Below are 45,397 nucleotides of genomic sequence, written 5' to 3'. Positions count from 1 at the left end.
TTCATGAAAAGTGACCGGACGCCGCCCGGATCGGGCGCTGCGCGCCGCGTTCCGCGTGCTCATCTACCGGCAACTGCAACATAAAAGCCTACTGTCGCCGCCTCACCCCCATATTTCACTCTATCCCCGCTCCTGCTTTATCGTTCATTCCGAATACCCGCATGACGAAAATAAATGTGAGTTAAATCACATATAAAAATATAACAATTATATAACATTTGTTTTACTAATTGATTTGTCTAAGTGACGTGGTACGCCCGACGAGACAGATTGCAGTCTTTGCTGGAGCAGAATAACAATGGTAGAAAGCAGTATTAACGAACGGGGATCGCTGAAACACGCTGATACCCGCCGTCGCATATGGGCGATTGTTGGAGCATCCTCGGGGAATTTGGTCGAATGGTTTGATTTTTATGTCTACTCATTCTGCTCTCTCTATTTTGCGCATATCTTCTTCCCCTCAGGAAACACCACCACCCAGCTGCTACAAACCGCAGGCGTATTCGCCGCCGGCTTCCTGATGCGCCCCATCGGTGGATGGCTGTTTGGCCGTATTGCCGATCGCCGTGGCCGCAAGACCTCAATGCTCATCTCGGTGTGCATGATGTGTATGGGATCGCTGGTTATTGCCTGCCTGCCGGGCTACGCGACGATCGGCACATGGGCTCCCGCACTCCTGCTGCTGGCCCGCCTTTTCCAGGGCATCTCGGTCGGCGGTGAATACGGAACCAGCGCAACTTACATGAGTGAGGTTGCCGTTGAGGGGAAGAAAGGCTTCTACGCATCCTTCCAGTACGTAACGCTTATCGGCGGGCAGCTGCTGGCGGTCCTGGTGGTGGTGGCGCTGCAGCAGATTCTCAGCGATGAACAGCTGCACGCCTGGGGATGGCGTATTCCTTTTGCGCTGGGAGCTGTAATGGCGGTAGTGGCGCTATGGCTCCGGCGTCAGCTGGATGAAACTTCGCAGCAGGAGACCCGGGCGCTGAAAGAAGCTGGATCCTTTAAAGGATTATGGCGTAATCGCCGGGCATTTATGATGGTGCTGGGCTTTACCGCCGCCGGCTCGCTAAGCTTTTACACCTTTACGACCTATATGCAGAAATACCTGGTCAATACGGCTGGAATGAGCGCCAGTACGGCCAGCATGATTATGACCGCCGCTCTATTTTTCTATATGCTGGCTCAGCCGCTATTTGGTGCGCTATCGGACAGGATTGGCCGGCGAACCTCAATGCTCTGTTTCGGCGTACTCGTGACCCTCTTTACCGTACCGATTTTGAGCGCATTACAAAATGTCACTTCACCGTATGCCGCATTCGCGCTGGTTATGTGTGCCTTACTGATCATCAGTTTCTATACCTCGATCAGCGGTATTTTAAAGGCGGAGATGTTCCCGGCTCAGGTACGTGCACTAGGCGTTGGGTTATCCTACGCGGTCGCCAATGCGCTGTTCGGCGGTTCGGCTGAATATGTCGCATTGCTGTTAAAATCAGTCGGAGCAGAACACGCGTTTTACTGGTATGTCACCGTCATGGGAGCGTTAGCTTTCTTCGTCTCCCTGATGCTGCACCGTAAGGGCAAGGGATTACGCCTGTAGATATTACTGATGCGCCAGCTGCCACACCGCGTAACCGGTTGTGGCTCCGGCCACGTCCCAGGCAAAATCTTTCCAGCTCCAGCCGCTCCCCGCCGGGCGGCTATCCCACAGCTCCTTCGATGCGCCCAGGCTTACCGAAAACATAAAGCCGATGGCGGCGCTGCGATCGCGGCTGTAACCCTGGTGCTGCGCGTATTCGTTACCCGCTGCGGAGAGCATGGCTGAGGCGATAAAGTGCTGGGCCTTATCCTGGCCGTGCCATGAATCATTGGCCATATGGCTACAGCCGCTCAGCAGCAGAGGAGCGATGATGATGACTTTACGCATAACGATCCCATAAAAAAGCCCCGGCGAAGCGGGGCTGGAATTCAGAGAATACGGCTGATTAGCCGGTCGATACGGATGCGCCTCAGGCGGCGAATCAGCTTACGCACTTTTACCGGATACTCGGCGATGCTTTGCAGGTCGCGATAGTGCTTAACCACCGTCGTATGCTGGCGAATCAGATGCAGCTCTTTTTCACGCATCGCGCCAAGCTGGTGCTGCGGATCGTGGATAAGAATGGCGTTTTCCAGATCCAGGCGCCAGGCGCGCGGATTAAGATTATTGCCGGTCAGCAGCATCCATTCGTCATCAACCCACATGCCTTTCAGGTGATAGCTGTTATCGTCATCCTTCCACAAACGGACAATCAGCTGATCGGTGTTAACATAGTATTGCAGCCGGCTCAGGAAGCGGCGTAGGTTGATCTCATACAGATAGGGGAGCGCGCCGATAATCTTAAACGGCTGATCTTCAGGAATATAGAAGTCGTTTGCCGTCTTATCGCCGACGATAATTTCTACCGTCTTCCCGCTGCGCAGCAGCTGGATGATATTACGCACCAGCAGGGCCGGAAGGTTAAAGTACGGCGTACAGATAGTCAGCTTCCGTTCCGCGCAGGGCATCAGATGGAAGATGGTTTTGTTCAGCAGACTTGATTTCCCGAGGCCAACCAGCGGCGTTACCGACAGCCGATCGTTTTCCGCATCGCCGACATAATGATAGCCGCTATCCCGAAGTTCCTGGCGGTACTGACGGATATCATTTTTAATTTCCGGGCTTTTCGGACGATCGGCTCTGTCGAGGCGATTCACGCCGCGGCCTTCGACCAGATTATGCTCCACCCAGTCGAACATCACGTCGGCCATTTTGCCGTTGCGAATGCACTGATAGCGGTCGTAGCGATACTTATCGTGCTGATGAAGATAAACATCATTCAGGCTGGCGCCGCTGTAGAGCACGCACTCATCAACGATGAAACCTTTAAAATGCAGTACGCCGAGCGCCTCGCGGGTATTCACCGGCACGCCGTAAACCGGGATATCAACGCCAGGATTTTCCTGCGCCATGCGGCAGTACCAGTCGGCGTTGGTGTTGGCTGCCGCAGCGCCAATGCGCCCGCGCTGGGCTCGGTGCCAGTCAACCAGGATGCGAACATCTAATTCTGGACGCTGGCGTTTGGCGTCATAGAGTGCCTGCAGAATTCCTTTGCCGCCATCATCTTGCTCCAGATAGAGCGCAATAATGCAAATACGCTGAGTGGCGTGAGCTATCTTTGCCAGTAACGCTTGCCGAAAATCTGCCGGAGCGTAAAAGAACTCGATATCATCAACTGACTGAGAAAGCTTAGGGAGTTGGGCAAGGTGTTGTTGATGTTTATTGCGCTTAAATTTTGACAACATCACAGTGCGTTTCTTCTCTGTTTATTGAAGGGTCTTCTGTACCATGCAGACGACGTAAGCGGGCAATAATAACATTACTACCCGCTAAAGTGGTCAACAATTGCGGTCGTCAGTTTATGATTGTTGCGCTGAAAATTGCAGGGACAAGCTGACAATCCCGTCTTCCAGCTGAATATCCACCTTAAAGCCAAGCTTCCTGGCAAGAGCAATCATGCCCCTGTTATTGGGCATTGTGATCCCGTTTAACCGCTGTAGACCGTGGCTTTGCGTATAGGTAATCAGCTTTTCCATCAGCCTGCGGCCTAAACCTAATCCCTTCAAATCAGAGCGGACCAGGACGGCGAATTCCGCATCAATGTTATCGGGATCGGAGATCGCACGCGTAACGCCGAGGATCTCCGATCCCTCTGCGCTCGCGCGTACCGCAACAAAGGCCATTTCTCGATCGTAGTCGATCTGCGTCATATTGGCTAAATCATCGTGAGTAAATTCATTGATCTCGCTGAAGTAGCGGTAATAGAGATCTTCTTTGGTCACCTGAGCGATAAAGGCCAGCAGCTGCGGTTCATCTTCGGGCAAAATTGGGCGGAACAGGCAGCGTTCGCCATTTTTCAACACCACCCACTCCTCCTGCTGCTGGGGATAAGGGCGTATCGCCAGCCGGCTTTCGCTATCGCCGGTGAACGGGGCAAGACCTAGCGTCACGTCGAGCGCGGTAAACTCGTTGCCGGACGCCAGCAGAGGGTGGATATCCAGCCGCTGGATCTCCGGGCAGTCGACGATAAGGTTCGACACCTGAACCAGCAGCTGGCTTAAGCCGGAGATATCCAGCGGGCGCAGGGCGCTACGGCCACGGATCTTTTTGCTTTTGATCGCCTGAATAACCAGATAGCGGGCCAGGTTCATATTGAGCGGCGGCAGGGCGACGGCGGCCTGATCCTCCGCGCGCCATTCGACGCCGCCTTCACCCAGCATAATCAGCGGCCCGAAGACCGGATCCTGTTCAACGACCACCCGCAGCTCCTGCGCTCCGGCGCGATTTGCCATGCTTTGAACCAGCAGGCCATGAATACGCGCCTGCGGCCAGGTCATTTTGACCCGGTCAAAAATAGCATCTGCCGCCTGCTGTACTTCGGCGGCGGTACGCAGATAGAGCATTACGCCCTGAACTTCTGACTTGTGCGGGATATCCGGGGAACGCAGCTTCAGCGCGACCGGGTAGCCAATTTGCTCGGCGATGTGCACCGCCTCGGCGCTGTCGGCGGCAATCCACGTCGGCAGGGTATGGATACCATAGGCGCGCAGCACGGGGCTGACTTCGTGGGTATCTAAGGTAGTTGCGCCTTCGGTTATTGCCCGCTGCAGCAGCGTATGGGCTTCTGCAGTGTTGGCCGTCACCGTATCCGAAAGCACCGGCGTTTCCCGCAGCTGCTTCTGGTTACGTCGGTACTCCACCATATGCATAAAGGCGGTGATGGTGCCTTCCGGCGTACGGTAGGTTGGCAGACCCGCATCGCTAAACAGGCGCCGGGCTTCCTGAGACGAGTATTCGCCGCACCAGTTCGTCAGCACCGTAACGTACTTGCCGCGCGGATGGTTTTTTAAGGCGTCAATCAGCGCCAGCGCGCTTTCGGTTCCCGGCGCGGCCGCGCTCGGAGAGTGAATGACCAGCAGGGCATCATAATCCTGACTATCCAGCAGCACGTTGAGGGCCTTGAGATAGTGCTCGCTGCTGGCATCGTCGCGCAGATCCAGCGGGTTAGCGATATCGATACTTCCCGGCAGCGCCTGCCGCAGCCTGTCGCCGGTATCGTCGCTTAGCGAGGCAAGTTTGCCATTGCGCAGCCAAAGCTCGTCCAGCGCCAGCGCCGCAGGAGCTGCGCCGTTGCTGACTATCATTAATTTCTCGCCGCGCAGGGGGCGCATATGGCTCAGCGTCTCGACGGCGGAGAAGAGCTCATGGGTATCCTGCACCCGCAGCAGGCCCGCGCGCTGAATCGCGGCGTCCCAGGCCGGGTCCATCCCCGAGTTGACGTGCAGCAGCTTTTGCGCCGCCGGGCTGCGTCCGCTTTTAATCACCAGAATCGGCTTATTGCGCGATGCGCTGCGGGCCGCGGAAACAAAGCGGCGGGCGTCGCTGAGGTGTTCGAGATAGAGCAGAATGGCGCTGGTTTTGCTATCGCGGGCGAGGAAATCGAGCAGATCGTCAACGTCGATATCCAGGCTGTCGCCCAGCGCAATAAAGTATGAGAAGCCCATCTCGCGCTGCTGCGCCCAGTCAAGAATGGTATTCGACACCGCGGCAGACTGGGAGATAAACGCCAGCTTGCCCCGGCGAATTGGCACCGGCGAAAAGCTGGCATTCAGCCCTTGCCAGGGCGCCAGCAGCCCGAGACTATTTGGGCCCAACAGCCGCATCTGATAGCGGGCGGCACGCTCGAGCAGCGCCGGATACTGCTCCGGCGGGGAGGAGAGAATAATGCAGGTTTTGCAGCCCTTTTGCCCCAACGCCTCAAGCAGCTCAAGGTTTCGCCGGGCGTTGGTGCAGAGTACGGCAAGGTCGGGAGTAAACGGCAGGCTGTCGATAGTCGGCCATGCCAGCACGCCCTGAACGGCTTTCCATGCCGGAGTGACCGGCAGGACCGGGCCGTTAAAGCCCCCGGCCAACAGGTTGCGCATCATCAGATAACCGGCACGCTGTGGTTTCATTGACGCGCCAATGACGGCGATCGATTTTGGCCGCAATAATGCTTCCAGGCCTCGTTGGCTCATACCGGTCTCCTTTGATCCCCAGTGACCGGATGATTTTAAACGTTTTCCGCCTCTTGTGCTGTGATACTGCCCTTATGATGCGTCTTTCCTGCCAGATAGCGGCTTCTGAACAGGCTAAAGTGATCGCCGAGCGCGCCCGCGGCGTTTGTGTCTCCGGCGAGATCCAGCAGGGCAATGGCCACTTCCGCCGTACAGTATTGTCCCTCAGCGTGGGCCTCTCTCAGGTGATAGGCCGAAATACGCGACAGATCGACGGAAATGACCGGCAGCGCGTCAAGATACGGGCTTTTACGGAACATTTTTCGCGCTTCGGTCCAGGTGCCGTCGAGCATGATAAACAGCGGCGGTTTTCCCGCAGGCGGCGAGCTCAGCACCTTGCGCTCCGTTCCGGCATACGACGCCGGGAAAACGACCATTGGCTGGTAGTCAGGATTGGCGACCAGATCGAGCAGCGCCTGCGGCGGCTCGGTTCGCGACCACTGAAACGCCTCGGTGTCCGGCAGGATATCGGCGATAAGACGCCCGGTGTTGCTTGGCTTCATCGGCTCAGTATCGAACATCACCAGGCAAAAGCGGCTGCTGGCCGCTGCGGGGGCGAGGGTTGCGCACAGGCACTGCTTCAACGGCAGCAAACAGCGCTGGCAGCGGTGGACTCGATTACCGCGAGCAAGAAAAGGTCGGGTCGCGCGCGCGAGACGTTCGGCACGCAGGCGAAGAACGGCGTTATCAATCATGGGGTGTCGCTAAAAGAAAACGCCATTGTCGCAGAGGAGAAAACGGGGCACAAGCGCTGCCCCGTCAGGTTTACTGCTGGTTGGCCTCGTTAAGCCAGCTGTCGAACGGCGCCTTAGGTACCGCTCCGTTCAGCATGTCGATGACTTCGCCGTTTTTAAACATCATAATGGTCGGAATGCTGCGAATGCGAAAACGCGCGCTCAGCTCACGTTCAGCTTCGGTATTGACCTTCACGAAGCGCATTTGGCCGCTGCGTTCTTCCGCAACGTCTTCAAAGATCGGGGCGAAATTACGGCAGGGTCCGCACCACGGGGCCCAGAAATCGACAACAACCGGCAGATCGTCCTTCAGCAGTTTATCCAGCATTGCCCCGGTCGCGTTGATGACGTCGCCGTCAAAAAGATCGTGGCCGCAGCGCCCGCACTTAGCGCCATCGGCGCTACGATCGTCGGGGATGCGGTTCAGAGCCTGACAACTGGCACAAACGGTATTCATAACTAACCTCTGGTTATGGGTTGCAGCGCGGCACGTGGCCGATTTGTATCTGTAATGTTACATATTATCGATTAGGTACCGTTAAACAACAATGCGTTTTGTTCGATGAATACGATAGACCCTATCTTTTAAACGAAATAATGGCGAAGCGGTGATACATCGGGTAATCTGCGCGCTTCGCGCAGCGCAGGTGGAGAAAATTGATGAGCGACGAACTGAAAAATAAAAGCGGCAAGGTCAAAGTGATGTATGTCCGCAGTGATGATGATTCTGACAGACGCACCCATAACCCGCGTACCGGGAAAGGGGGAGGGCGCCCAGGAAAATCTCGTGTTGACGGCCGTAGCCGCCCTGCCCGCGATGAAAGAAACAGCCGCGGTGATGACCGCAAACGTGACGATCGCAAACGCGATGATTTCGATCGTGAAGGGGGCTCACCGTGGCGTACCGTTTCACGTGCACCGAATGATGAAGCCGCAGCCAAGCCGGATCACGGCGGGATCAGCGGTAAAAGCTTTATCGATCCGGAAGTGCTGCGCCGTCAGCGTGCGGAAGAGACCCGCGTGTATGGCGAAAATGCCTGCCAGGCGCTTTTCCAGAGCCGTCCGGACGCTATCGTTCGCGCCTGGTTCGTGCAGAGCGTCACCCCGCGCTTTAAAGAAGCCCTGCGCTGGATGGCCGCCAACCGTAAAGCCTATCACGTGGTTGACGAAGCCGAGCTGGCGAAAGCATCCGGCACCGAGCACCACGGCGGAGTTTGCTTCCTGATTAAGAAACGTAACGGGACTTCCGTTGCGCAGTGGGTCGCTAAGGCCGATGCAGAAGATTGCGTACTGGCGCTTGAAGACGTCGGTAACCCGCACAATCTTGGCGCCATCATGCGTAGCTGCGCCCACTTCGGCGTGAAGGGCGTGGTGGTTCAGGATGCCGGCATGCTGGAATCCGGTGCGGCCATTCGTACCGCAGAGGGCGGCGCCGAGCACGTAGAGCCGATTACCGGCGATAGCTTCCTCGACACGCTGGAGCAGTTCCGCGCAGCGGGCTATGCGATTGTGTCTACCTCCAGCCACAACGGGACGCCGCTCTACAAAGCCGAGCTGCCGAAGAAAATGGTGCTGGCGTTAGGCCAGGAGCGCGATGGTCTGTCTGATGCGGCGATCTCCAGCGCGGATCTGAACGTGGCTATCGAAGGCACCGGCAACGTCGAAAGCCTGAACGTCTCCGTCGCGACCGGCGTTCTGCTGGCCGAATGGTGGCGCCAGAACAAGGCCTGATGCCCGGTCTGTCTGAAAAAAATGCCAGCATAATGCTGGCATTTTTGTTTTTACGCTTAGCGTAACGGGCGCGGGATCCGGCTACTCCTCGGCGGCCGGTAGGGTCGGCATCCAGTCAATCGGCGCTTCGCCGCGTTCGGCCAGCCACTGGTTGGCCTGGACAAAATGGTTGCTGCCGAAAAAGCCCCGGTGAGCGGAGAGCGGGGACGGATGCGGCGCCTTTAGCACGCAGTGGCGCTGGCGGTCGATGATGGCACCTTTCTTCTGCGCGTGCGCGCCCCACAGTAAAAACACAACCCCTTCCCGATGCTCGTTGATCAGCGAAATAACCTTATCGGTAAAGGTTTCCCAGCCAAGGCTGGCATGAGAATGCGCCTGCCCCGCGCGTACCGTTAATACCGTATTGAGCAGCAGTACGCCCTGGCGCGCCCAGCTTTCAAGATAACCATGCGCGGGACGGCTGAAGCCAGGGATGGTTCCCTCCAGCTCTTTATACATATTCAACAGCGACGGCGGAGTTTGGATCCCCGGGAGTACGGAAAAGGCCAGACCGTGCGCCTGTCCCAGCCCGTGATAGGGATCCTGCCCGAGGATAACCACTTTTACATCCCCGATCTCGGTATAGCGAAAGGCGTTGAAAATATCTTTTTGCGGCGGGTAAATCGTTATGCCCGACTGGCGCTCTTCGGCGACGGTTTTCAGGGTATTCACAAAATAGGGCTGTTGCTTCTCTTCCGCCAGCACGTCATGCCAGGTCAGTGGGGTGGTCATCATGCTCTCCTGCAAAGGGGTATCGCTATAGCTTAACTGCTTCTTTCTGCATAACAAAATCGCTGCCGCTTTGCTGACGTTTCGCCTGCAAAAATAGTTGAAAATTTACAAAATTATTTGGCATTCGCTATGGCGTAACTTGATGTAAAACAATAATATCCCTTCATACCCACTTTTAATTAGTGGTTTTTGTTGATTTGGGTCAATGAATACCGGGTGTTCGGCTGATATATATACACTCATACAACAATGGTTTTACCAATTGGCCATGAACGGGCCAACAGAACGAATAAATATTGCCTAAGGGAGGCATCACATGATTACAGGTATCCAAATTACTAAAGCTGCAAACGACGACCTGCTGAACTCTTTCTGGCTGCTGGATAGCGAAAAGGGCGAAGCGCGCTGCCTGTGTGCAAAAGGCGGTTTTGCTGAAGATGACGTGGTTGCGGTGAACAAGCTCGGCGAAATCGAATACCGTGAGATTCCGCTCGACGTTAAACCGGAAGTGCGCGTTGAAGGTGGTCAGCACCTGAACGTTAACGTCCTGCGTCGTGAAACTCTGATGGATGCGGTTGAACATCCGGAGAAATATCCGCAGCTGACCATCCGCGTATCCGGCTATGCGGTACGTTTTAACTCTCTGACGCCAGAACAGCAGCGCGACGTTATTGCACGTACTTTCACTGAAAGTCTGTAAGCGTTAGCAAAAACCCCCGGTTCAATCGAGCCGGGGGTTTTTTATTATCTCAGGCTAGCGCTCCTGCCTTACCAGCAGCGTGGTGAGGGTGAACGACAATACGATGGCGATCGCCACGCCCGACAGCGCAAAGATAAAGTAGGGGCCGATGTAAGCCGGCAGGCTAAAAATGCTCGACAGAATGTAGCCATACAGCCGTACGCCGAAGAAAGCGATAAAGGCTGAGGCCAGCGAGCTGGCAACGGTGGCCGCGACGAACGCTTTTTTATAGCGCGTTAAGACGCCGAACAGCGCGGGCTCGGTGATCCCAAGCAGTGCGGAAATTGCCGCAGACAGCGTAACCGTGCGCTGCTGGCGATCTTTACTCACGCGCCAGATAGCAAAGGTCGCGCCCGCTATCGACATGTTGGCCATAAACATCATCGGCATCAGCATGTCGTAACCGCGATCGCTGAAGTTTTGCAGGGCAATGGGCGTCATGGCGTGATGCATTCCGGTGAGGATCGCGACCGGGCGGATAGCGCCCACCACCAGTCCGGCAAAACTCGCGGAGATGCCGAACAGACCTTCAATAAACCACGCCAGCGCTTTGCCAAGCCAGATGCCAACCGGACCAATAATCACCAGCGCCGCCAGCGCGCCGATAAACAGCGCCAGCGTCGGCGTGAAAACGGTTTTCAGCACCTCGGGCATAATGCGATCGACCCAGGCATAGATATATTTCAGCGCCAGCACGGAGAAAATAACCGGGATCACGCTGGAGGCGTAGTTGAATACCGGGATCGGGACGGCGTTTAGCAGCCACAGCGCGGAAGCCGCCCCATCGTGATGGGCCGCCAGCGCCTTCGCGGCGTCAATCAGCGTCGGATACATCAGGCAGGCAGCAACGGCGATGGCCAGATACTCGTTGGTCTTAAAAATCTTTGCCGCCGAGACGGCAAGGAAAAAGGGCAGGAAATAGAATACGCCGCTGGCGATAAGGTCGATGATCATCACGGTATCGCTATTTTGCGGTACCGCTTTCAGCGCGATCAGTCCGGCCAGCAGGCCTTTTATCATCCCGGCTCCGGCAATGGCCGGCACGATCGGGCCAAAAACGCCCGACACGGTATCCATAAACAGCGATACCAGCCCCTTGCGCTGGTGGGGTTTTTCCGCAGCCTCGCTGCCGACGGGACCTAATGCCGCGAGCAGGCGTTCATACCAGCTGCTGACCTTCGGCCCGATGATGATTTGAAACTGATCGCTCTGCAGCTGCGCGCCGAGCACGCCGGGTAGTTTCTTGATCTCTTCTTTTTCTACTTTGTTATCATCAATTAAATCAAAGCGTAATCGGGTCATACAGTGCCAGACGTTATTAATATTTTCTTTTCCGCCAATCAGCAAAATAATTCTGCTGATTGCATCTTGCGTCTCCATACCGGCTCCTGGATTAATGTGTAGTGCTGTTTGCGTCGTCAAATGGTAAATAAGCCAAACTATAAAAACAAACCAATAAAATATGATTTCAATCACAAATTACCGTGGTTAAGGTAGTTGTGAGCGGTTTTTATCTAAATTGGTACGGTTTTTAATGAAATTAAATCCATTTTTCGAACCAAAATTTTATTAAATAAAAAGGTTTACCTTGTCTAATAAATAGGGCGAAGATAATTGGCATCATCTTTTATTTTTGCCGCAGGGAGCCTTGCCGTGAACGCTACGCTAATTACTGATATTGAGTGTTTTATCACCCGCCCCGATCGTCATAACCTGGTCACAGTACGCGTTACCACCGACAAAGGCACCGTGGGCCACGGCTGCGCGACTTTCCAGCAGCGTCCGCTGGCGGTCAAAACGATGGTTGATGAATACCTTAAGCCGCTGCTGCTTGGCCGTGATGCCAACAATATCGAAGACCTCTGGCAGATGATGAACGTCAATGCCTACTGGCGAAACGGGCCGGTAATGAATAACGCGATCGCCGGCGTTGATATGGCGCTATGGGATATCAAAGCCCAGCTGGCGGGAATGCCGCTGTATCAGCTTTTTGGCGGCAAATCGCGTGACGCTATCCCAGCGTATACCCATGCCAGCGGCGAGACGCCGGAAGCGCTGTTTATCGCCGTTGAACGTCTGCTGGAGGAGGGCTATCGCCACATCCGCTGCCAGCTCGGTTTTTATGGTGGCACGGCGCAGGAGATGCACACGCCGGAGAACCCGACGCCGGGCGCCTATTACGATCAGGATGAGTACATCAGGAATACGGTTGAGATGTTCCGGCTGCTGCGAGCGCGCTACGGACATCGTTTCCATATCCTCCATGACGTCCACGAAAGGCTTTTCCCGCAGCAGGCGCTGCAGCTGGCAAAGCAGCTCGAGCCGTATCAGCCGTGGTTTATTGAGGATATTTTAGCGCCGCAGCAGAGCGCATGGCTGGCGCAGATCCGCCAGCAAAGCGCGATCCCACTCGCGATGGGGGAGCTGTTTAATAATCCGGCTGAATGGCATGACCTGATTGTTAAGCGACAGATCGATTTTATCCGCTGCCACGTTTCGCAGATTGGCGGGATTACGCCGGCCCTGAAGCTGGCGGTTCTCTGCCAGGCCTTCGGCGTGCGCGTGGCGTGGCACGGGCCAGGCGATATGACGCCGATTGGGGTTGCGGTCAATACCCACCTGAATATCCACCTCAGCAATGCCGCAATCCAGGAGTTTATACCGCGTTCTGAGGCGACCGATGCGGTATTCCCCGGCGCGCCCGTCGTCAATAACGGGTTTATCTACCCGCCAACGGCAGCAGGCATTGGCGTCGGCTTTAATCAGCCGCTGGCGCAGGCATATCCGCTTGTCTATCGTCCGCATGAATGGACGCAGAGCCGCCTGCCTGACGGCACGATCCATACGCCATAGCTAGTCCGAGGGGGCCTGGCGGAAGGTTAAGTTATCGCGGTTATGCGGGATAACGTAGGTACAGGAGTAGTTGATATCGATGATATCGCTGATTTCATACACCTGACCGCCATCGAGAATCCCTCGATTGTTAATGTGCATGGCCGGGATACCCTTTTTACAACCCAGCAGAGCGGCCTGCTCCCGGCTGACGCTCACCGCCTGATAGGTGGTGAGTAAATGTGAAATTTGATAGCCCTTGGCCAGCACATACTGCTGCAGGGATTGCTCGATAACCTCCCGGCTAAGATCGGCAAAGGCGGCGGCCGGCATCCGCGAAATCTCAATCTGCAGCGCCACGTTATCGACGAAGCGCAGGCGGCAAAATTGCCAGATAAAATCCTCATCCGTAATGCCGAAAATCTGCTGCTCCTCGCGGTCGGGGCGCTTTTTATGCAGGCTGATTGTCCGATAGCGCATCCGATCGAAACGCTTTTCGGTGATGGAGTTATAGACCAGCGGATTGTTGCTCATCCGCTCGTTAATCCAGATCCCTGAGCCCTGCACGATACGTATGACGCCGATGTCGGCGAGTTTTTCCAGCGCCTGGCGGATAGTAAACCGCGAGACGCCATACTCCTCCGCCAGCCGGCGTTCAGGCGGGAGCTTGCGGGGGCCGGGGTCATTGTGCTGGTAGATTTTGCTGAGCAGATCCTGGGTGACGAAATCTTTTTTTTTCATAACGATCAATTCCTGACTCACCGGCTCAAGGACGCGCCCGATACCACTCCCCGCAGCGCTGTCACCGCAGGCGTAAATGCAAAAAACGCCGGGATATCCCGGCGTTGTTTTATTCTTAGCTCGACTGCTGCGGCGTATCGCTGCCGCTCGGCTTACGACGCTTGCCGACATTTTTAGCATCGCGGTGACGTTTCTTCACGCGCGGCTTTTCTTGTTCCTCTTTTTTCTTCTCTGCGCGCTTGGCCAGCACCTTCTTGGAAGGCTTGCCGGTTTGCTTCTCGCTCGGCGCGCGAGTTGAAGGGCGCAGTTCGTCGATAACGCGTGCCTTCAGCGGCTCGTCAATGTAGCGACCGATTTTGCCCAGCAGCAGGTGGTCATGCGCCTCAACCAGAGAGATTGCCACGCCTTTCTTCCCGGCACGACCGGTTCGGCCGATACGGTGCAGATAGGTATCCGCGGTGCGCGGCATATCGAAGTTGAAGACGTGGCTCACGTCCGGGATATCGATCCCGCGCGCGGCAACGTCGGTGGCAATCAGCACGTTCATGCGGCCATCGGTCATGCGCTTAATCGCTTCGTTACGCTTCGCCTGCACCATTTCGCCTTCCAGCCAGCAGGTGTTGATACCGGCTTCACGCAGCCAGGATGCCAGCTCATGAACGCGCTCGCGCTTGCGCACAAAGACGATAGAGCGGGTGGCGTCCGGCTGTTGCAGCAGGTTTATCAGCAGGGCGGTTTTATGCTTAACGTCATCGGCGCGGTAGTACCACTGATGGATTTTCTTCCGCTCGCGGGTGGAAGGGGATGCGGACACCTCCACCGGCTCTTCCAGCAGACGCTCGGCAAAATCTTTGATGGCATCGCCTTCGAGGGTCGCGGAGAACAGCATGGTCTGCTTACGCCAGCGGGTTTCGCCGGCAATATGTTCGATATCCTGAGCGAAGCCCAAATCCAGCATTCGGTCCGCTTCATCGAGGATCAGCGTTTCTACGGCGCGGCAGTCGAAGTTCTCTTCTTTAATATACTGCAGCAGGCGGCCGGTGGTGGCGACCACGATATCCTGGTTTTCGCTGAACACTTCCGCGTGGTTCATGTACGCGACGCCGCCGGTGATGGTGGCGATATCGAGATGGGTGTGCGCCGCCAGCTCGCGCGCATGGTCAGCAACCTGCATCGCCAGCTCGCGGGTTGGCGTCAGGATCAGAATACGCGGAGGCCCTGACTTCTTGCGCGGGAAATCAAGCAGGTGCTGCAACGCTGGCAGCAGATACGCCGCGGTTTTACCGGTGCCGGTCGGGGCTGAACCGAGAATATCACGGCCATCGAGCGCAGGCGGAATAGCGGCGGCCTGAATGGCTGTCGGGCGTGTGAAACCTTTTTCCTGGAGGGCTTCCAGCAGGTTTTCGTCGAGTTCAAGTTCGGAAAAAGTCGTTACAGTCATTATCTACCTCTGAGTGGACCGACGATTATAGACGTTACGCGCGCAATGTTCATCTGTTTGTAAGGCTATCTGTTCTCCGGTATTGTGCATAGCCTTAAGCTCAGGAGTTTTTGCCCGCAAGGTTGTTAGGATGTCTCAGTCGAAGTTTGCGCTGCCGCGCAATGGTTTTACGTTTAAACAATTCTTTGTCGCTCACGACCGCTGCGCAATGAAAGTGGGTACCGACGGTATTCTGCTCGGCGCGTGGGCGCCGATTGCTCAGGTTAAGCACGTGCTGGATATCGGGACCGGCAGCGGCCTGCTGGCCCTGATGCTGGCTCAGCGTACCGGAGAGCAGGTGGCGCTGGATGCGGTTGAACTGGATGAAGAGGCGGCAGAACAGGCGCGGGAAAACGCCGTTGCTTCACCATGGCCCGCCCGTATCCAGGTACATCAAGCCGATATTCAACAGTGGCAGCCGCCGCAAACCCGACGCTATGAGCTGATTGTCAGCAATCCGCCTTTTTTTGCCGAAGGCGTGCCCTGCGCAACATCCCAGCGCGAACAGGCGCGATATACGACCACGCTCGATCACGTGACGCTATTAAGCTGTGCCGCTGAGTGTATCACAGAGGAGGGATTTTTCTGCGTGGTGCTGCCGGTGGATATTGGCGACGCGTTTGCCCGACGCGCGCAGACGATGGGGTGGCATCTGCGTTTACGCACCGACGTGGCGGAAACGGAAATGCGCGCGCCTCATCGGGTGCTCCTTGCCTTCTCGCCGACGGCGGGGGAGTGCTTCAGTGACCGGCTGATTATCCGTGGGCCAGAGCAGCAATACTCCGAAGGATTTACCGCGCTGACCCAGGACTTTTATCTCTTTATGTGAGCGTCCGGCGTGAGAACAGACGGCCCGCTGTCCGGCAGCAGATCCGGGTAGTCCAGCGTATAGTGCAGGCCGCGGCTCTCTTTGCGCAGCATTGCACAGCGCACAATCAGCTCGGCAACCTGCACCAGGTTACGCAGCTCCAGCAGGTTGTTGGAGACGCGGAAGCGGGCATAGTATTCGTCGAGCTCCTGCTGCAGCATGGTTATGCGCCGCAGGGCGCGCTCCAGGCGACGGGTCGTGCGCACAATCCCGACGTAGTCCCACATCAACAGGCGCAGCTCGTGCCAGTTATGCTGGATAACTACCAGCTCATCGGGGATTTCAACCTGGCTCTCGTCCCAGGCCGGCAGGTCGGTAACCGCCTGCGCCTGCGGCATGATGCGCCGAATATCTTCGGCGGCCGACCAGCCGTAGACCAGGCATTCGAGCAGCGAGTTGGAGGCCATGCGGTTGGCGCCGTGGAGGCCGGTGTAGCTGACTTCGCCGATAGCATACAGCCCCTCGACATCGGTCCGCCCGTTATCGTCAACCATCACCCCGCCGCAGGTGTAATGCGCCGCCGGCACAATCGGCACCGGCTCTTTCGTCAGGTCGATACCGAGACCGAGTAGCTTCTCGTAGATCATCGGGAAGTGCTGACGAATAAAGGCTTCGGGCTTATGGCTGATATCCAGATACATGCAGTCAACGCCGAGGCGCTTCATCTCATGGTCAATGGCGCGGGCGACGACGTCGCGCGGAGCCAGCTCGCCGCGGGCGTCAAAATCGGGCATAAAGCGTGAACCGTCCGGACGCTTGAGGTGGGCGCCTTCGCCGCGCAGCGCTTCGGTCAGCAGGAAATTGCGCGCCTGCGGATGGTACAGCGCGGTAGGGTGAAACTGATTGAACTCCAGGTTGGCGACGCGACAGCCCGCACGCCAGGCCATGGCAATACCGTCGCCGGATGATACGTCCGGGTTCGTGGTGTATTGATATACCTTGGCAGCGCCGCCGGTTGCCAGAACAACGGCTTTCGCTCCCCAGGTCTCAACCTTTTCTTCATTACGGTTCCAGATCCACGCCCCGACGACCCGACGATCGCCGGGCAGGCCAATCTTGTCAGAAATAATCAGATCGACGGCATTGCTGCGTTCGAGCACGCGGATATTGGGGTGTGAAAGCGCCTGGCTCACCAGGGTGGTTTCCACCGCTTTACCGGTGGCATCGGCGGCGTGGAGAATGCGGCGATGGCTGTGGCCGCCTTCACGCGTCAGGTGATAGCTCTCTTCGCCGTTGGCCTGGACCTGGGTGTCGAACAGCACGCCCTGATCGATAAGCCACTGCACGCAGGGTTTGGCGTTGCTCGCCACGAAGGAGACGGCGTGACGATCGCACAGGCCCGCTCCGGCGATCAGCGTATCCTCCACGTGAGATTCGATGCTGTCCGTTTCGTCAAAGACGGCGGCAATGCCGCCCTGCGCATAAAGGGTGGAGCCTTCGCTGATCGGGCCTTTGCTCAGTACGGTGACCGAACTGTGCTCCGCTAAACGCAAGGCAAGCGACAAACCGGCAGCGCCGCTGCCAATAATCAATACATCACAGGAGAACTCAGGAGTTGTATTCATGGCCTTTGTTTAATTTACTAAACACAATTGAGCCACAATAGCACCAGGTCGTGACGAATCGTACATTTTTTTTACCGTTGGTTGCGGCAACTAAACATGCTGCGCTAAAGCGGCGGGGGAGAAATGAAAGAAAATATTTGCGAAGCAGATCGTTAGCTTCAGATTTTATAGTGAAATATAAACCGTGTTACGTTACCCTTCTCGCGGACCTTACGCTTTTTCCTCATCATCTTACCTGCGCTGAGTAACGGGACATATAATGAGAGATAACAAATCGTCCGCCGTTGCCAGACAAAAATCAAAGGCGTAACGGAACTTTATTGTTTTCAGGTACTCCAATCGACTGCTTGCTCATAATGCAGTGATTGGGTAGTGCTTTGAAGACGCATGGGAATTAGGTTTGGGGAGACATTACCTCGGATGAGCGAGCAGTTAACGGATCAGGTCCTCGTCGAACGGGTCCAGAAAGGAGATCAGAAAGCGTTTAACCTGCTGGTGGTGCGCTATCAGCATAAGGTCGCGAGCCTGGTCTCCCGCTACGTGCCGCAGGGCGATATCCCGGACGTTGTTCAGGAGTCGTTCGTAAAAGCATGGCGTGCGCTGGATTCTTTCCGGGGAGATAGTGCTTTTTATACCTGGTTATATCGTATCGCCGTAAACACGGCGAAGAATTATCTGGTTGCTCAGGGTCGTCGCCCACCGTCCAGCGATGTTGATGCCAATGAGGCTGAAAACTTCGAAAGCGGCGGGGCGCTGAAAGAAATTTCGAACCCTGAGAACTTAATGTTGTCAGAAGAACTGAGACAAATAGTTTTTCGTACCATTGAATCGCTCCCGGAAGATTTACGCATGGCAATTACCTTGCGGGAGCTTGATGGCCTAAGCTATGAAGAGATAGCCGCTATCATGGATTGTCCGGTAGGGACGGTACGTTCGCGTATATTCCGGGCACGAGAAGCTATTGATAATAAAGTTCAACCGCTAATCAGGCGTTGACGATAGCGGAATACTGAAAAGGGTATCAGGCATGCAGAAAGAAAAACTTTCGGCCTTAATGGATGGTGAAACGCTGGATAACGAACTGCTTAATGAGCTGAGCGGTTCTTCTGAAATGCAAAAAACCTGGGAGAGCTACCATCTCATCCGCGATTCGCTGCGAGGCGACACCGCCGAGATGCTCCACTTTGATATCTCAGCTCGCGTGATGGCCGCCATCGAAAACGAGCCCGTTCGCCAGACGGTGCCGCTTATTCCCGAATCTCAGCCGGCACCGCACCAGTGGCGTCAGATGCCTTTCTGGCAGAAAGTGCGCCCGTGGGCCAGCTCGCTTACGCAGATGGGCGTCGCCGCGTGCGTATCGCTTGCTGTTATCGTCGGCGTCCAGCAGTATAATGGGCAAACCGAATCATCTCAGCAGCCTGAAGCACCGGTGTTTAATACCATGCCGATGATGGGCAAAGCGAGTCCGGTGAGCCTGGGCGTACCGGCAGATGCTTCCGCAGGAACCGGTCAACAGGTGCAGGTCCAGGAGCAGCGTCGCCGCATTAACGCCATGCTGCAGGACTATGAATTACAGCGTCGCCTGCATGCCGAACAGCTTCAGTTTGGTCAAGCCCAGACTCAGCAGGCCGCCGTTCAGGTACCGGGTTATCAAACTTTAGGAACGCAATCGCAGTAATGAAGCAACTTTGGTGTGCCATGTCGCTCATGGCAGGCAGCCTGTTCTTCTCTGTCAACGCCTCGGCTGATACCTCTTCCGGGGCGTTGTTGCAGCAAATGAACCTGGCTAGCCAGTCCCTCAATTATGAGCTGTCCTTCGTCAGCATCAACAAACAGGGCGTTGAGTCGCTGCGTTATCGTCACGCGCGGCTGAACAATCAACCTCTCGCTCAGCTTTTGCAGCTCGATGGTCCCCGTCGTGAGGTTGTGCTGCGCGGTAATGAAATCAGCTACTTCGAGCCTGGGCTCGATCCGTTCACCCTGAACGGTGACTACATCGTTGATTCCCTGCCTTCACTGGCCTATACCGATTTCAAACGCCTGGCGTCCTACTACGACTTCATCTCCGTGGGACGTACGCGTATTGCCGATCGCCTGTGCGAAGTGATCCGCGTGGTGGCGAGAGACGGCACGCGCTATAGCTATATTGTCTGGCTCGATGCGGAAACCCGGCTGCCGATGCGGGTTGATTTGCTCGACCGCGATGGCGAAACCCTGGAGCAGTTCCGGGTTGTGTCCTTTAGCGTTGGCGATAAGGTAAGCAGCAGCATGGAGACGCTGGCGAAGGCTAATTTGCCTCCGCAGCTGTCGGTGCCGGAAGGTGGCGATAAAGCTAACTTCAACTGGGCGCCAGCCTGGCTACCGCAGGGCGTCTCCGAGATATCCAGCAGCCAGCGCCGTCTGCCAACCTTCGACGGCCCGGTTGAATCTCGCCTCTATTCGGACGGGCTGTTTAGCTTCTCGATCAACGTCAATCGCGCAACTGCGAACAGCAGCGATCAGCTGCTACGCACCGGGCGTCGTACCGTGAGTACCACGGTACGTGACAGCGCGGAGATAACCGTGGTGGGCGAACTGCCGCCGCAAACGGCTAAGCGCATTGCCGACAGCATCAAATTCAAGGCCGTACAATGATTAAAGAGTGGGCGACCGTCGTTTCCTGGCACAACGGGATGGCGCAGGTGCACTGCGATGTCAAAGCGTCCTGCAGCAGCTGCGCTTCGCGCGCCGGCTGCGGTAGCCGGGTGCTGAATAAGCTGGGGCCGCAAACCAGCCACACTATCAGCGTGCACAGCGCAGAACCGCTGAGTGTCGGGCAAAAAGTGGAGCTCGGCATCGCGGAAAGCAGCCTGTTAGGCTCCGCGCTATTAGTGTATATGGCGCCGCTGGTCGGGCTGTTTGTGATGGCATCCCTTTTCCAGGTGCTGTTCTCTAATGATTTTGCCTCCCTCTGCGGCGCGATACTTGGCGGCGTTGGCGGGTTCCTGGTCGCGCGCGGGCTCTCCCCCGGCCTGGCCGCTCGTCAGTCGTGGCAGCCGATCATCATTAGCGTGGGTTTAGCGCCCGATTTAGTGCGTATTGAAACACCCTCTTCAGAAGCAGGTCAGTGATTCCACTGGCCTTTATTTTTTATTTACCGCTCCCGTAAGATCCCGCCATTTACTCCGGTGATGCCAGCTGTAAGAGCATTTCCTGGTTTCAAGGATGTAGTGTAGAATGCGGCGTTTTCGGATTAAAAAACGTCAGGCACAGAACAGTGGCCTCATGATACGCGTAAGGCATAATTAACTCTAAATATGAAGAATATACGTAACTTTTCAATCATCGCCCACATCGACCACGGTAAGTCTACGTTGTCTGACCGTATCATCCAGATTTGCGGTGGCCTTTCCGATCGTGAAATGGAAGCCCAGGTACTGGATTCCATGGATCTTGAGCGTGAGCGCGGCATTACTATTAAGGCGCAGAGCGTCACCCTGGATTATAAGGCCACCAACGGTGAGACCTACCAGCTGAACTTTATCGACACCCCGGGACACGTCGACTTCTCCTATGAAGTGTCGCGCTCTCTGGCCGCCTGCGAAGGCGCGCTGCTGGTTGTCGATGCCGGTCAAGGAGTTGAAGCCCAGACGCTGGCTAACTGCTATACCGCGATGGAGATGGACCTCGAAGTTGTGCCGGTCCTCAACAAAATCGACCTGCCTGCGGCCGATCCGGAACGCGTTGCGGAAGAAATTGAAGATATCGTCGGCATTGACGCCGCCGATGCGGTGCGCTGCTCGGCGAAGACCGGCGTAGGCGTTCCGGACGTGCTGGAGCGACTGGTGCGCGACATTCCGCCGCCGGAAGGCGATCCGGATGCCCCGCTGCAGGCGCTGATCATCGACTCCTGGTTCGATAACTATCTCGGCGTTGTCTCGCTGGTGCGTATTAAAAACGGCACCATGCGCAAGGGCGACAAGATTAAGGTTATCAGTACCGGACAGGTTTATAACGCCGATCGCCTCGGTATCTTTACGCCGAAGCAGGTCGACCGTACCGAGCTGAAGTGCGGTGAAGTTGGCTGGCTGGTGTGTGCGATTAAAGACATCCTCGGCGCGCCGGTAGGCGATACCCTGACCACTTCCCGTAACCCGGCTGACAAAGCGCTGCCTGGTTTCAAAAAGGTCAAACCGCAGGTGTACGCCGGCCTGTTCCCGGTGAGCTCTGACGATTACGAAAGCTTCCGCGATGCGCTGGGCAAACTGAGCCTCAACGACGCCTCTCTGTTCTATGAACCAGAAAGCTCGACGGCGCTGGGCTTTGGCTTCCGCTGCGGCTTCCTTGGCCTGCTGCACATGGAGATCATCCAGGAGCGTCTTGAGCGCGAATACGATCTGGATCTGATTACCACGGCGCCAACGGTAGTTTATGAAGTTGAGACGACGTCGAAAGAGGTTATCTACGTCGATAGCCCGTCCAAGCTGCCGCCGCTGAATAACATTTACGAGCTGCGCGAGCCTATTGCCGAGTGCCATATGCTGCTGCCGCAGGAGTTCCTCGGCAACGTCATCACCCTTTGCATCGAGAAGCGTGGCGTGCAGACCAACATGGTTTACCACGGTAAACAGGTTGCGTTGACCTATGAGATCCCGATGGCAGAAGTGGTCCTCGACTTCTTCGATCGCCTGAAGTCAACCTCTCGCGGCTACGCGTCGCTGGACTACAACTTCAAGCGCTTCCAGGCCTCCAACATGGTGCGCGTCGATGTGCTGATCAACAGCGAGCGCGTTGATGCGCTGGCGCTGATTACCCACAACGATAACGCTCCGTACCGCGGCCGCGAGCTGGTAGAGAAGATGAAAGAGCTGATCCCGCGTCAGCAGTTCGATATCGCGATTCAGGCGGCAATCGGCAACCACATCATCGCCCGTGCTACCGTTAAGCAGCTGCGTAAAAACGTCCTCGCGAAATGCTATGGCGGCGACGTGAGCCGTAAGAAGAAGCTGCTGCAGAAGCAGAAAGACGGTAAGAAGCGCATGAAGCAAGTGGGTAACGTTGAGCTGCCGCAGGAAGCGTTCCTCGCCATTCTGCACGTGGGTAAAGACGGAAAATAACCATTAAGGAGTTGGCATGGCGAACATGTTTGCCCTGATCCTGGTGATCGCAACCCTGGTAACGGGGCTTTTATGGTGTCTGGATAAGTTTATCTTCGCACCGAAGCGTCGCGCAGGTCAGGCCGCAGCCCAGGAAGCGACCGGTGAAGGTCTGGATAAAACAACGCTGAAGAAGGTCGGCCCGAAACCGGGCTGGCTGGAAACGGGGGCCTCGGTGTTCCCGGTGCTGGCGATCGTGCTGGTGGTGCGTTCATTTATTTACGAACCCTTCCAGATCCCGTCAGGCTCAATGATGCCGACGCTGCTGATCGGCGATTTTATTCTGGTAGAGAAGTTTGCTTACGGGATTAAAGATCCTATCTATCAGAAAACGCTGATCGAAACCGGGCATCCGAAGCGCGGCGATATCGTGGTGTTTAAATACCCGGAAGATCCGCGCCTCGACTACATCAAGCGCGCGGTGGGTTTACCGGGTGATAAAGTCACCTACGATCCGTTGGCCAAGCAGGTCACTATCCAGCCGGGATGCAGTTCCGGACAGGCGTGCGGCAACGCGCTGCCGGTCACTTACTCTAACGTTGAGCCGAGCGATTTCGTCCAGACTTTCTCTCGCAGCAACGGCGGCGAAGCGACCAGCGGATTCTGGCAGCTGCCGAAGGGCGAGAGCAAGGCGGACGGTATCCGTCTGACCGAGCGCAAAGAGACGCTGGGTGACGTTACCCACCGTATTCTGACCGTGCCGATTGCCCAGGATCAGGTGGGGATGTACTACCATCAGTCCGGTCTGCCGCTGGCGACCTGGATTGTGCCGCCGGGCCACTATTTCATGATGGGCGATAACCGCGATAATAGCGCGGATAGCCGCTACTGGGGCTTTGTGCCGGAAGCCAACCTGGTGGGTAAAGCCACGGCTATCTGGATGAGCTTCGAAAAACAGGAAGGCGAGTGGCCAACCGGCGTGCGTTTATCGCGCATCGGCAGCATCCACTAATTTCCCTGTTCGATTCACGCTGCCGCTGCAATATCGGCAGCGTGAATTATTTAATATTTAAATCCATCCAAACTAACGACATCCCTTGTGGTTGCGTATAGAATATCCCCCCGAAGTTTTGGTTGTCTCTCGTAAGAGTGACACTGCACACGAAACCGCGTTGGTTGTTTATTCTCTCAATAATTTGGGTTGCAGAAAGGCGACAAGCAAGCGCGCATGCAACGTGAAGTTGGCGAGAATGCTCAGGTCGGTTTCGTGTGCTGCATTTTTGACGCATTCATCTATTGGTAACGCATGAACCCCATCGTAATTAATCGGCTTCAACGGAAGCTGGGCTACACTTTTAATCATCAGGAGCTGTTGCAACAGGCATTAACTCACCGCAGTGCCAGCAGCAAACACAATGAGCGCCTGGAATTCTTAGGCGACTCTATTTTGAGTTTTGTGATCGCGAATGCGCTCTACCATCGTTTCCCTCGGGTTGACGAAGGCGATATGAGCCGCATGCGCGCGACGCTGGTACGAGGCAACACGCTGGCGGAAATCGCTCGCGAGTTCGAGCTGGGTGAATGTCTGCGTCTGGGGCCGGGTGAATTGAAAAGCGGTGGCTTCCGTCGTGAATCGATTCTGGCAGATACCGTCGAAGCGTTAATTGGCGGAGTCTTCCTCGACAGCGATATTCAGAATATCGAACGTCTGATCCTCTCCTGGTACCAAACTCGTCTGGACGAAATTAGCCCGGGCGATAAGCAAAAAGATCCGAAGACCCGACTGCAGGAGTATCTGCAGGGTCGCCATCTGCCGCTGCCATCTTATTTGGTAGTTCAGGTGCGCGGGGAAGCACACGATCAGGAATTTACTATCCACTGCCAGGTTAGCGGCCTGAGTGAACCGGTGGTCGGCACGGGTTCCAGCCGTCGTAAGGCGGAGCAGGCTGCCGCCGAACAGGCGCTGAAAAAGCTGGAGCTGGAATGAGCGAAGAAAAAAATTATTGCGGGTTTGTTGCCATCGTTGGCCGCCCGAACGTGGGTAAATCCACGCTGTTGAACAAGCTGCTTGGGCAGAAGATTTCGATTACTTCTCGTAAAGCGCAGACCACCCGTCACCGCATCGTCGGCATCCATACCGAAGGGCCGTATCAGGCAATCTACGTTGATACCCCGGGCCTGCATATGGAAGAGAAGCGGGCAATCAACCGCCTGATGAACAAAGCGGCGAGCAGCTCGATTGGCGACGTTGAGCTGGTGATCTTCGTTGTTGAAGGCACCCGCTGGACCGCGGACGACGAAATGGTGCTGGGCAAGCTGCGCGACGCCAGGGCGCCGGTTATTCTGGCGGTGAACAAAGTCGATAATGTGCAGGAGAAGGCCGATCTGCTGCCGCACCTGCAGTTCCTGGCAAGCCAGATGAACTTCCTCGATATCGTGCCGATTTCCGCGGAAACCGGGACTAACGTCGATACCATCGCCGGGATTGTGCGTAAACATCTGCCGGAAGCGATTCATCACTTCCCGGAAGATTACATTACCGATCGCTCCCAGCGCTTTATGGCTTCTGAAATCATCCGTGAGAAGCTGATGCGCTTCCTCGGGGCCGAGCTGCCGTACTCCGTAACGGTAGAGATCGAGCGTTTCCAGACCAACGAACGCGGCGGTTATGATATTAACGGCCTGATCCTGGTTGAGCGCGAAGGTCAGAAGAAGATGGTTATTGGCAACAAAGGCGCCAAAATCAAAACCATCGGTATTGAAGCGCGTAAAGACATGCAGGATATGTTCGAAGCACCGGTTCACCTCGAACTGTGGGTGAAGGTCAAATCCGGCTGGGCCGACGACGAGCGCGCGTTGCGTAGCCTCGGTTACGTTGACGATCTCTGAGTTTGCTACTCCATGGCTTTCGAGGTGCAGGCAGGCGGCAAGACCGCGAGTCTCCGGGAGCTTACTGTCGTAAGCGACCGGGGTGACTGTACGCAGCCGGCGCGCCTGCAACCTGAAAGACGACGAGTATGATGGAAGGCTGGCAGCGCGCTTTCGTCCTGCATAGCCGCCCGTGGAGCGAAACCAGCCTGATGCTGGACGTCTTCACGGAAGAGTCGGGCCGCGTGCGTCTTGTTGCCAAAGGCGCGCGTTCCAAACGCTCCAGTCTGAAAGGCGCTCTCCAGCCATTTACCCCCTTACTGCTCCGCTTTGGCGGCCGTGGCGAAGTCAAAACGCTGCGCAGCGCCGAGGCCGTTTCGCTGGCGCTACCGCTCAGCGGGATTACGCTCTATAGCGGCCTCTACGTCAATGAGCTGCTCTCCCGGGTGCTCGAACATGAAACCCGCTTCTCTGAACTCTTTTTCGACTACCTGCACTGCCTCCAGGCGCTCGCCGGCGCGAGCGGTACCCCAGAGCCGGCTTTACGCCGCTTCGAGCTGGCCCTGCTCGGGCATCTGGGCTACGGCGTCGATTTCCTGCACTGCGCCGGCAGCGGCGAAGCGGTCTCCGATACCATGACCTATCGCTACCGTGAAGAAAAAGGCTTTATCGCCAGCCTGGTTATTGATAACAACAGCTTTACCGGGCACCATTTGAAGGCGCTGGCTAACCGTGAGTTCCCGGATAGCGATGCCTTACGTGCTGCCAAACGCTTTACCCGTATCGCCCTGAAGCCGTATCTTGGCGGCAAGCCGCTAAAGAGCCGGGAGCTGTTTCGCCAGTTTATTCCCGCCAGAGCGGCGCGAGCAGATAAAACAAATAATGAACAATGAGGATTGTCATGGCTGAATTACTGTTAGGGGTCAACATTGACCATATCGCTACGCTACGTAACGCTCGCGGCACCGCATACCCGGACCCGGTACAGGCAGCATTTATCGCCGAGCAGGCCGGCGCCGACGGTATCACCGTGCATCTGCGTGAAGACCGCCGCCATATCACCGACCGCGACGTGCGCGTCCTGCGCCAGACGCTGGATACCCGCATGAACCTCGAAATGGCGGTGACCGAAGAGATGCTGGCGATCGCCTGCGAAACCAAACCGCATTTCTGCTGCCTGGTGCCGGAGAAGCGCCAGGAAGTGACCACCGAAGGCGGCCTGGACGTGGCCGGCCAGCGCGAAAAAATGCGCGACGCCTGCCAGCGTCTTGCCGATGCCGGCATTCTGGTTTCGCTGTTCATTGATGCCGATTTTGCGCAAATTAAGGCGGCGGCGGAAGTGGGCGCGCCCTATATCGAAATTCATACCGGCTGCTACGCGGATGCCAAAAGCGACGCGCAGCAGGCCAAAGAGCTCGAGCGCATTGCCAAAGCGGCCACCTACGCCGCCAGCCTTGGCCTGAAGGTCAATGCCGGACACGGTCTGACCTACCACAACGTCAAGGCCATCGCCCGACTGCCGGAAATGCATGAGCTGAATATTGGCCACGCGATTATCGGTCGCGCGGTGATGAGCGGCCTAAAGGAAGCGGTTGCTGAAATGAAGCGCCTGATGCAGGAAGCCCGTCCTTAATGGCTATTCTCGGGCTGGGCACGGATATCGTTGAAATTGCCCGCATTGAAGCGGTGATCGCCCGTAGCGGCGATCGCCTTGCCCGACGCGTATTAAGCGATAGCGAGTGGGCAATCTGGGAGCAGCACCAGCAGCCGGTGCGCTTTCTGGCCAAGCGCTTCGCGGTGAAAGAGGCGGCGGCAAAAGCGCTGGGTACCGGCATTCGTAACGGTTTGGCTTTTAATCAGTTTGAGGTTTATAACGACGAGCTGGGTAAACCGAAGCTGCGCCTGTGGGGCGAGGCCAGGAATCTGGCGGAGCGCCTGGGAGTCAGCGCCGTTCACGTCACGCTGGCCGATGAGCGCCACTACGCCTGCGCAACGGTCATTATCGAAAGCTAGATTTTATCCGCGTGGTGCATCAGCACAAACTTATCCCACAGCTGCTCTTCGTTCTCGGGGTGCGCCGGATCTTTAAGGATCGTATTGGGGATCGGGCACACTTTTTGACAGGTGGGCGTTTCGTAATGACCCACGCATTCCGTGCAGCGATCGCTGTTAATTTCATAAATGCTATCACCCATCGAAATGGCCTCGTTCGGACATTCCGGTTCGCACATATCGCAGTTGATGCATTTTTTGGTAATTAACAGCGCCATCAGGTAATTCTCAGAAACAACACAAACAGGGCGGGCATTATACGCCCATTTTCTGCTCACACCAGCTTTTTCACCAGCGCCTCGCTGTGGCGAATACGCTCCGGCGCATGCTCAAGATCCTGCTGTACCAGCGCCATAAACAGCAGATCCGTCAGCATCATCTGCGCGCTGGTTGAGGAGATCGCCGCGCTGCGCGTCGCCTGCTCTTCGGCAATGGTGTACAGGCACTGGGAGGCCTGCTGCTGCAGCGCGTTGGGGCTGAAGCCGGTGATCGCGAGGATCCGGCAGCCAACGCGCAGGGCTTCCGCCGCCGCCATGTTGATTTCCCGGCGTTCGCCGGAATAGGAGATGGCGAGCAGCAGATCGTCTGGCGACATCGCCTGGACGGTGGCCAGCAGGGCGTGCATATCCTGCTCGGCGACGGCGTTGACGCCAATTTTCATCAGCTTCCAGCTGAAGTTGCGCGCCACCAGGCCCGAGGCGCCGATGCCGGTAATAATGACCCGGCGAGCGGTACGCAGCAGCGCAACGGCCTCCAGCAGCTTCTCTTCGCTGTTAACGTCCAGCGAGGCGTGCATCGCCGCCACGTTATCCTTAATCAGCTTTTCGCCCACCAGACGCAGCGGATCGTCGCCGAGGATCTGGTTATGCACCGGGACCGACTGCGGGTCGGGCGCGCTGGCCAGCGCTTCGCTCAGCGCCAGCTTCAGGGCCGGGAAACCTTTGAAGCCCATCTTCTGGGCGAATTTCACCACGCTCGACTGGCTGACGCCCGCTTCACCCGCCAGCTGCTGCGAGCTGAGGTGCCGGGTCTGGTCCGGCTGGGCGAGGATAAAATCAGCCAGCTTTTTATCGCTTGCCGCCAGCGACAGGTAGCGCTGGCGAATGCGGATTAAACAGTTCATAGGTTTTCCTGAGGACAGCCTTCACCCTCTGCTGAAAGAATTTTGTATTCGATTATAAGAGGATTATGGCGAATTAAAAATTCTGGCGCTGAGATTTATTAATCAACGACCTTAACCTAAATTCAACGCTCGCAGATGTTTTTAATATTAAGGGTGCAAGGCTGGTAAGCTAGCGGGCAGCCGGAATGACGAAAAGAAGAGGTTGAGTTTGAATAGCGCTATGCGTCGGGTGGTCTTTTTTGATCTTGATGGAACCCTGCACCAGCAGGATATGTTTGGCAGCTTCATACGCTACGTCCTGCGTCATCAGCCCCTGAATCTTCTGCCGGTAGCGCTTTTGCTGCCGGTTATCCTCGGCGGGCTGCTGGTCAACGGCAGGGCGGCGCGCTGGCCGATGAGCCTGCTGCTGTGGGCCTCCACCTGCGGGCGCAGCGAGGCGAAGCTCAAGCGTCTTGAGGCGAACTTTGTCCGCTGGTTTCGCCAGCACGTGACGGCGTTCCCGGTGGTGCATGCCCGGCTAACGGGCTATTTGACCAGCACCGATGCCGACGTCTGGCTGATCACCGGTTCACCGCAGTCGCTGGTGGAGCAGGTCTATTTTGATACGCCCTGGCTACCGAGAGTGAACCTCATCGCCAGCAGAATGGCGCGCCGCTACGGCGGCTGGGTCCTGACTCTGCGCTGCCTGGGGCATGAAAAAGTGGTGCAGCTGGAGCAAAAAATTGGCGCGCCGCTGCGGCTGTATAGCGGCTACAGCGACAGCGAGCAGGATAATCCGCTGCTCTGCTTTTGCCAGCATCGCTGGCGGGTGACGCCGCAGGGCGATCTGCATCAGCTAGAGTGATAGTGTCTAATGCGCGGCCGGCATGTATAATGCGCCCCGCTTTTGCACAGGAGTCCCGCTTTGTCTGACCATGAACGCAATGATGAATACTGGATGCGTCACGCTTTGACGCTGGCTAAACGCGCCTGGGAAGAGGGCGAGGTGCCGGTGGGTGCCGTGCTGGTACACAATAACCAGGTCATCGGCGAGGGCTGGAATCGGCCGATCGGCCGCCACGATCCGACCGCGCACGCCGAGATCATGGCCATACGCCAGGGCGGGCTGGTGCTGCAAAACTACCGCCTGATTGACGCCACGCTGTACGTGACCCTCGAGCCGTGCGTGATGTGCGCCGGGGCGATGGTGCATAGCCGCATCTCGCGGCTGGTATTTGGCGCCCGGGATGCGAAAACCGGCGCCGCCGGATCGCTTATCGACGTGCTGCACCATCCGGGGATGAACCATCGGGTTGAGATCGCTGAAGGCGTTCTCGCCGAGTCGTGTTCGGCCATGCTGAGCGATTTTTTCCGCTGGCGGCGGGAAGAGAAAAAGGCGCTGAAAAAGGCGCGCCAGGCGGACGAGAGCTAGTGGTTCAGCCCGGGGATTTTGAACCTGGCGTTATCGACCAGCGCTTCGGTGCGGAATTTGAAAAACGGTAGCGTCTGCTCTTCCTTTTTATCTACCTCATCCGGCATAACCGCCGGATAGTCACCGGCCATCGCCAGCGCCTGCTGGTCCTTCCTCTCCTTCTCGGACAGATAGCCGACCAGGCTAATGTGGTATTTGCGAATGTTCTCGACGTAAGCGTACGCTTCATGGCCCCGCGCGTAGCCGTATTTCAGCCTGCTGTAGTAGGATTTTTGGCTGAGAAGCGGCAGGCGCTGCTTCACGTCCGCCCAGCTGTTGGGATTCCCTTGCTGTTTTTTCGTCAGGGCGATGGCGTCGAGAATATGCGCGTAGCCCATATTGTACGCCGCCAGCGCAAACCAGATCCGCTCATCTTTGGGGACCGAATCCGGAACCTTGTTCATCATATCCTGCAGATAGCGCATGCCGCCGTTGACGCTCTGCTCGGCATCGGTGCGGTCGGTTAATCCCAGGCTCTGAGCGGTGTTTCTGGTGAGCATCATCATCCCGCGAACCCCGGTCGGTGAGGTCGCCTGCGGATCCCAGTGCGACTCCTGCCAGGCAATAGCCGCCAGCAGGCGCCAGTCGATCTGGCGGGCGTACTTTTCAAACATTGGCTGCAGGTCCGGCAGGACATTCTCTACCGCCCGCAGGAAGGTGCGCGTATCGACATAATCGAAATCGTTGCCGTGCCCGAGATACTTCTCTTCCAGCCGCGCCAGGGTACCGTCTTCATTAATGTTGTTGAAGAAATCGAGCATCGCCGCCGAGAGCGAGTTGTCTTCGCCCTTGACGCTAAACCAGGTCACCGGCTGCTCATCGCTGATATCCAGCGCGACCGCCAGCTCAGGATGCACGCGCTGAAACAGGCTGACCGCCACGGAATCGGCGATGGTGTAGCTCAGATCGCCATCGATCACCGCCTGCATTAGCGCCGTGGTGCCGCGCTTTTCATCGACGCGCCAGCTGAGATCGGGGTATTTGCTCTCCTTCAGGCTCTGCAGGTCGTTAATGGCGACGTGGCCCGGCGCGATAGCCAACTGGTCGGCATTGAGGCCAGCAAGGGTGCGCGGGCGGGGGCTGCCGACCCGGTAGACCAGCTGCTGCGATACGGAGTAGTAGCTCGGTCCCGGCTGATAGTTCTTCACCCGCTCGGAGTTATAGACCAGCCCGGCGCCGAGCATGTCGGCCTTCCCGTTATCCAGATCGTCAAACAGCTGGCTGATATTCTGCCGAACGGTGATCTTCAGCTTTACGCCGAGGTAGTCGGCAAACTGCTGCGCCAGCTCGTAATCAAGGCCGTAGGTTTTGTCATTGATGGTCGCAAAGGTCATCGGCGAATTGATGGTGCTGATGCGCAGCTCCCCGCGCGACATAATTCCCGCCACGCGGTTCTCTGGTTTGCCCGACCACGGGATCGACGGCCACAGGGCAGCCGCCAGCAATAAGGTAACAATGCCGATGAGCAGATAATTAATCTTTAGTTTTTTCAGATAGTTAATCTTCTGCAGCTCTATGTTCCTCAGCAGACTATGACCGGAAAAAGTAAAAGGTTGTCGTTGAATGAGCGGCATTTTGCTTAAGAATGCGCCAGTTGGCAACTTATTCGCGATAGAGGTCACATTTAATGATAAACGCGACGAATGATTTTATTTCCACGCAAACGGTTTCGTCAGGGCGCAGGATTCACTATAATAGCGCCCGTTTCCCCCCTGGCTCATATTGAAAGCTTCGAAGACGAGAGACTTATGATGGAAATTTTGCGTGGTTCACCTGCACTGTCGGCATTTCGTATCAATAAACTGCTGGCACGTTTCCAGGCGGCCAACATACCGGTAAGCACAATATATGCAGAGTATGTTCATTTTGCCGACCTGAACGCCCCGCTCGGCGGTGAGGATCGCGAGAGGCTGGCACGACTGCTCAAGTATGGCCCAAGCTTAAGTAGCCATACCCCAACCGGTAAATTACTGCTCGTCACCCCCCGCCCTGGCACCATCTCCCCCTGGTCTTCTAAAGCTACCGATATCGCCCATAACTGCGGCCTGGCACAGGTTGTGCGCCTCGAGCGCGGTGTAGCGTACTACGTTGAAGCCAGCACGCTGAGCGCAGAGCAGTGGGCCGTTGTTGCAGATGAGCTGCACGACCGAATGATGGAAAGCGTATTCGACGCGCTGGAAGAGGGCGCGAAGCTGTTCGCTCAGCATCAGCCTAAGCCGGTCACCAGCGTCGATCTGCTGGGCCAGGGCCGTCAGGCGCTAATTGACGCTAACCTCCGTCTGGGGCTGGCGCTGGCGGACGACGAAATCGACTACCTGCAGGATGCTTTCAAAACGCTGGGCCGTAACCCGAACGATATCGAACTGTATATGTTCGCGCAGGCCAACTCCGAGCACTGCCGCCACAAGATTTTTAACGCCGATTGGGTCATCGACGGCGAACAGCAGCCGAAGTCGCTGTTTAAGATGATCAAAAATACTTTTGAGAAGACCCCGGACTACGTTCTGTCCGCTTACAAAGACAACGCCGCGGTCATGGAAGGTTCTGAGGTCGGGCGCTTCTTCGCCAGCCATCAGGACGGGATTTATGACTACCATCAGGAAGCGGCGCATATCCTGATGAAGGTAGAAACGCACAACCACCCGACGGCGATTTCTCCGTGGCCGGGCGCAGCGACCGGTTCCGGCGGTGAAATCCGCGATGAAGGCGCAACCGGACGCGGGGCGAAACCCAAAGCGGGCCTGGTCGGGTTCTCGGTCTCTAACCTGCGCATCCCGGGCTTTGAACAGCCGTGGGAAGAAGACTTTGGCAAACCGGACCGCATCGTGACCGCGCTGGATATCATGACCGACGGTCCGCTGGGCGGCGCGGCGTTTAACAACGAATTTGGTCGTCCGGCGCTGAACGGCTACTTCCGCACCTATGAAGAAAAGGTGACCAGCCACAACGGTGAAGAGCTGCGCGGCTACCACAAGCCGATCATGCTGGCTGGCGGCATCGGCAACATCCGCGCCGATCATGTCCAGAAAGGCGAAATTATCGTTGGGGCGAAGCTTATCGTGCTCGGCGGCCCGGCGATGAACATTGGCCTCGGCGGCGGTGCGGCCTCGTCTATGGCATCCGGTCAGTCTGATGCGGACCTCGATTTCGCCTCCGTCCAGCGCGACAACCCGGAAATGGAACGTCGCTGCCAGGAGGTCATTGACCGCTGCTGGCAGCTGGGCGACGCCAACCCGATTCTGTTTATCCACGACGTCGGCGCGGGCGGCCTTTCGAACGCCATGCCGGAGCTGGTGAGCGACGGCGGCCGCGGCGGTAAATTCCAGTTGCGCGATATCCTCAGCGACGAGCCGGGCATGAGCCCGCTGGAAATCTGGTGTAACGAATCCCAGGAGCGCTACGTATTAGCAGTGGCGCCGGACCAGCTGCCGCTGTTTGACGAGCTGTGCCGCCGCGAGCGCGCGCCTTACGCCGTGATTGGCGACGCTACCGAAGAGCTGCATCTGAATATGAGCGACAGCCATTTCAACGACCAGCCGATCGATCTGCCGCTGGACGTGCTGTTGGGCAAAACGCCGAAAATGACCCGCGACGTACAGACCCTGAAGGCCAAAGGCGAAGCGCTGAATCGCCAGGGAATGACCGTTGCCGACGCGGTAAATCGCGTTCTGCACCTGCCGGCGGTGGCGGAGAAAACCTTCCTCGTCACCATCGGCGACCGCACCGTTACCGGTATGGTGGCGCGCGACCAGATGGTTGGCCCGTGGCAGATCCCGGTGGCGAACTGCGCGGTTACCACCGCCAGCCTCGATAGCTACTACGGCGAAGCGATGGCCCTTGGCGAACGTTCGCCGGTGGCATTACTCGATTTCGCCGCCTCCGCCCGCCTGGCGGTCGGAGAAGCGCTGACCAACGTGGCGGCAACGCAAATTGGCGCACTGAATCGCGTGAAGCTTTCGGCAAACTGGATGGCAGCGGCCGGACACCCGGGCGAAGATGCCGGTCTGTACGAAGCGGTGAAAGCGGTTGGCGAAGAGCTGTGCCCGGCTCTGGGCCTGACTATCCCGGTCGGCAAAGATTCTATGTCGATGAAAACCCGCTGGCAGGAAGGCAGCGAGCAGCGCGAGATGACCTCTCCGCTGTCGCTGGTGATCACCGCCTTTGCCCGCGTGGAAGACGTGCGTCGCACCGTGACGCCGCAGCTCTTGACCGAAGACAACGCCCTGCTGCTGATTGATTTAGGCAACGGCCACAACGCGCTGGGCGCGACCGCGCTGGCGCAGGTTTATCGCCAGCTGGGCGATACCCCGGCGGACGTTCGCGACGTCGCGCAGCTGAAAGGCTTCTGGGACGCAATGCAGGCGCTGGTGGCTGAACGCAAGCTGCTGGCATACCACGACCGTTCCGACGGCGGCCTGCTGGTGACGCTGGCCGAGATGGCCTTCACCGGCCACTGCGGCGTGGATGTGGATATCGCTGCGCTGGGCGACGATAGCCTGGCGGCGCTGTTCAACGAAGAGCTCGGGGCGGTTATTCAGGTTCGCGCTGCGGATCGCGAGGCGGTTGAAGCGCTGCTGGCCTCCCACGGTCTGGCGGAGTGCACCCACTACCTGGGTCAGGCAACGGCGAGCGATCGCTTCGTCATCACCGCCAACGGCAGCCCGGTATTCAGCGAAAGCCGCTCTACGCTGCGTATGTGGTGGGCAGAAACCACCTGGCAGATGCAGCGTCTGCGCGATAACCCCGAGTGTGCCGATAGCGAGCACGCCGCGAAAAGCAACGACAGCGATCCTGGCCTCAACGTTAAGCTCTCTTTCGATATCAACGAAGATATCGCCGCGCCGTACATTGCGACCGGCGCGCGTCCGAAGGTGGCGGTACTGCGCGAGCAGGGCGTTAACTCGCACGTTGAGATGGCCGCGGCCTTCCATCGCGCGGGCTTTGATGCCGTTGACGTGCACATGAGCGACCTGCTTGCGGGCCGTACCGGCCTTGCTGACTTCCAGGCGCTGGTGGCCTGCGGCGGCTTCTCTTACGGCGACGTGCTGGGCGCGGGCGAAGGCTGGGCGAAATCGATTCTGTTCAACGACCGCGTGCGCGATGAGTTTGCGACCTTCTTCCATCGTCCGCAGACCCTGGCGCTGGGCGTGTGTAACGGCTGTCAGATGATGTCCAACCTGCGGGAGCTGATCCCGGGAAGCGACCTGTGGCCGCGCTTCGTACGTAACTACTCTGACCGCTTTGAGGCGCGCTTCAGCCTGGTTGAAGTGACGCAAAGCCCGTCTCTGCTGCTGCAGGGGATGGTCGGCTCAATGATGCCTATCGCCGTGTCTCACGGTGAAGGGCAGGTGGAGGTTCGCGACGGCGCGCATCTGGCGCAGCTTGAGAGCAAAGGCCTGGTCGCGCTGCGTTTCGTCGATAACTTCGGTAAAGTGACCGAAAGCTACCCGGCGAACCCGAACGGCTCGCCGAACGGGATTACCGCCGTTACCAGCGAAAGCGGTCGCGCCACCATTATGATGCCGCACCCTGAGCGCGTCTTCCGCAGCGTGGCAAACTCCTGGCACCCGGAAAACTGGGGCGAAGACAGCCCGTGGATGCGTATTTTCCGCAACGCGCGTAAGCAGCTGGGCTAAACCGAACCCTGGCTGATGCTCTAAAAGGCCTCCCGCGAAAGCGGGGGGCCTTTTTGTTTGTGATGGCTATCGCTGCAGGGTGTCGGGATTTACCGACAAACGCCGGGGAGAGGTGTCTCTAAAAGGAGACATTTAACCTTTTGATTTTAAACAGGGTTGCTAAGTCAGGGTTTAAGTGTCGCTAAATGGCGACAGCATGGCTAAAAAACAGACATCGCCGTCAGGGGTGTAAAATATAGAAAACCATTTATATTTCATTGTGTTAATAAAATGTTTTGTAATGTGGCATAGAACGTGCATAATAATAGGCAGTGGCTCATTCACCTTCTTATGTCAGCCCCTTCGGGACGCGCTACATAAACTTCGAATGACGCACAACAAGGTGCCTGCCGTCCAACTCCTGATAATAGCTCTGCTTTATCAGCCATCGGGCGAAACGTCGAGTTAGGCACCGCCTTATTTCTTAATAAAGCCAGGCAAATGCCTGGCTTTATTATGTCCGCCGTATGGCAAGCCGTCGGCGCGCGGGGATAATGACCCGCGCCGTTGACGGGAAATGCCCCGACCCGTCTCCCTTCCTGCGGCAGAACTGCGGATTGCACCTGTTACTCTGCGGCGTCCTCGGTTAGCATCGTCTTAAGCGAATGTTTGAGGCTATATACTTGAAGCGACTCTCCCTTTTCCCCCGATCGTTGCGCCAGCTGGTGACGCTCTCCTTTGTGCTGATCCTGCTACCGCTGCTGGTTCTGGCCTGGCAGGCGTGGCAGAGCCTGAACGCTCTCAGCGCCCAGGCCGCGCACATCAACCGCACCACCCTGGTTGACGCCCGGCGCAGCGAGGCGATGGTTAACGCTTCGCTGGAAATGGAGCGCAGCTACCGCCAGTACTGCGTGCTGGACGATCCGACGCTGGCGAAGGTTTATCAAAATCAGCGCAAGCGCTACAGCGAAATGCTGGACGCCCACGCCGGCGTGCTGCCGGATGAGAAAATTTGGCAGGCCCTGAGCCAGGATTTGAGCGACCTGGCGCAGCTGAAGTGCAAAAACAGCAGCCCCGACGCGAAGTCAGCAGAGAGTCTGGAAGCCTTCGCCACGGCCAACAGCGTCATGGTGCAGGCCACCCGAACGGTCGTCTATTCGCGCGGCCAGCAGCTGCAGCAGGAGATCGCCGAACGCGGGCAGTTCTTCGGCTGGCAGGCGCTGGTGCTGTTCCTGCTGAGCCTGGCGCTGGTGCTGCTGTTTACCCGGATGATCATCGGCCCGGTAAAGGGGATTGAGAAGATGATTAACCGGCTGGGAGAAGGGAAGTCGCTGGATAACGCGGCGCTGTTCACCGGGCCGCGCGAGCTGCGCTCGGTCGGCGAACGCATTATCTGGCTGAGCGAGCGCCTGGCCTGGCTGGAGTCGCAGCGGCATCAGTTTTTGCGCCATCTCTCCCATGAGCTGAAAACGCCCTTAGCCAGCATGCGCGAAGGTACGGAGCTGCTTGCCGACCGCGTTGCCGGACCTTTGACCGCCGAGCAGCAGGAGATTGTCGAGATCCTCGACGCCAGCAGCCGCAACCTGCAAAAGCTGATTGAACAGCTGCTTGATTACAACCGTAAACAGGCCGACGGCCCGGTGGCGCGCGAAACGGTTAACCTTGCGGAACTGGTCGAAAGCGTAGTCTCTGCCCACAGCCTGCCGGCAAGAGCTAAACTGATGCGCACGGAACTCAGCCTGGAGGCCCGGTTCTGCCAGGCGGAGCCGGCTTTGTTGGCGAGCGTGCTGGACAATCTCTACTCCAATGCGGTGCACTATGGTGCTGAATCCGGTAACATTCATATTCACAGCTACCGGCACGGCGAGCAGGTGCGCATCGACGTAAGCAACAGCGGCGAGCCGATACCGCCAGTGGAAAGAAAAATGATATTTGAGCCCTTTTATCAGGGAAGTCACCAGCGTAAAGGGGCGGTAAAAGGCAGCGGCCTCGGGCTAAGCATTGCGCGGGACTGCGTTCGACAAATGCAGGGCGAGCTAAGCCTGGTCGACGATCTACCCGGGCTTATCTGTTTTCGCATCACGCTACCCGCCGCCGAGCCGGGAAAAATCAACACATGAATCAACAATGGGTGACTATGTCCCACTTTTTCGCATGGGTTCGTCCCGTCAAGGTCTGGCTGCTGACCGGCGTTTCCTGCCTGGCGCTGGCCGGATGTTCCACGGCTTTATCACCGCACACGGCAAGCGACAAAGCGCAGCCCGAGCTGCCGCAGCATCAGGTGGCGGATTTCCTCTCGGTTGAGTGCGCGGATATCTGGTCCCTGAACGGGGATATCAGCGACAAAAATCCGCTCTACTGGCTACGCGGAATTGACTGCGCCGATCGCCTTTCTCCGGTGCAGGCGCGGGCGGAAGCCCGGCTGCACGGTGACGACCGCTGGCAGGATGCGTTTAAGCGCGGCATTTTGCTGGCGGACGCCAAAATTACCCCCGACGAGCGGCGCGAGCTGGTTTCTCGCCTGGACACCTTCAGCTCGCAAATAGCCGTGCAGGTGCGCGCGCTTTACCAGCTCTGGCGCGACGGCCAGAGCCGACAGCTGCAGCTGGTGGACGAGCGCTCCCGCTACGCGAAACTACAGCAGACCAGCGATGCCGAGCTCGACGCGCTGCGCCAGCAGGAGCAGCAGCTGCGCGGCGAGCTGGAGCTCACCACGCGTAAGCTGGAAAATCTTACCGATATCGAACGTCAGCTCTCTACCCGCAAGCCGGGCGGAAATTTTAATTCTGACGTCGGGCACGGCGGCGAAAAAATCCCGGAGGCCACGCATGACGAGCCGTAAACCCGCGCGCCTGCTGCTGGTGGACGATGACCCAGGGCTGCTGAAGCTGCTGGGGATGCGTCTTGTCAGCGAAGGCTACAGCGTGACCACTGCCGAAAGCGGGCCCGAAGCGCTGCGCGTGCTGGGACGCGATAAGGTCGACCTGGTGGTCAGCGATTTGCGCATGGATGAAATGGACGGCCTGCAGCTGTTTGCCGAAATCCAGAAGGTGCAGCCGGGAATGCCGGTGATTATTCTCACCGCCCACGGCTCGATTCCTGATGCGGTGGCGGCGACCCAGCAGGGTGTGTTCAGCTTCCTGACCAAGCCGGTAGACAAGGACGCGCTGTACAAAGCCATTGATGACGCGCTGGAGCACAGCGCGCCGACGACGGATGAGCGCTGGCGTCAGGCGATTGTGACCCGTAGCCCGCTGATGCAGCGCCTGCTGGAGCAGGCGGGCATGGTGGCGCAGTCGGACGTCAGCGTGCTGATTAACGGCCAGAGCGGCACCGGCAAAGAGATCGTCGCCCAGGCGATCCATAACGCCAGCCCGCGCCACGCCAAGCCCTTTGTCGCCATTAACTGCGGCGCCCTGCCGGAGCAGCTGCTGGAGTCGGAGCTGTTTGGCCACGCCCGCGGCGCCTTTACCGGCGCGGTCAGCAATCGGGAAGGGCTGTTTCAGGCCGCCGAAGGGGGCACGCTGTTTCTCGATGAGATCGGCGATATGCCGGTGGCTCTGCAGGTCAAACTGCTGCGCGTTCTGCAGGAGCGCAAGGTTCGCCCGCTGGGCAGCAACCGCGACATCGACATCGACGTGCGCATCGTCTCCGCCACCCACCGCGACCTGCCTAAGGCGATGGCGCGCGGCGAGTTCCGCGAAGATCTGTTTTATCGCCTGAACGTGGTGAACCTCAAGATCCCGCCTCTCGCCGATCGCACCGAGGATATTCCGCTTCTTGCCAACCATCTGCTGCGCCAGTCGGCCGACCGGCATAAGCCGTTTGTTCGCGCCTTCTCGACCGACGCGATGAAGCGGCTGATGGCCGCCAAATGGCCGGGCAACGTGCGCCAGCTGGTGAACGTGATTGAGCAGTGCGTGGCGCTGACCTCCTCGCCGGTGATCAGCGATGCGCTGGTGGAGCAGGCGCTGGAAGGCGAAAATACCGCGCTGCCGACCTTCGTTGAGGCGCGTAATCAGTTTGAGCTGAACTACCTGCGCAAGCTGCTGCAAATTACCAAAGGTAACGTGACGCACGCGGCCAGAATGGCCGGGCGCAACCGCACCGAATTTTATAAACTGCTGTCGCGCCACGAGCTCGACGCCAACGACTTTAAAGAGTAGCTCCGCGCCATAGCGCAAGTTATGATACGGTAAGCAACCGGTTACGCGACTAAGACAGGAACACCATGAAAAAGATTGATGCGATTATTAAACCTTTCAAGCTGGATGACGTGCGTGAAGCGCTGGCGGAAGTCGGCATCACCGGGATGACGGTAACGGAAGTGAAGGGCTTTGGCCGCCAGAAGGGCCATACCGAGCTGTACCGCGGTGCGGAGTACATGGTGGATTTTCTGCCAAAAGTGAAAATCGAAATCGTGGTCACGGATGATATCGTCGATACCTGCGTCGATACCATTATCCGCACGGCGCAGACCGGTAAAATCGGCGATGGTAAAATCTTTGTCTTTGACGTGGCGCGCGTGATCCGTATCCGTACCGGCGAAGAAGACGACGAAGCGATTTAAGTTTTAACCCTCTCCCCGGCGGGGAGAGGGTCATCAATTACAGTACCTTGTGCGGGCCGAAGCATTCGTAATGAATGCGCTCGCTATTGACGCCAAGCGCCACCAGCTGCTTTGCCGCATGCTGCATAAAGGCCACCGGGCCGCAGAGGTAGAACTGCATCAGCGGGTCGCGCAGGCTCTCTGCCTGAGCGGTCAAATCCATCAAACCTTCGCTATTAAAACGCGCCGCCTGACGGTCCTCTTCACCTGGGCTGCGATACCAGACGTGAGACGCAAACTTAGGCAGGGCCGCGCCCAGCGCGCTGACCTCATCGGCAAAGGCGTGAACCTCACCGTTTTCCGCCGCGTGGAACCAGTTAACCTGCGCCGGATGCCGCGCTTTTGCCAGCGAATCCAGCATTGCCAGCATTGGCGTCTGGCCGACGCCGCCGGAGAGCAGCGTTACCGGGGTTTCGGCGTCAACGGTCAGGAAGAAGTCGCCCGCCGGCGCCGCGAGGTGGACAACGTCCCCTTCGCTTGACGCATTGTGCAGCCAGTTCGAAACCTGGCCGCCGCTCTCGCGCTTCACGGCAATGCGATAGCCTTTACCATCCGCCTTACGCGTCAGGGAGTACTGGCGAATCTCCTGATATTCAAACCCTTCCGGCTTCAGCCAGACGGCCAGGTACTGGCCCGGCTGATAGTCGGCAACCGGCTGGCCGTCCACCGGCTCCATCTCGAAGCTGGTGATCAGCGCGCTGCGCGGGGTTTTCTTCACAATGCGGAACGCGCGGGTGCCTTCCCAGCCGCCGGTCTTGCTGGCGCTATCCTGATAGATTTCGGCTTCGCGATTGATAAAGACGTTAGCCAGCACGCCGTAGGCTTTGGCCCACGCATCAAGGACTTCCTGGCCCGGGCTGAACATTTCATCCAGCGTCGCCAGCAGGTGGCCGCCGACGATATTGTACTGCTCCGGACGGATCTGGAAGCTGGTGTGCTTCTGCGCGATTTTCTCTACCGCCGGCAGCAGGGCCGCCAGGTTATCGATATTGCTCGCGTAGGCAGCAATAGCGTTAAACAGCGCTTCACGCTGATCGCCGTTGCGCTGGTTGCTCATATTGAAGATTTCTTTGAGTTCGGGGTTATGAGCAAACATGCGATCGTAGAAGTGGGCGGTCAGCTTAGGACCCGTTTCGACCAGCAGGGGAATGGTGGCTTTGACCGTAGCGATGGTTTGAGCGTCGAGCATAGCAGCTTCCTTTAGTATTATCTTAATGATGCATTTCAAATGCATCTTATATAAATAACCCTGCAATGTAAATGGTTCTTTAACACACTGCATTAAAACAGTTACAACGTGAAGAATTTGCATCACAAACCTGAAAAGAAATCCGTTGATAATCGGAGAGGCGTTATTGCTCAAAGCCTTGTGTCATGCGGAGCCAAACGTTTGCGTAAAATCGTTTGTCAAGACCTGTTATCACAGAACGATTCAGTTATACTGTGGCCCGTCGCCCAAAAAGGCCCCCATTTAGAGCTGTAATCTATTGTTAGCTGAGCAGGAGATGCGGATGTTAAAGCGTGAAATGAACATTGCCGATTATGATGCCGAACTGTGGCAGGCTATGGAGCAGGAAAAAGTACGTCAGGAAGAGCACATCGAACTGATCGCCTCCGAGAACTACACCAGCCCGCGCGTTATGCAGGCTCAGGGTTCTCAGCTGACCAACAAATATGCCGAAGGCTATCCGGGCAAGCGCTACTACGGCGGCTGCGAATACGTTGATATCGTCGAGCAGCTGGCTATCGACCGTGCAAAAGAGCTGTTTGGCGCCGACTACGCCAACGTGCAGCCGCACTCCGGTTCTCAGGCTAACTTCGCGGTTTACACCGCTCTGCTGCAGCCGGGCGATACCGTTCTCGGTATGAACCTCGCGCAGGGTGGCCACCTGACTCACGGCTCCCCGGTTAACTTCTCCGGCAAGCTGTACAACATCATCCCTTACGGTATTGATGAGTCCGGTAAAATTGACTACGAAGACATGGCGAAGCAGGCGCAGACCCATAAGCCGAAGATGATCATCGGCGGCTTCTCTGCCTATTCCGGCGTCGTTGACTGGGCAAAAATGCGTGAAATCGCCGACAGCATCGGCGCTTACCTGTTCGTTGATATGGCCCACGTTGCCGGCCTGATCGCCGCTGACGTCTATCCGAACCCGGTTCCGCACGCTCACGTTGTGACCACCACGACCCATAAAACCCTGGCGGGTCCGCGCGGCGGCCTGATCCTGGCGAAAGGCGGTAGCGAAGAGCTGTACAAAAAGCTGAACTCTGCCGTATTCCCAAGCGCCCAGGGCGGCCCGCTGATGCACGTTATCGCTGCGAAAGCCGTGGCGCTGAAAGAAGCGATGGAGCCTGAGTTCAAGGTCTACCAGCAGCAGGTCGCTAAGAATGCCAAAGCGATGGTGGAAGTGTTCCTGAACCGCGGCTACAAAGTGGTCTCCGGCGGTACTGAAAACCACCTGTTCCTGCTGGATCTGGTTGATAAGAACCTGACCGGTAAAGAAGCTGACGCCGCCCTGGGCCGCGCCAACATCACCGTGAACAAAAACAGCGTGCCGAACGATCCGAAGAGCCCGTTTGTGACTTCCGGTATCCGTATCGGTTCTCCGGCGGTGACTCGCCGCGGCTTCAAAGAAGCTGAAGTGAAAGAGCTGGCCGGCTGGATGTGTGACATTCTGGACAATATCAATGACGAAGCGGTAACCGAGCGCGTTAAAGGTAAAGTTCTGGATATCTGCGCCCGCTTCCCGGTTTACGCATAACGCTTAGCTGTTGAAAGCGAATAAAAGGCCGCGAATGCGGCCTTTTTTACGTCCGTTGTCCGATGATTAACGGCGGTCGAGGGAGATGGCGCCCGGGCCCACTATCGCCAGCAGCAGGAAGGCGCCGGCAATGCTGACGTTTTTATAGAAGTTAATCATATTCGGCAGCACCGCATCGCCGGACATATCCCAGTAGTGGTGGCCAATAACCGCCGTACCCAGCGTATAAAAAATAAAAATGACCGCCAGCGGACGCGTGAAGAAGCCGAGAATAATCAGGATCGCCGCCGGAACCTCCATCACGATAGCGATAATCGCCGCCAGCGTCGGCAGCGGCGCGCCGGATGACGCCATATATTGCACGGTGCCGCTAAACCCCATCAGCTTGGGGTAGCCAAAGATGATAAACAGCAGCACGACGGCAATTCGCGCAATCAGGAGCAGGACGTGGCGTGAGGAACCAAAATCAAAATAGCGTAATGCGTTCATAACCAGCACCTTATGAAAGACGTGTTCTTTAAACGTAATACACAATTTTGCTCCCCGCCACGAATTGAGACCGGCGCCTAAATTTTCTCCAGCGCCTCCTCCACGTACAGATAGCCAATGCCCAGCAGCTGCTGCGGACGCGTGAGCCGACCGAAGCTAATTTGGGTAGCGTGCGCGCGCGGAGCGTCGCCGTGGTCAAAGGGGTTAAAGCTGGTTTGTTTAACAATGGTGTTTAGCCACTGCTCGCCAAAAGCGCAGCTGCGGCCATAGAGCCATATCTGATTAATATTGAGCAGATTGAGGAAGTTATACAGGCTCAGGCCAATGGCGTTGGCGGAGCGTTCAACCCAGGCGCGGATATGCACGTCGCCCTGTTCCCAGGCCGCAATAAGCGACTCGGTGGTGAGTTTTTCAGGGGAGGGCTGCGCCTCCGGCTGGGTTTTTAGCCACACCCGAGCCTGCTTTTTCAACGCGCTGAGCGAGGCGATGGTTTCCAGACAGCCATAGCGCCCGCAGTCGCAGGCTGAGCCATCAGGATTGACGATCGTATGGCCAATCTGGCCGCTACCGTAGAGGCTTCCGCGGTAGATCTGATCGTTAATAACAAACGATGAACCAATACCGTAATCGACGTTGATCACGCAAAAATCCTGCGGCGCGGCGCTGTTCTGCCATTTTTCGGCCAGCGCCAGCATGGCGCAGTCATTATCGACCCTGACCTGAACGCCGAGCTCTTCCTCAAGTAAGTATTTGAGTTCGACAGGCGTTTTCCAGCGCGCCTGCGGCATGGTTTGCGAAACGCCGGTTACCGGATCTACCTGCCCGTGAACACCCAGCGCGATGTTGATTTTATGCTGCGGATAGCGGCGGTGGACGCGGCGCCAGCAGTCGATAATCGCCGCCAGCAAAGCCTGAGGCGTCGGCGCATCGATACGAATATGCTGGTGCGCGTCGACGGCCAGCAGGCGAGCGTCGGCGAGATGGTACTCAATGCTGGTGGGGGTGATGTTCATGCATAGCGTCCAGGCACCGTGGAGCGGGATCTGAAAGCTACCGCTATTGACGCCCCGATTGCTCATTTTTTCCGCGGAGTGGCTGATGAGGCCTTCGCTGAGCAGCTCGTCGAGTATGTTGCTCACCGCCGGAATGGAAAGCCCGCTGAGCTGAGCGAGCTGCGATTTGCTGAGCTGCTTTTCCCGCCACAAACAGGCCAGAAAGATTGATTTGTTGGCCTGCCTGACCCGAACGTTGTTGAACCCGGTTAGCTGCATACACTTAACTCCCTTAACTATATTGCGTGAGCATTGCGCATTTTAACCGCTATTCAAGATTATAAACTCGCCTCCATCAGGTTTTTACTTAATTACTTTTAGTGGAGAGCGCTATGCACGGTTCGGTTAAGGTCTGGCAGGAAACGATTACACTCCCGACGTGGACGACGGGAGCGGAGGATCCTAACCCGATGTTCCTCGAAAAGCGGGTCTATCAGGGTTCCTCCGGCAGCGTGTACCCCTATGGCGTGGTTGATACCTTAACCGGCGAGCGGGAGATGCGCGACTATCGGGCGGTGTGGATGGAGAATGATTTCATTCGCGTTATGCTTCTGCCGGAGCTCGGCGGCCGCATCCATCGCGCCTACGATAAAGTTAAGCAGCGCGATTTCGTCTACTACAACGAAGTGGTAAAACCGGCGCTGGTCGGCCTGCTCGGGCCGTGGATATCCGGCGGGATCGAGTTTAACTGGCCGCAGCACCATCG

At 57.2% G+C, this 45,397-nt stretch carries 41 protein-coding genes (1 of these 41 cut by a window edge); 25 read left to right on the top strand and 16 right to left on the bottom strand.

Translation table 11 applies throughout. The features are described from left to right. Positions 1 to 298: 298 nt before the first annotated feature. Entirely contained in the window at positions 299 to 1,597 is a 1,299-nt protein-coding gene (locus tag RTE01_RS14945; protein WP_134527309.1) for an MFS family transporter, read from the top strand. A gap of 3 nt (positions 1,598 to 1,600) precedes the next feature. Here the strand turns inward: RTE01_RS14945 and RTE01_RS14940 are convergent, their stop codons facing one another. The 5 genes from RTE01_RS14940 to trxC all read right to left on the bottom strand — a co-directional run bounded on the left by RTE01_RS14940 (position 1,601) and on the right by trxC (position 7,323). Next, a complete protein-coding gene (locus tag RTE01_RS14940) occupies positions 1,601 to 1,924 on the bottom strand; it encodes a YfiM family lipoprotein (protein ID WP_134527306.1) in 324 nt (107 codons plus the stop codon). 41 nt (positions 1,925 to 1,965) lie between these two features. Continuing rightward, positions 1,966 to 3,321: a CDP-diacylglycerol--serine O-phosphatidyltransferase gene (pssA, locus tag RTE01_RS14935; RefSeq protein WP_134528605.1), complete on the bottom strand. Its 1,356-nt coding sequence runs from the start codon at positions 3,319 to 3,321 to the stop codon at positions 1,966 to 1,968. A 114-nt stretch (positions 3,322 to 3,435) separates the two neighbouring features. Further along, complete coding sequence (locus tag RTE01_RS14930; protein ID WP_115192102.1) at positions 3,436 to 6,093, bottom strand: bifunctional acetate--CoA ligase family protein/GNAT family N-acetyltransferase; 2,658 nt, start codon at positions 6,091 to 6,093, stop codon at positions 3,436 to 3,438. Between the two features lie 35 nt (positions 6,094 to 6,128). Continuing rightward, a complete protein-coding gene (gene tapT, locus RTE01_RS14925; protein WP_115192103.1) occupies positions 6,129 to 6,827 on the bottom strand; it encodes a tRNA-uridine aminocarboxypropyltransferase in 699 nt (232 codons plus the stop codon). A gap of 70 nt (positions 6,828 to 6,897) precedes the next feature. Next, complete coding sequence (trxC, locus tag RTE01_RS14920) at positions 6,898 to 7,323, bottom strand: thioredoxin TrxC (RefSeq protein WP_041146770.1); 426 nt, start codon at positions 7,321 to 7,323, stop codon at positions 6,898 to 6,900. 203 nt (positions 7,324 to 7,526) lie between these two features. On the opposite strand from trxC, the gene RTE01_RS14915 reads away from it, so the two are divergent. Beyond that, the gene (locus RTE01_RS14915; protein WP_041146769.1) at positions 7,527 to 8,597 is read left to right on the top strand and encodes a tRNA/rRNA methyltransferase; all 1,071 of its coding nucleotides are present in this window, start codon (positions 7,527 to 7,529) and stop codon (positions 8,595 to 8,597) included. 81 nt (positions 8,598 to 8,678) lie between these two features. On the opposite strand, the gene ung is transcribed toward RTE01_RS14915, so the two are convergent. Beyond that, positions 8,679 to 9,368, bottom strand: coding sequence for a uracil-DNA glycosylase (ung, locus tag RTE01_RS14910; RefSeq protein ID WP_141335137.1), 690 nt, complete (start codon positions 9,366 to 9,368; stop codon positions 8,679 to 8,681). 316 nt (positions 9,369 to 9,684) lie between these two features. On the opposite strand from ung, the gene grcA reads away from it, so the two are divergent. Then, positions 9,685 to 10,068 (top strand): autonomous glycyl radical cofactor GrcA, encoded by a 384-nt coding sequence (grcA, locus tag RTE01_RS14905; protein WP_076947771.1) that lies wholly within the window; start codon positions 9,685 to 9,687, stop codon positions 10,066 to 10,068. A 54-nt stretch (positions 10,069 to 10,122) separates the two neighbouring features. Here the strand turns inward: grcA and RTE01_RS14900 are convergent, their stop codons facing one another. Beyond that, the gene (locus RTE01_RS14900) at positions 10,123 to 11,487 is read right to left on the bottom strand and encodes a PTS transporter subunit EIIC (RefSeq protein WP_134527303.1); all 1,365 of its coding nucleotides are present in this window, start codon (positions 11,485 to 11,487) and stop codon (positions 10,123 to 10,125) included. A 273-nt stretch (positions 11,488 to 11,760) separates the two neighbouring features. Between RTE01_RS14900 and RTE01_RS14895 the strand changes: the two genes are divergently transcribed. Next, complete coding sequence (locus RTE01_RS14895; protein WP_041146765.1) at positions 11,761 to 12,960, top strand: enolase C-terminal domain-like protein; 1,200 nt, start codon at positions 11,761 to 11,763, stop codon at positions 12,958 to 12,960. Here the strand turns inward: RTE01_RS14895 and RTE01_RS14890 are convergent, their stop codons facing one another. Both RTE01_RS14890 and srmB read right to left on the bottom strand, forming a co-directional pair. Then, on the bottom strand, positions 12,961 to 13,680 hold the full coding sequence (locus tag RTE01_RS14890) for a GntR family transcriptional regulator (RefSeq protein WP_041146764.1): 720 nt from the start codon (positions 13,678 to 13,680) through the stop codon (positions 12,961 to 12,963). Positions 13,681 to 13,795: 115 nt separating this feature from the next. Further along, positions 13,796 to 15,121: an ATP-dependent RNA helicase SrmB gene (srmB, locus tag RTE01_RS14885; protein ID WP_041146763.1), complete on the bottom strand. Its 1,326-nt coding sequence runs from the start codon at positions 15,119 to 15,121 to the stop codon at positions 13,796 to 13,798. 130 nt (positions 15,122 to 15,251) lie between these two features. Here srmB and trmN point away from each other — a divergent pair, with 130 nt between their 5' ends. Continuing rightward, entirely contained in the window at positions 15,252 to 15,989 is a 738-nt protein-coding gene (gene trmN, locus RTE01_RS14880; RefSeq protein WP_123551844.1) for a tRNA(1)(Val) (adenine(37)-N(6))-methyltransferase TrmN, read from the top strand. Here the strand turns inward: trmN and nadB are convergent. Beyond that, positions 15,974 to 17,593 carry an L-aspartate oxidase gene (gene nadB / locus RTE01_RS14875; protein WP_041146761.1) on the bottom strand — a complete coding sequence of 540 codons (1,620 nt, stop codon included), beginning with the start codon at positions 17,591 to 17,593 and terminating at the stop codon, positions 15,974 to 15,976. The two genes, trmN and nadB, sit on opposite strands and share 16 nt — an antisense overlap. Before the next feature lie 420 nt (positions 17,594 to 18,013). On the opposite strand from nadB, the gene rpoE reads away from it, so the two are divergent. The 11 genes from rpoE (at position 18,014) to acpS (ending at position 27,549) form a co-directional block, all read left to right on the top strand. Next, complete coding sequence (gene rpoE, locus RTE01_RS14870; RefSeq protein WP_041146760.1) at positions 18,014 to 18,589, top strand: RNA polymerase sigma factor RpoE; 576 nt, start codon at positions 18,014 to 18,016, stop codon at positions 18,587 to 18,589. Positions 18,590 to 18,620: 31 nt separating this feature from the next. Continuing rightward, complete coding sequence (gene rseA / locus RTE01_RS14865) at positions 18,621 to 19,271, top strand: anti-sigma-E factor RseA (RefSeq protein ID WP_041146759.1); 651 nt, start codon at positions 18,621 to 18,623, stop codon at positions 19,269 to 19,271. Further along, positions 19,271 to 20,227, top strand: a complete 957-nt coding sequence (rseB, locus tag RTE01_RS14860; RefSeq protein ID WP_041146758.1) for a sigma-E factor regulatory protein RseB — start codon at positions 19,271 to 19,273, stop codon at positions 20,225 to 20,227. Before rseA ends, rseB begins: the two co-directional genes overlap by 1 nt. Next, positions 20,224 to 20,703, top strand: coding sequence for a SoxR-reducing system protein RseC (gene rseC, locus RTE01_RS14855; protein ID WP_141335135.1), 480 nt, complete (start codon positions 20,224 to 20,226; stop codon positions 20,701 to 20,703). Before rseB ends, rseC begins: the two co-directional genes overlap by 4 nt. Positions 20,704 to 20,889: 186 nt before the next feature. Beyond that, a complete protein-coding gene (lepA, locus tag RTE01_RS14850) occupies positions 20,890 to 22,689 on the top strand; it encodes a translation elongation factor 4 (protein WP_041146756.1) in 1,800 nt (599 codons plus the stop codon). Positions 22,690 to 22,705: 16 nt separating this feature from the next. Then, on the top strand, positions 22,706 to 23,680 hold the full coding sequence (gene lepB / locus RTE01_RS14845) for a signal peptidase I (protein ID WP_041146755.1): 975 nt from the start codon (positions 22,706 to 22,708) through the stop codon (positions 23,678 to 23,680). Between the two features lie 294 nt (positions 23,681 to 23,974). Next, positions 23,975 to 24,655, top strand: coding sequence for a ribonuclease III (gene rnc / locus RTE01_RS14840; RefSeq protein ID WP_041146753.1), 681 nt, complete (start codon positions 23,975 to 23,977; stop codon positions 24,653 to 24,655). Next, complete coding sequence (era, locus tag RTE01_RS14835; protein WP_041146752.1) at positions 24,652 to 25,557, top strand: GTPase Era; 906 nt, start codon at positions 24,652 to 24,654, stop codon at positions 25,555 to 25,557. The genes rnc and era overlap by 4 nt, the downstream gene beginning before the upstream one ends. 131 nt (positions 25,558 to 25,688) lie before the next feature. Beyond that, positions 25,689 to 26,429 carry a DNA repair protein RecO gene (recO, locus tag RTE01_RS14830; protein WP_041147718.1) on the top strand — a complete coding sequence of 247 codons (741 nt, stop codon included), beginning with the start codon at positions 25,689 to 25,691 and terminating at the stop codon, positions 26,427 to 26,429. An 8-nt stretch (positions 26,430 to 26,437) separates the two neighbouring features. Further along, complete coding sequence (gene pdxJ, locus RTE01_RS14825) at positions 26,438 to 27,169, top strand: pyridoxine 5'-phosphate synthase (protein WP_115192107.1); 732 nt, start codon at positions 26,438 to 26,440, stop codon at positions 27,167 to 27,169. Next, on the top strand, positions 27,169 to 27,549 hold the full coding sequence (gene acpS, locus RTE01_RS14820) for a holo-ACP synthase (protein WP_123710377.1): 381 nt from the start codon (positions 27,169 to 27,171) through the stop codon (positions 27,547 to 27,549). Before pdxJ ends, acpS begins: the two co-directional genes overlap by 1 nt. On the opposite strand, the gene RTE01_RS14815 is transcribed toward acpS, so the two are convergent. Beyond that, positions 27,546 to 27,806, bottom strand: coding sequence for a YfhL family 4Fe-4S dicluster ferredoxin (locus tag RTE01_RS14815; protein WP_041146749.1), 261 nt, complete (start codon positions 27,804 to 27,806; stop codon positions 27,546 to 27,548). The two genes, acpS and RTE01_RS14815, sit on opposite strands and share 4 nt — an antisense overlap. Before the next feature lie 56 nt (positions 27,807 to 27,862). Continuing rightward, a complete protein-coding gene (locus RTE01_RS14810) occupies positions 27,863 to 28,711 on the bottom strand; it encodes a MurR/RpiR family transcriptional regulator (RefSeq protein ID WP_134527300.1) in 849 nt (282 codons plus the stop codon). 220 nt (positions 28,712 to 28,931) lie between these two features. On the opposite strand from RTE01_RS14810, the gene yfhb reads away from it, so the two are divergent. Beyond that, positions 28,932 to 29,555, top strand: coding sequence for a phosphatidylglycerophosphatase C (yfhb, locus tag RTE01_RS14805; RefSeq protein WP_166793786.1), 624 nt, complete (start codon positions 28,932 to 28,934; stop codon positions 29,553 to 29,555). A gap of 60 nt (positions 29,556 to 29,615) precedes the next feature. Then, positions 29,616 to 30,122 carry a tRNA adenosine(34) deaminase TadA gene (tadA, locus tag RTE01_RS14800; RefSeq protein WP_041146746.1) on the top strand — a complete coding sequence of 169 codons (507 nt, stop codon included), beginning with the start codon at positions 29,616 to 29,618 and terminating at the stop codon, positions 30,120 to 30,122. On the opposite strand, the gene mltF is transcribed toward tadA, so the two are convergent. Next, entirely contained in the window at positions 30,119 to 31,735 is a 1,617-nt protein-coding gene (gene mltF / locus RTE01_RS14795; RefSeq protein WP_134527297.1) for a membrane-bound lytic murein transglycosylase MltF, read from the bottom strand. The genes tadA and mltF overlap by 4 nt on opposite strands. 174 nt (positions 31,736 to 31,909) lie before the next feature. Between mltF and purL the strand changes: the two genes are divergently transcribed. From purL to glnB, 5 genes are all read left to right on the top strand, one after another. Continuing rightward, the gene (purL, locus tag RTE01_RS14790) at positions 31,910 to 35,797 is read left to right on the top strand and encodes a phosphoribosylformylglycinamidine synthase (RefSeq protein WP_115192109.1); all 3,888 of its coding nucleotides are present in this window, start codon (positions 31,910 to 31,912) and stop codon (positions 35,795 to 35,797) included. Between the two features lie 662 nt (positions 35,798 to 36,459). Beyond that, positions 36,460 to 37,896, top strand: coding sequence for a sensor histidine kinase (locus RTE01_RS14785; RefSeq protein WP_134527294.1), 1,437 nt, complete (start codon positions 36,460 to 36,462; stop codon positions 37,894 to 37,896). A gap of 17 nt (positions 37,897 to 37,913) precedes the next feature. Further along, complete coding sequence (gene qseG / locus RTE01_RS14780; protein WP_166793785.1) at positions 37,914 to 38,618, top strand: two-component system QseEF-associated lipoprotein QseG; 705 nt, start codon at positions 37,914 to 37,916, stop codon at positions 38,616 to 38,618. Then, entirely contained in the window at positions 38,605 to 39,942 is a 1,338-nt protein-coding gene (glrR, locus tag RTE01_RS14775) for a two-component system response regulator GlrR (RefSeq protein WP_041146741.1), read from the top strand. The genes qseG and glrR overlap by 14 nt, the downstream gene beginning before the upstream one ends. 65 nt (positions 39,943 to 40,007) lie before the next feature. Next, positions 40,008 to 40,346: a nitrogen regulatory protein P-II gene (gene glnB, locus RTE01_RS14770; protein WP_041146740.1), complete on the top strand. Its 339-nt coding sequence runs from the start codon at positions 40,008 to 40,010 to the stop codon at positions 40,344 to 40,346. A gap of 37 nt (positions 40,347 to 40,383) precedes the next feature. Here the strand turns inward: glnB and hmpA are convergent, their stop codons facing one another. Continuing rightward, entirely contained in the window at positions 40,384 to 41,574 is a 1,191-nt protein-coding gene (gene hmpA / locus RTE01_RS14765; protein WP_141335133.1) for an NO-inducible flavohemoprotein, read from the bottom strand. Positions 41,575 to 41,896: 322 nt separating this feature from the next. Between hmpA and glyA the strand changes: the two genes are divergently transcribed. Continuing rightward, positions 41,897 to 43,150 (top strand): serine hydroxymethyltransferase, encoded by a 1,254-nt coding sequence (gene glyA / locus RTE01_RS14760; protein ID WP_041146738.1) that lies wholly within the window; start codon positions 41,897 to 41,899, stop codon positions 43,148 to 43,150. Positions 43,151 to 43,216: 66 nt separating this feature from the next. On the opposite strand, the gene RTE01_RS14755 is transcribed toward glyA, so the two are convergent. Both RTE01_RS14755 and RTE01_RS14750 read right to left on the bottom strand, forming a co-directional pair. Next, positions 43,217 to 43,684, bottom strand: a complete 468-nt coding sequence (locus RTE01_RS14755; RefSeq protein WP_071844961.1) for a DoxX family protein — start codon at positions 43,682 to 43,684, stop codon at positions 43,217 to 43,219. A gap of 32 nt (positions 43,685 to 43,716) precedes the next feature. Then, entirely contained in the window at positions 43,717 to 44,910 is a 1,194-nt protein-coding gene (locus RTE01_RS14750; protein ID WP_141335131.1) for an ROK family transcriptional regulator, read from the bottom strand. A 113-nt stretch (positions 44,911 to 45,023) separates the two neighbouring features. Here RTE01_RS14750 and RTE01_RS14745 point away from each other — a divergent pair, with 113 nt between their 5' ends. Continuing rightward, a protein-coding gene (locus RTE01_RS14745; RefSeq protein ID WP_134527288.1) for a DUF5107 domain-containing protein crosses the window boundary here: on the top strand, positions 45,024 to 45,397 show its 5' portion. It continues 2,902 nt past the right edge of the window; 374 of the gene's 3,276 nt are visible here — the first part of the coding sequence; its start codon is at positions 45,024 to 45,026; the stop codon falls past the right edge of the window.

It is taken from the genome of Klebsiella terrigena, assembly GCF_006539725.1.
Taxonomy (GTDB): Bacteria; Pseudomonadota; Gammaproteobacteria; order Enterobacterales; family Enterobacteriaceae; genus Klebsiella; species Klebsiella terrigena.
This window is presented reverse-complemented; position numbering and strand designations above follow the sequence as displayed.

Bases quoted from the DNA above. Each gene is read 5' to 3' on its own strand.
- RTE01_RS14945 (WP_134527309.1), top strand. From the start codon at position 299: ATGGTAGAAAGCAGTATTAACGAACGGGGATCGCTGAAACACGCTGAT.
- RTE01_RS14940 (WP_134527306.1), bottom strand. From the start codon at position 1,924: ATGCGTAAAGTCATCATCATCGCTCCTCTGCTGCTGAGCGGCTGTAGC.
- pssA (WP_134528605.1), bottom strand. From the start codon at position 3,321: ATGTTGTCAAAATTTAAGCGCAATAAACATCAACAACACCTTGCCCAA.
- RTE01_RS14930 (WP_115192102.1), bottom strand. From the start codon at position 6,093: ATGAGCCAACGAGGCCTGGAAGCATTATTGCGGCCAAAATCGATCGCC.
- tapT (WP_115192103.1), bottom strand. From the start codon at position 6,827: ATGATTGATAACGCCGTTCTTCGCCTGCGTGCCGAACGTCTCGCGCGC.
- trxC (WP_041146770.1), bottom strand. From the start codon at position 7,323: ATGAATACCGTTTGTGCCAGTTGTCAGGCTCTGAACCGCATCCCCGAC.
- RTE01_RS14915 (WP_041146769.1), top strand. From the start codon at position 7,527: ATGAGCGACGAACTGAAAAATAAAAGCGGCAAGGTCAAAGTGATGTAT.
- ung (WP_141335137.1), bottom strand. From the start codon at position 9,368: ATGACCACCCCACTGACCTGGCATGACGTGCTGGCGGAAGAGAAGCAA.
- grcA (WP_076947771.1), top strand. From the start codon at position 9,685: ATGATTACAGGTATCCAAATTACTAAAGCTGCAAACGACGACCTGCTG.
- RTE01_RS14900 (WP_134527303.1), bottom strand. From the start codon at position 11,487: ATGGAGACGCAAGATGCAATCAGCAGAATTATTTTGCTGATTGGCGGA.
- RTE01_RS14890 (WP_041146764.1), bottom strand. From the start codon at position 13,680: ATGAAAAAAAAAGATTTCGTCACCCAGGATCTGCTCAGCAAAATCTAC.
- srmB (WP_041146763.1), bottom strand. From the start codon at position 15,121: ATGACTGTAACGACTTTTTCCGAACTTGAACTCGACGAAAACCTGCTG.
- trmN (WP_123551844.1), top strand. From the start codon at position 15,252: ATGTCTCAGTCGAAGTTTGCGCTGCCGCGCAATGGTTTTACGTTTAAA.
- nadB (WP_041146761.1), bottom strand. From the start codon at position 17,593: ATGAATACAACTCCTGAGTTCTCCTGTGATGTATTGATTATTGGCAGC.
- rpoE (WP_041146760.1), top strand. From the start codon at position 18,014: ATGAGCGAGCAGTTAACGGATCAGGTCCTCGTCGAACGGGTCCAGAAA.
- rseA (WP_041146759.1), top strand. From the start codon at position 18,621: ATGCAGAAAGAAAAACTTTCGGCCTTAATGGATGGTGAAACGCTGGAT.
- rseB (WP_041146758.1), top strand. From the start codon at position 19,271: ATGAAGCAACTTTGGTGTGCCATGTCGCTCATGGCAGGCAGCCTGTTC.
- rseC (WP_141335135.1), top strand. From the start codon at position 20,224: ATGATTAAAGAGTGGGCGACCGTCGTTTCCTGGCACAACGGGATGGCG.
- lepA (WP_041146756.1), top strand. From the start codon at position 20,890: ATGAAGAATATACGTAACTTTTCAATCATCGCCCACATCGACCACGGT.
- lepB (WP_041146755.1), top strand. From the start codon at position 22,706: ATGGCGAACATGTTTGCCCTGATCCTGGTGATCGCAACCCTGGTAACG.
- rnc (WP_041146753.1), top strand. From the start codon at position 23,975: ATGAACCCCATCGTAATTAATCGGCTTCAACGGAAGCTGGGCTACACT.
- era (WP_041146752.1), top strand. From the start codon at position 24,652: ATGAGCGAAGAAAAAAATTATTGCGGGTTTGTTGCCATCGTTGGCCGC.
- recO (WP_041147718.1), top strand. From the start codon at position 25,689: ATGGAAGGCTGGCAGCGCGCTTTCGTCCTGCATAGCCGCCCGTGGAGC.
- pdxJ (WP_115192107.1), top strand. From the start codon at position 26,438: ATGGCTGAATTACTGTTAGGGGTCAACATTGACCATATCGCTACGCTA.
- acpS (WP_123710377.1), top strand. From the start codon at position 27,169: ATGGCTATTCTCGGGCTGGGCACGGATATCGTTGAAATTGCCCGCATT.
- RTE01_RS14815 (WP_041146749.1), bottom strand. From the start codon at position 27,806: ATGGCGCTGTTAATTACCAAAAAATGCATCAACTGCGATATGTGCGAA.
- RTE01_RS14810 (WP_134527300.1), bottom strand. From the start codon at position 28,711: ATGAACTGTTTAATCCGCATTCGCCAGCGCTACCTGTCGCTGGCGGCA.
- yfhb (WP_166793786.1), top strand. From the start codon at position 28,932: ATGCGTCGGGTGGTCTTTTTTGATCTTGATGGAACCCTGCACCAGCAG.
- mltF (WP_134527297.1), bottom strand. From the start codon at position 31,735: ATGCCGCTCATTCAACGACAACCTTTTACTTTTTCCGGTCATAGTCTG.
- purL (WP_115192109.1), top strand. From the start codon at position 31,910: ATGATGGAAATTTTGCGTGGTTCACCTGCACTGTCGGCATTTCGTATC.
- qseG (WP_166793785.1), top strand. From the start codon at position 37,914: ATGTCCCACTTTTTCGCATGGGTTCGTCCCGTCAAGGTCTGGCTGCTG.
- glrR (WP_041146741.1), top strand. From the start codon at position 38,605: ATGACGAGCCGTAAACCCGCGCGCCTGCTGCTGGTGGACGATGACCCA.
- glnB (WP_041146740.1), top strand. From the start codon at position 40,008: ATGAAAAAGATTGATGCGATTATTAAACCTTTCAAGCTGGATGACGTG.
- hmpA (WP_141335133.1), bottom strand. From the start codon at position 41,574: ATGCTCGACGCTCAAACCATCGCTACGGTCAAAGCCACCATTCCCCTG.
- glyA (WP_041146738.1), top strand. From the start codon at position 41,897: ATGTTAAAGCGTGAAATGAACATTGCCGATTATGATGCCGAACTGTGG.
- RTE01_RS14750 (WP_141335131.1), bottom strand. From the start codon at position 44,910: ATGCAGCTAACCGGGTTCAACAACGTTCGGGTCAGGCAGGCCAACAAA.